This window comes from Streptomyces sp. NPDC087428, from assembly GCF_044744085.1.
Taxonomy (GTDB): domain Bacteria; phylum Actinomycetota; class Actinomycetes; order Streptomycetales; family Streptomycetaceae; genus Streptomyces.
In genome coordinates this window covers 230687-285651 of the sequence record NZ_JBIUXR010000003.1, presented here as the reverse complement: position 1 = coordinate 285651, position 54965 = coordinate 230687, and the positions used below count along the sequence as shown (strand labels likewise).

57 protein-coding genes, 2 tRNA genes and 1 riboswitch (2 of these 60 running past the window's edge) are annotated in these 54965 nt (G+C 70.7%); of the genes, 32 read left to right on the top strand and 27 right to left on the bottom strand.

Going from position 1 to position 54965, the window contains the following annotated elements:
- A protein-coding gene (nudC, locus tag ACIO3R_RS08635; protein ID WP_385025358.1) for an NAD(+) diphosphatase crosses the window boundary here: on the top strand, window positions 1–567 show its 3' portion. 378 nt of this gene lie to the left of the window's left edge; only the last 567 of its 945 coding nucleotides appear in the window; its start codon lies beyond the left edge, outside the window; it ends in the stop codon at window positions 565–567.
- Window positions 568–644: 77 nt separating this feature from the next.
- On the opposite strand, the gene ACIO3R_RS08630 is transcribed toward nudC, so the two are convergent.
- Window positions 645–1469, bottom strand: a complete 825-nt coding sequence (locus ACIO3R_RS08630) for a phosphotransferase (protein ID WP_402104565.1) — start codon at window positions 1467–1469, stop codon at window positions 645–647.
- A gap of 121 nt (window positions 1470–1590) precedes the next feature.
- Window positions 1591–1848: a mycoredoxin gene (locus ACIO3R_RS08625; RefSeq protein ID WP_363025734.1), complete on the bottom strand. Its 258-nt coding sequence runs from the start codon at window positions 1846–1848 to the stop codon at window positions 1591–1593.
- Between the two features lie 242 nt (window positions 1849–2090).
- Here ACIO3R_RS08625 and ACIO3R_RS08620 point away from each other — a divergent pair, with 242 nt between their 5' ends.
- From ACIO3R_RS08620 to ACIO3R_RS08600, 5 genes are all read left to right on the top strand, one after another.
- On the top strand, window positions 2091–4283 hold the full coding sequence (locus ACIO3R_RS08620) for an ATP-dependent DNA helicase UvrD2 (protein WP_402104562.1): 2193 nt from the start codon (window positions 2091–2093) through the stop codon (window positions 4281–4283).
- Between the two features lie 167 nt (window positions 4284–4450).
- Window positions 4451–4786: a hypothetical protein gene (locus ACIO3R_RS08615; protein WP_385025347.1), complete on the top strand. Its 336-nt coding sequence runs from the start codon at window positions 4451–4453 to the stop codon at window positions 4784–4786.
- 173 nt (window positions 4787–4959) lie between these two features.
- Entirely contained in the window at window positions 4960–5328 is a 369-nt protein-coding gene (locus ACIO3R_RS08610; protein ID WP_362957428.1) for a WhiB family transcriptional regulator, read from the top strand.
- A gap of 32 nt (window positions 5329–5360) precedes the next feature.
- A complete protein-coding gene (locus ACIO3R_RS08605; RefSeq protein WP_402104875.1) occupies window positions 5361–5684 on the top strand; it encodes a hypothetical protein in 324 nt (107 codons plus the stop codon).
- Between the two features lie 232 nt (window positions 5685–5916).
- Window positions 5917–6120 (top strand): hypothetical protein, encoded by a 204-nt coding sequence (locus tag ACIO3R_RS08600; RefSeq protein WP_402104559.1) that lies wholly within the window; start codon window positions 5917–5919, stop codon window positions 6118–6120.
- Between the two features lie 12 nt (window positions 6121–6132).
- On the opposite strand, the gene ACIO3R_RS08595 is transcribed toward ACIO3R_RS08600, so the two are convergent.
- Together ACIO3R_RS08595 and ACIO3R_RS08590 are read right to left on the bottom strand one after the other, a co-directional pair.
- Window positions 6133–7644: an ABC1 kinase family protein gene (locus ACIO3R_RS08595; RefSeq protein WP_402104556.1), complete on the bottom strand. Its 1512-nt coding sequence runs from the start codon at window positions 7642–7644 to the stop codon at window positions 6133–6135.
- 41 nt (window positions 7645–7685) lie between these two features.
- Window positions 7686–8831 carry a ThiF family adenylyltransferase gene (locus ACIO3R_RS08590; protein WP_385351079.1) on the bottom strand — a complete coding sequence of 382 codons (1146 nt, stop codon included), beginning with the start codon at window positions 8829–8831 and terminating at the stop codon, window positions 7686–7688.
- Window positions 8832–9018: 187 nt separating this feature from the next.
- On the opposite strand from ACIO3R_RS08590, the gene ACIO3R_RS08585 reads away from it, so the two are divergent.
- The 4 genes from ACIO3R_RS08585 (at window position 9019) to ACIO3R_RS08570 (ending at window position 12851) form a co-directional block, all read left to right on the top strand.
- Window positions 9019–9642, top strand: a complete 624-nt coding sequence (locus ACIO3R_RS08585; protein WP_385025334.1) for a M48 family metallopeptidase — start codon at window positions 9019–9021, stop codon at window positions 9640–9642.
- Window positions 9643–9749: 107 nt separating this feature from the next.
- Complete coding sequence (locus tag ACIO3R_RS08580; RefSeq protein ID WP_402104553.1) at window positions 9750–11384, top strand: TerD family protein; 1635 nt, start codon at window positions 9750–9752, stop codon at window positions 11382–11384.
- A gap of 11 nt (window positions 11385–11395) precedes the next feature.
- A complete protein-coding gene (locus ACIO3R_RS08575; protein ID WP_363025748.1) occupies window positions 11396–12076 on the top strand; it encodes an AIM24 family protein in 681 nt (226 codons plus the stop codon).
- Window positions 12077–12095: 19 nt separating this feature from the next.
- On the top strand, window positions 12096–12851 hold the full coding sequence (locus tag ACIO3R_RS08570) for an AIM24 family protein (protein ID WP_385025327.1): 756 nt from the start codon (window positions 12096–12098) through the stop codon (window positions 12849–12851).
- A gap of 66 nt (window positions 12852–12917) precedes the next feature.
- Here the strand turns inward: ACIO3R_RS08570 and ACIO3R_RS08565 are convergent, their stop codons facing one another.
- Window positions 12918–13466 (bottom strand): NUDIX hydrolase, encoded by a 549-nt coding sequence (locus ACIO3R_RS08565; protein ID WP_402104550.1) that lies wholly within the window; start codon window positions 13464–13466, stop codon window positions 12918–12920.
- Complete coding sequence (locus ACIO3R_RS08560; RefSeq protein WP_402104547.1) at window positions 13463–14968, bottom strand: zinc-dependent metalloprotease; 1506 nt, start codon at window positions 14966–14968, stop codon at window positions 13463–13465. The genes ACIO3R_RS08565 and ACIO3R_RS08560 overlap by 4 nt, the downstream gene beginning before the upstream one ends.
- A 190-nt stretch (window positions 14969–15158) precedes the next feature.
- Here ACIO3R_RS08560 and ACIO3R_RS08555 point away from each other — a divergent pair, with 190 nt between their 5' ends.
- From ACIO3R_RS08555 to ACIO3R_RS08540, 4 genes are all read left to right on the top strand, one after another.
- On the top strand, window positions 15159–16349 hold the full coding sequence (locus ACIO3R_RS08555) for an SDR family oxidoreductase (protein ID WP_385025318.1): 1191 nt from the start codon (window positions 15159–15161) through the stop codon (window positions 16347–16349).
- Between the two features lie 144 nt (window positions 16350–16493).
- Window positions 16494–16955: a molybdenum cofactor biosynthesis protein MoaE gene (locus tag ACIO3R_RS08550; protein ID WP_385025315.1), complete on the top strand. Its 462-nt coding sequence runs from the start codon at window positions 16494–16496 to the stop codon at window positions 16953–16955.
- Between the two features lie 128 nt (window positions 16956–17083).
- Window positions 17084–17272, top strand: coding sequence for a hypothetical protein (locus ACIO3R_RS08545; protein ID WP_362957393.1), 189 nt, complete (start codon window positions 17084–17086; stop codon window positions 17270–17272).
- A gap of 145 nt (window positions 17273–17417) precedes the next feature.
- Complete coding sequence (locus tag ACIO3R_RS08540) at window positions 17418–18506, top strand: PDZ domain-containing protein (RefSeq protein ID WP_402104543.1); 1089 nt, start codon at window positions 17418–17420, stop codon at window positions 18504–18506.
- A 22-nt stretch (window positions 18507–18528) separates the two neighbouring features.
- Here the strand turns inward: ACIO3R_RS08540 and ACIO3R_RS08535 are convergent, their stop codons facing one another.
- Window positions 18529–19098 carry a PPA1309 family protein gene (locus ACIO3R_RS08535; protein WP_385025306.1) on the bottom strand — a complete coding sequence of 190 codons (570 nt, stop codon included), beginning with the start codon at window positions 19096–19098 and terminating at the stop codon, window positions 18529–18531.
- Between the two features lie 127 nt (window positions 19099–19225).
- Between ACIO3R_RS08535 and ACIO3R_RS08530 the strand changes: the two genes are divergently transcribed.
- The 4 genes from ACIO3R_RS08530 (at window position 19226) to ACIO3R_RS08515 (ending at window position 24810) form a co-directional block, all read left to right on the top strand.
- Entirely contained in the window at window positions 19226–22156 is a 2931-nt protein-coding gene (locus ACIO3R_RS08530) for a UPF0182 family protein (RefSeq protein WP_385351143.1), read from the top strand.
- 52 nt (window positions 22157–22208) lie between these two features.
- Window positions 22209–22282, top strand: a tRNA-Met gene (locus ACIO3R_RS08525).
- Window positions 22283–22495: 213 nt separating this feature from the next.
- Window positions 22496–24550 carry a sel1 repeat family protein gene (locus ACIO3R_RS08520; protein WP_385025303.1) on the top strand — a complete coding sequence of 685 codons (2055 nt, stop codon included), beginning with the start codon at window positions 22496–22498 and terminating at the stop codon, window positions 24548–24550.
- Between the two features lie 186 nt (window positions 24551–24736).
- Window positions 24737–24810, top strand: a tRNA-Met gene (locus ACIO3R_RS08515).
- An 87-nt stretch (window positions 24811–24897) separates the two neighbouring features.
- On the opposite strand, the gene ACIO3R_RS08510 is transcribed toward ACIO3R_RS08515, so the two are convergent.
- The 4 genes from ACIO3R_RS08510 to ACIO3R_RS08495 form a co-directional block, all read right to left on the bottom strand.
- A complete protein-coding gene (locus tag ACIO3R_RS08510) occupies window positions 24898–26043 on the bottom strand; it encodes an ABC transporter substrate-binding protein (RefSeq protein ID WP_402104540.1) in 1146 nt (381 codons plus the stop codon).
- 32 nt (window positions 26044–26075) lie between these two features.
- On the bottom strand, window positions 26076–26945 hold the full coding sequence (locus ACIO3R_RS08505) for an ABC transporter permease (protein ID WP_385025297.1): 870 nt from the start codon (window positions 26943–26945) through the stop codon (window positions 26076–26078).
- On the bottom strand, window positions 26942–27766 hold the full coding sequence (locus ACIO3R_RS08500; protein WP_385025294.1) for an ABC transporter ATP-binding protein: 825 nt from the start codon (window positions 27764–27766) through the stop codon (window positions 26942–26944). Before ACIO3R_RS08500 ends, ACIO3R_RS08505 begins: the two co-directional genes overlap by 4 nt.
- Before the next feature lie 198 nt (window positions 27767–27964).
- A complete protein-coding gene (locus ACIO3R_RS08495) occupies window positions 27965–28384 on the bottom strand; it encodes a Fur family transcriptional regulator (protein ID WP_363025767.1) in 420 nt (139 codons plus the stop codon).
- 151 nt (window positions 28385–28535) lie between these two features.
- Here ACIO3R_RS08495 and ACIO3R_RS08490 point away from each other — a divergent pair, with 151 nt between their 5' ends.
- Window positions 28536–30005 carry a catalase gene (locus tag ACIO3R_RS08490; RefSeq protein WP_402104536.1) on the top strand — a complete coding sequence of 490 codons (1470 nt, stop codon included), beginning with the start codon at window positions 28536–28538 and terminating at the stop codon, window positions 30003–30005.
- 60 nt (window positions 30006–30065) lie between these two features.
- On the opposite strand, the gene ACIO3R_RS08485 is transcribed toward ACIO3R_RS08490, so the two are convergent.
- Complete coding sequence (locus ACIO3R_RS08485) at window positions 30066–30467, bottom strand: cyclic nucleotide-binding/CBS domain-containing protein (protein ID WP_385025287.1); 402 nt, start codon at window positions 30465–30467, stop codon at window positions 30066–30068.
- A 216-nt stretch (window positions 30468–30683) separates the two neighbouring features.
- A complete protein-coding gene (gene hisN, locus ACIO3R_RS08480) occupies window positions 30684–31484 on the bottom strand; it encodes a histidinol-phosphatase (protein ID WP_363025772.1) in 801 nt (266 codons plus the stop codon).
- Between the two features lie 136 nt (window positions 31485–31620).
- Between hisN and ACIO3R_RS08475 the strand changes: the two genes are divergently transcribed.
- Window positions 31621–32241 (top strand): TetR/AcrR family transcriptional regulator, encoded by a 621-nt coding sequence (locus tag ACIO3R_RS08475; protein ID WP_385025284.1) that lies wholly within the window; start codon window positions 31621–31623, stop codon window positions 32239–32241.
- A gap of 11 nt (window positions 32242–32252) precedes the next feature.
- Here the strand turns inward: ACIO3R_RS08475 and ACIO3R_RS08470 are convergent, their stop codons facing one another.
- The 4 genes from ACIO3R_RS08470 to ACIO3R_RS08455 all read right to left on the bottom strand — a co-directional run bounded on the left by ACIO3R_RS08470 (window position 32253) and on the right by ACIO3R_RS08455 (window position 35812).
- Window positions 32253–32576 (bottom strand): multidrug efflux SMR transporter, encoded by a 324-nt coding sequence (locus ACIO3R_RS08470; RefSeq protein ID WP_362957358.1) that lies wholly within the window; start codon window positions 32574–32576, stop codon window positions 32253–32255.
- 98 nt (window positions 32577–32674) lie between these two features.
- The gene (gene rsgA / locus ACIO3R_RS08465; protein WP_385025281.1) at window positions 32675–33691 is read right to left on the bottom strand and encodes a ribosome small subunit-dependent GTPase A; all 1017 of its coding nucleotides are present in this window, start codon (window positions 33689–33691) and stop codon (window positions 32675–32677) included.
- A 3-nt stretch (window positions 33692–33694) separates the two neighbouring features.
- On the bottom strand, window positions 33695–35035 hold the full coding sequence (gene aroA / locus ACIO3R_RS08460) for a 3-phosphoshikimate 1-carboxyvinyltransferase (protein ID WP_402104529.1): 1341 nt from the start codon (window positions 35033–35035) through the stop codon (window positions 33695–33697).
- Window positions 35036–35098: 63 nt separating this feature from the next.
- Window positions 35099–35812, bottom strand: coding sequence for a M50 family metallopeptidase (locus tag ACIO3R_RS08455; RefSeq protein WP_363025779.1), 714 nt, complete (start codon window positions 35810–35812; stop codon window positions 35099–35101).
- A gap of 65 nt (window positions 35813–35877) precedes the next feature.
- On the opposite strand from ACIO3R_RS08455, the gene ACIO3R_RS08450 reads away from it, so the two are divergent.
- From ACIO3R_RS08450 to ACIO3R_RS08410, 9 genes are all read left to right on the top strand, one after another.
- Window positions 35878–36693 carry an SOS response-associated peptidase gene (locus tag ACIO3R_RS08450; RefSeq protein WP_385025272.1) on the top strand — a complete coding sequence of 272 codons (816 nt, stop codon included), beginning with the start codon at window positions 35878–35880 and terminating at the stop codon, window positions 36691–36693.
- A gap of 61 nt (window positions 36694–36754) precedes the next feature.
- Complete coding sequence (locus ACIO3R_RS08445) at window positions 36755–37405, top strand: alpha/beta family hydrolase (protein WP_385025269.1); 651 nt, start codon at window positions 36755–36757, stop codon at window positions 37403–37405.
- A gap of 273 nt (window positions 37406–37678) precedes the next feature.
- Window positions 37679–38335 carry a sigma-70 family RNA polymerase sigma factor gene (locus ACIO3R_RS08440; RefSeq protein WP_018105559.1) on the top strand — a complete coding sequence of 219 codons (657 nt, stop codon included), beginning with the start codon at window positions 37679–37681 and terminating at the stop codon, window positions 38333–38335.
- Window positions 38332–38652 (top strand): mycothiol system anti-sigma-R factor, encoded by a 321-nt coding sequence (rsrA, locus tag ACIO3R_RS08435; RefSeq protein ID WP_385025265.1) that lies wholly within the window; start codon window positions 38332–38334, stop codon window positions 38650–38652. The genes ACIO3R_RS08440 and rsrA overlap by 4 nt, the downstream gene beginning before the upstream one ends.
- Window positions 38653–38756: 104 nt before the next feature.
- A complete protein-coding gene (locus tag ACIO3R_RS08430; protein ID WP_402104524.1) occupies window positions 38757–40178 on the top strand; it encodes an HD-GYP domain-containing protein in 1422 nt (473 codons plus the stop codon).
- On the top strand, window positions 40175–41434 hold the full coding sequence (locus tag ACIO3R_RS08425; RefSeq protein WP_385025259.1) for an HD-GYP domain-containing protein: 1260 nt from the start codon (window positions 40175–40177) through the stop codon (window positions 41432–41434). Before ACIO3R_RS08430 ends, ACIO3R_RS08425 begins: the two co-directional genes overlap by 4 nt.
- Before the next feature lie 91 nt (window positions 41435–41525).
- A complete protein-coding gene (locus ACIO3R_RS08420) occupies window positions 41526–42518 on the top strand; it encodes a hypothetical protein (RefSeq protein WP_250967742.1) in 993 nt (330 codons plus the stop codon).
- Between the two features lie 106 nt (window positions 42519–42624).
- Window positions 42625–43263 (top strand): peptide deformylase, encoded by a 639-nt coding sequence (gene def / locus ACIO3R_RS08415; RefSeq protein WP_385025255.1) that lies wholly within the window; start codon window positions 42625–42627, stop codon window positions 43261–43263.
- 165 nt (window positions 43264–43428) lie between these two features.
- The gene (locus ACIO3R_RS08410) at window positions 43429–44160 is read left to right on the top strand and encodes a D-Ala-D-Ala carboxypeptidase family metallohydrolase (RefSeq protein ID WP_385025252.1); all 732 of its coding nucleotides are present in this window, start codon (window positions 43429–43431) and stop codon (window positions 44158–44160) included.
- Window positions 44161–44212: 52 nt separating this feature from the next.
- Here ACIO3R_RS08410 and ACIO3R_RS08405 read toward each other — a convergent pair whose 3' ends face one another.
- Both ACIO3R_RS08405 and ACIO3R_RS08400 read right to left on the bottom strand, forming a co-directional pair.
- On the bottom strand, window positions 44213–46135 hold the full coding sequence (locus ACIO3R_RS08405; protein ID WP_402104518.1) for a family 20 glycosylhydrolase: 1923 nt from the start codon (window positions 46133–46135) through the stop codon (window positions 44213–44215).
- A gap of 90 nt (window positions 46136–46225) precedes the next feature.
- On the bottom strand, window positions 46226–47200 hold the full coding sequence (locus tag ACIO3R_RS08400) for a helix-turn-helix domain-containing protein (protein WP_402104515.1): 975 nt from the start codon (window positions 47198–47200) through the stop codon (window positions 46226–46228).
- Window positions 47201–47281: 81 nt separating this feature from the next.
- On the opposite strand from ACIO3R_RS08400, the gene ACIO3R_RS08395 reads away from it, so the two are divergent.
- On the top strand, window positions 47282–47494 hold the full coding sequence (locus ACIO3R_RS08395) for a hypothetical protein (RefSeq protein WP_402104513.1): 213 nt from the start codon (window positions 47282–47284) through the stop codon (window positions 47492–47494).
- A gap of 207 nt (window positions 47495–47701) precedes the next feature.
- Here ACIO3R_RS08395 and ACIO3R_RS08390 read toward each other — a convergent pair whose 3' ends face one another.
- From ACIO3R_RS08390 to ACIO3R_RS08375, 4 genes are read right to left on the bottom strand one after another with little or no spacing between them, the layout of a single operon-like run.
- Complete coding sequence (locus ACIO3R_RS08390; RefSeq protein WP_385025240.1) at window positions 47702–48091, bottom strand: hypothetical protein; 390 nt, start codon at window positions 48089–48091, stop codon at window positions 47702–47704.
- Window positions 48088–48234: a hypothetical protein gene (locus ACIO3R_RS08385; protein WP_385025430.1), complete on the bottom strand. Its 147-nt coding sequence runs from the start codon at window positions 48232–48234 to the stop codon at window positions 48088–48090. The genes ACIO3R_RS08390 and ACIO3R_RS08385 overlap by 4 nt, the downstream gene beginning before the upstream one ends.
- Entirely contained in the window at window positions 48231–48542 is a 312-nt protein-coding gene (locus tag ACIO3R_RS08380; protein ID WP_402104510.1) for a hypothetical protein, read from the bottom strand. Before ACIO3R_RS08380 ends, ACIO3R_RS08385 begins: the two co-directional genes overlap by 4 nt.
- The gene (locus ACIO3R_RS08375; protein ID WP_385025234.1) at window positions 48539–48799 is read right to left on the bottom strand and encodes a hypothetical protein; all 261 of its coding nucleotides are present in this window, start codon (window positions 48797–48799) and stop codon (window positions 48539–48541) included. The genes ACIO3R_RS08380 and ACIO3R_RS08375 overlap by 4 nt, the downstream gene beginning before the upstream one ends.
- A gap of 291 nt (window positions 48800–49090) precedes the next feature.
- Between ACIO3R_RS08375 and ACIO3R_RS08370 the strand changes: the two genes are divergently transcribed.
- Window positions 49091–49852 (top strand): GntR family transcriptional regulator, encoded by a 762-nt coding sequence (locus tag ACIO3R_RS08370; protein ID WP_385025231.1) that lies wholly within the window; start codon window positions 49091–49093, stop codon window positions 49850–49852.
- A gap of 89 nt (window positions 49853–49941) precedes the next feature.
- A complete protein-coding gene (locus ACIO3R_RS08365; protein ID WP_385025228.1) occupies window positions 49942–50124 on the top strand; it encodes a DUF397 domain-containing protein in 183 nt (60 codons plus the stop codon).
- A 68-nt stretch (window positions 50125–50192) separates the two neighbouring features.
- Here the strand turns inward: ACIO3R_RS08365 and ACIO3R_RS08360 are convergent, their stop codons facing one another.
- From ACIO3R_RS08360 to mctP, 4 genes are all read right to left on the bottom strand, one after another.
- Window positions 50193–51209, bottom strand: coding sequence for a ribonucleotide-diphosphate reductase subunit beta (locus ACIO3R_RS08360; RefSeq protein WP_363025798.1), 1017 nt, complete (start codon window positions 51207–51209; stop codon window positions 50193–50195).
- Window positions 51209–53635, bottom strand: a complete 2427-nt coding sequence (locus ACIO3R_RS08355; protein ID WP_402104505.1) for a ribonucleoside-diphosphate reductase subunit alpha — start codon at window positions 53633–53635, stop codon at window positions 51209–51211. Before ACIO3R_RS08355 ends, ACIO3R_RS08360 begins: the two co-directional genes overlap by 1 nt.
- A gap of 137 nt (window positions 53636–53772) precedes the next feature.
- Window positions 53773–53910: riboswitch (cobalamin riboswitch) on the bottom strand.
- A gap of 52 nt (window positions 53911–53962) precedes the next feature.
- Window positions 53963–54475, bottom strand: a complete 513-nt coding sequence (locus ACIO3R_RS08350; RefSeq protein ID WP_402104502.1) for a GNAT family N-acetyltransferase — start codon at window positions 54473–54475, stop codon at window positions 53963–53965.
- 121 nt (window positions 54476–54596) lie between these two features.
- A protein-coding gene (mctP, locus tag ACIO3R_RS08345) for a monocarboxylate uptake permease MctP (protein ID WP_402104499.1) crosses the window boundary here: on the bottom strand, window positions 54597–54965 show its 3' end. Its footprint extends 1260 nt past the window's final position; the window shows 369 of its 1629 coding nt (coding positions 1261–1629); the start codon falls outside the window, past its right edge — the gene reads right to left on this strand; its stop codon occupies window positions 54597–54599.

Below are 54965 nucleotides of genomic sequence, written 5' to 3'. Positions count from 1 at the left end.
ATGGTGCACGCGGTGGCGCTGGAGAACTGGCAACGGCTGCACCGCTTCTGCTCGCGCTGCGGCGAACGCACGGTGATCGCGGCAGCCGGACACATCCGCCGCTGCCAGGCCTGCGGCGCGGAGCACTACCCGCGTACCGACCCCGCGGTCATCATGCTGGTCACCGACGACCAGGACCGCGCCCTGCTGGGCCGCCAGGTCCACTGGCCCGAGGGCCGCTTCTCGACCCTGGCCGGTTTCGTCGAGCCGGGCGAATCGATCGAGCAGTCCGTGGCGCGCGAGGTGTTCGAGGAAGCGGGCATCACGGTCGGCGAGGTGGAGTACATCGCCAGCCAGCCCTGGCCCTTCCCGTCCAGCCTGATGCTCGGCTTCATGGCACGGGCCACGACGTACGAGATCAACGTCGACGGCGAGGAGATCGAGGAGGCGCGCTGGTTCTCCCGCGAGGAGCTGACCGCCGCCTTCGAGTCGGGCGAGATCCTGCCCCCGTTCGGCATCTCGATCGCGGCCCGGCTGATCGAGATCTGGTACGGGAAGCCCCTCCCGAGGCCGCGCAGCGCCGGCTGACGCGGGAGTACGGACGCGCGCGGGGGACACGGTGGCGGCGGCGTCCCGGCAGCTCGGCCCGAGCTGCCTCCCGGACCCTACCCAGGGGGGCGGTCCAGCAGAGCGGCCGTGAACGTCTCGCGGTGGGCGGCCAGCCAGGCCTGTATGCGGTCCCAGCGTTTCCAACCGCCCCGCTCGGCCAGCGCTCGGAGGTAGACGGAGTCACCGTCGGCCACGCGGCGGGCGACGAAGGCCCGGCAACTCTCCGTGGTCTGTTCGATCACGGCGGGCAGTTCGGCACGCTCCCCCGGGGAGAGTCCGTAGCTGTCGGCGAGGATCCGCAGCCGTGCGGACACATCCAGGCCGGCGGGGTACAGGGCCGCCGCGGACACCGGATCGAGCATGGGCACCCAGTAGCGGGCAGCCATGGCGACGTCCCAGAGAGGACGGCCCGGAGCCGCGAGGTCGAAATCGATCAAGGCGGCGGCACGACCGTCGCGGAAGACGACGTTGTCCGGGCACACGTCGTTGTGGCACACCATCGTTCCTCCCTCGGGATCGGCGAGGTCCCGGGGCCACTCGGTGTCCGTGCCGACCGCGACGGCCACGCTCGCCCCGTGCAGGCGGCGCAGCAGGCTCCCCACCGATTCGAGTGCGGCGGCCGTCATCACCCAGCGAGGGAACGGCGGCAGAGCCACGTCGCCAGGAATGAAGGTCAGCCGCTCACGGCCGTCAGCGGTGAGGCCCACGGGAGTCGGAGCCGCGTCGAAGCCGTGCTCCTTCAGCGCGAGGAGGTGGGCGTGGAGGGCGGGAGCGTGGGGCGGTGCCGGGCGTTCCACCAGCGCACCCCGGCGGAAGACCGCCCCCGCGTTCACCATGCCTCCGGGCAGCGCCTCGCCGTCCGCCTCGCCCCCGGTCGTCATGCCGAGCACGCTACTGCCGAGTGGGCATCGTGCGGGCGGACATGCGAAGACCCCCGAACCGGCGCCGGGCCGGTCGGGGGTCGGGTGCGGCGAGTGGGCCTGACGCCCGGTGCCGGGCGGGTCAGACGCCCAGCGCCTGCTTCACCTGGGCCAGGCTCGGGTTCGTCATGACGACGTCCTCACCACCGCCGTCGGGAGCCACGAGAACCGTCGGGACCGTCTGGTTCCCGCCATTCGCCTTCTCCACGAAGGCGGCGGAGTCCGGGTCGTGCTCGATGTTGATCTCGGTGTACGCGATGCCCTCGCGGTCCATCTGGCCCTTGAGCCGACGGCAGTATCCGCACCACGTGGTGCTGTACATCGTCACAGTGCCCGGCATGTCTTCGCGCTCCTCTGTCTCATCGGTCTCGGCAATCCCGCCACATCCCGTCTCGGTCTCTTCCGTCACACCGAGAAGCCGGGACGCGCGTTGCCGCACGACAGAAGAACGTACGTGACCTGGCCACCATTCCCGGGCCCGTTCCCGATCAGTACGAAGGCCGTTCCCGATTAGTACGACGAACATGGCACCCCTGTGGACAACTTCCACGTCCGCCCCTTTCGACCTGGCAGCATGGCGGGGTGACATCAGCAACGCATTCCACCCTCTTCCCTCAGGTCCCCGACTCCGCCGACGCCGTCCTCGACGGACTCGACCCCGAGCAGCGCGAGGTCGCCCTGGCCCTGCAGGGCCCGGTGTGCGTGCTGGCCGGAGCCGGTACGGGCAAGACGCGGGCCATCACGCACCGCATCGCCTACGGGGTGCGCGCCGGGATAATCCAGCCGACGAGTGTGCTTGCCGTCACGTTCACCAACCGGGCCGCGGGCGAGATGCGGGGACGGCTGCGCCAACTCGGAGCCGGCGGGGTGCAGGCGCGGACCTTCCACTCCGCGGCCCTGCGCCAGCTCCAGTACTTCTGGCCGAAAGCAGTCGGTGGCGAGCTGCCCCGGCTGCTGGAGCGCAAGGTCCAGCTGGTGGCAGAGGCGGCGGCGCGCTGCGGTGTCCGGCTCGACCGCAACGAGCTGCGCGACGTCACGAGCGAGATCGAGTGGGCCAAGGTCACCCAGACCGTGCCCGCCGACTATCCGGCCGTGGTCGCCAAGTCCCAGCGGGACGCCCCGCGCGATCCCGCGGAGATCTCGCAGGTCTACGCGATGTACGAGCAGCTGAAGCGGGACCGCACGGTGATCGACTTCGAGGATGTGCTGCTCCTGACCGTCGGCATCCTCCAGGACCGGCACGACATCGCCGACCACGTCCGCCGTCAGTACCAGTACTTCGTCGTCGACGAGTACCAGGACGTCAGCCCGCTCCAGCAGCGGCTGCTCGATCTCTGGCTCGGCGACCGGGACAACCTCTGCGTCGTCGGTGACGCCAGCCAGACGATCTACTCCTTCACCGGAGCCACCCCCGACCACCTGCTGAACTTCCGCACCCGCCACCCCCGGGCCACCGTCGTCAAGCTCGTCCGGGACTACCGCTCCACCCCCCAGGTGGTCCACCTGGCCAACGGGCTGCTCGGCCAGGCCCGCGGCAGGGCCGCCGAGCACCGGCTCGAACTGGTCTCGCAGCGCGAGCGCGGCCCCGAGCCCGCCTACACGGACTACGCGGACGAGCCAGCCGAGGCCGAGGGCACCGCTCGCCGCATCCGCGACCTGATCGCCGCGGGCGTCCCGGCGGGCCAGATCGCCGTGCTCTACCGGGTCAACTCCCAGTCCGAGGTCTACGAGCAGGCCCTGGCCGACGCGGGAGTGCCGTACCAGCTGCGGGGCGCCGAGCGCTTCTTCGAGCGCGCCGAGGTACGGGAAGCGGGCGTCGCCCTGCGCGGCGCCGCCAGGGCCGGGGGCAACGACTCCCTGCTGGACGATGCGCAGGGACTGCCCGCCGAGGTCCGCGCCGTGCTCTCCACCAAGGGCTGGCGGAGCGAGCCGCCCGCCGGGTCCGGGGCGGTGCGCGACCGCTGGGAGTCCCTGGCCGCACTGGTCAGGCTCGCCGAGGACTTCGAACAGGCCAAGCCGGGCGCGACCCTCTCCGACCTGGTCGCCGAGCTGGACGAGCGGGCCGCGGCCCAGCACGCCCCCACGGTCCAGGGCGTCACCCTCGCCTCGCTGCACTCGGCGAAGGGCCTGGAGTGGGATGCCGTGTTCCTGGTCGGACTGACCGAGGGCATGATGCCGATCACCTACGCCAAGACGGACGAGCAGATCGAGGAGGAGCGCCGGCTGCTGTACGTCGGAGTCACCCGTGCTCGCTTCCACCTCTCGCTGTCGTGGTCGCTGGCCCGCTCGCCCGGCGGCCGGGCCGGCCGCCGCCCGAGCCGCTTCCTGAACGGGCTGCGCCCCGGCTCGGCGGCGCTGGGCTCCAGGAGCGCGGCGGGCGGCAGCGGCGGCGGCATCGAGCGCCCGGTGGCCGCCCGGCGCAAGCGGCGTGGGCCCGCGCTGTGCCGGGTGTGCGGCAGGACCCTCACCGACGCCGGTGAGATGAAGCTGATGCGCTGTGACGACTGCCCGTCCGACATGGACGAGGCGTTGTACGAGCGGCTGCGCGACTGGCGCGCGGCGCGGGCTCAGGAGATCAGCCAGCCCGCCTACTGCGTGTTCACCGACAAGACGCTGATGGCCATCGCGGAGGCGGTGCCCGGCAGCGAGGGCGAACTGGCCGGTATCCCCGGGGTCGGCGCGCGGAAGCTGGGCCGTTTCGGCGCCGCGGTGCTTGGCATCTGCGCAGGTGGGGACGGGGCGGAGGAGCCTGCGGAGGCCGACGAGGAGATGTGAGAAAAACTCGTCGAAAAAATAGTTTGCGCCCGCCCCAGTCGTCACCATAGGTTCTTAACCACGGGAACAGCGACTTCTCTGAAGCCCTGATCCTGTGCTGTACTTATTCCGAATACGTAGGACCGGCTTGGTCGGTCCGCCCGAGACGCCGAGAGGAGGCGATTGAAGTGATCAGCATCATCGAGACCAACAAAATGACCGATCTCTCGGTCGTCTCCGCCTACTCGCTCGGCCTCGCCTGCTCTTCGACGTCTTCCCTGCGTGGCACCGGTATGTCCGGCATTTCTGCCGCCAGCCCGCTGTCCCTGGTGAGCCTTCCCGAGCGGGAGCGCAATGAGCGACCGACCCAGGCACCGGCAGCAGCAGTAGCGAAGGGACAGGCCCAGGCCTATGCCTTTGCGGCCGTCGGTGCGGGAGCGGAAGCCGGAGCCAAGAAGCAGACGACGCACCACCACACGATGTGGGCCTTCCGTGGGCCTGAACCCTGGAGAGATCCAGCCTGATCGACGATCAGGCCGGCGCCTTCAGGGCCGCGGAACCCCACTCGGGATCCGCGGCCCTTTTGTTTTGTCCGAACGGACGGAACAGCACGAAGGAGCCTCGGGACAAGCAACACCTGGTACCAGCCGCCCCCCGGCCAACAGGCCGGAAACGACCAGACGAGGACACCACCACCGTGCAACTCGAAGCGCACGCCCCGTCAGTACCGCCTTCCGAAACGATCCCCCCGCCCGGCCTCACGGAGGACTCCACCTTGACCCCGCTCACTGCGCTCACCGCGCTCGACGACGCCATCGAGAACCTCGGCGTACCCGTCCCCTGCCGCTCCTACGACCCCGAGGTCTTCTTCGCCGAGTCCCCGGCCGACGTCGAGTACGCCAAGTCCCTCTGCCGCACCTGCCCGCTCGTCGAGGCCTGCCTCGCCGGCGCCAAGGAGCGCCGCGAGCCGTGGGGTGTCTGGGGTGGCGAGCTGTTCATCCAGGGCGTCGTCGTTGCTCGCAAGCGGCCGCGTGGCCGTCCTCGCAAGAACCCGGTCGCGGCGTGATCGCCGACCTGGGGGTCGCGGCCCCCAAACCCATGAAGCGCATCGGAACCATCGACCGTCCCCAGACCCACGATCCCCGAAACCAGGAACCAATGACCATCCCCACGAGGGAGCCCGTCGGCTCCGCGACACCGGACGTCACCATCATCGGCGCGAACGACTCGCGTCAGAACAGGACCCGTGAGATGCAACTCATCCCAGAAGCCCTGGCTCGTGCTCATATGCACGACCGCCTGAGGGAAGCCGAAGCGGAACGTCAGGCCGTGCGCCTGATCCACGCGCGGCGTATGCAGCGCCGGGCCGAGCGCGCCTTGATGCGTGCCCGGCGAGCGCTGGCCATGGCGGTCATGCACTGAGCCGAGCAGGCTCGAAAACCAGCAGGCTCGAAAACCAGCAGTACCGATCACCAGCAGTACCGATCGCCAGTAGGACCGCTGCGGGGCAGCCGCTCTCTGACCCGCAGCAAGCAGTACTCAGCACCCACATCACCACCCCTGCCTCGGGGCCGGTCCACTCGGACCGGCCCCGAGGCCGTGCTGTGTGGTGCCGTCCCGTGCCGTCCCGCGGTGGCGGAGTTATCGTCACGAGGTGGACGAGGAGACGCAGCGCCCAGAAGCGGCGGGCACAGGGGGCGTCCTATGTGCCCTGTGCGGTACCGCAGCCGGGAGCGGCGACACACCGCCGACCTGGATCTGTTCCGTGGAGAACGGCAGCCGCCGCTACTTCTGTGACACCTGCGCGCGCAGCCACCTCAGGGCCATCGAGAGCCGTCTCGACTCCGCCTGGTGGTGACCTGACCGGCCGCTATTTGGCCTCCGCACCGGCCGCCGCGCCCTCCACGGGCCCGTCCACAGTTCCGAACTTGTCCGTCGCCTCTTCCGCGGTCTCGAACTCGGCCGGAGCTTCCTCGGGCCACTCCTCCCCGGCCCGCTCCTCCTCTTCCAGCGGCAGGAACCCCGGCAGCCAGGCTTCGAGTTCCTCACGCAGCCGGACCGTCGCGCCGAGCTGGCACAGCACCCCTATCGTGCTCAACGTCACACGGTGTATCAGCAGATAGGCGGGCGGCAGATTCAGCTGCTTGCCCAGCTGGTGGGCGGGGGAGCGCGGATCAGCTATCCGGGCGGCCTGATTGCGCATCCAGCTCCGGCTGAAGGCGAACTCCTCCACGAGTGCCGGTTCGATGATCGGCCGGAGGTAGTCGAGCACCGCGTCCGGGGCGAGGTCGATCGAGTCCTTGACGAAGCCCTCCTCGCGCAGCTTCTCGTACACCGCGTCCGCGTCGCCCTGGAGCGTCAGCCGCAACGAGTCCCCGATGGTCTGCGGCAGCCCGCCGGGCAGCCGGTCCACCGTCCCGAAGTCGAGGACGCCGAGCCGCCACTGAGCCACCCCGGTGTCCCCGGTGTTCTCGGTCTCGTCGGTGTCCGCCGGGTCCGCCGGGTCCGGGGGCAGCAGCCGGAAGTTGCCCGGGTGCGGGTCGGCGTGGAGCAGCCCGGTGCGCGCGGGGCCGGAGAACAGGAACCGGGCCAGCAGCTGTCCGGCCCGGTCCCGCTGCTCCGCGGTTCCGTCGGCGATCACCTCGGCCAGCGGCACACCGTCGATCCACTCCGTGACCAGCACCTGATCGGACTGGTGGACCACGCCCGGGACCACGACATCGGGATCGCCCGCGAACTCCTCGGCGTGCTCCCGCTGCGACTGCGCCTCCTGCTCGTAGTCCAGCTCTTCCGACACCCGGTCACGCAGCTCCGTGATCAGCGGCTTGATGTCCATGCCGGGAATCAGCGGGCCGAGCAGCCGGGCGAACCGGCTCAGCTGGGTCAGGTCGGAGAGCAGCGCGTCCCCGGCACCCGGGTACTGCACCTTCACCGCGACGTCGCGCCCGTCGTGCCACACCGCCCGGTGCACCTGCCCGATCGAGGCGGCGGCCGACGGCTTGTCCTCGAACGTCAGGAACAGCTCCCGCCAGTCCTCACCGAGTCGCTCGGCCAGCACCGCGTGGACCCGGCCCTCCGGCATCGGAGGAGCCGCCTCCTGGAGTTTGGTCAGGGCCGCGCGGTAGGGGCCGGCGACCTCCTCGGGCAGGGCGGACTCGAAGACGGACAGGGCCTGTCCGAGCTTCATCGCCCCGCCCTTCAGCTCGCCCAGGACCTTGAAGAGCTGGTCGGCGGTGCGCTGCTGTACCTCGCGGGCGACCAGCTCCGCCGACTTACCGCCGATGCGCTTGCCCAGGCCCCAGGTGGCCCGGCCCGCGAACCCCAACGGCAGCGCGGCCAGCTTGGCGGTTCGGGTGACCGCCTTCCGGGGAAGATCAGACATATGCCCCTCCAAATCCCAGACTGCCGCGCTGCGTGCGGCGGTTACCCGGCCATTGTGTCGTGCGCCGTGCCGGCCCCGGAGGTGCGCACCCCCTCAGTGTGCCCACCCGCTCCACAGGAACAGTCGAGGTGTGCCCGGATCTGCTCCGACCGCCAGTCCAACAGCGGCAGCGCGGCTTCCCACCGGGCCCCGGTGCAGGCGGGCAGCTCCCCGTCGAGGAAGGCCAGCGCGTGGGCGGCCGCCAGACCTGCCACCGCGGTCGCCAGGCCCAGGTCACAGGCCTGCACGGCGGTGCGCCGCCCGGACTGCCACTGAGCCAGCATCCGCGGCCACTGCGGGTCCCGGTCGCGCCGGTCCAGATCCAGGCACCCCGCGCACGCTGTGCCTCCCGGCAGCACCAGGGGCCCGACGAATCCGGTGGCCTCGATCACCCCGGCGTAGAGGTGCGGTGTGCCCGAGGCGATCCACGGCTCGGCGGTGCGTGGATCGGGGACGTAGGCGGAGAGGCTCTCGCGAGGGGCGACCACGATCAGGGACAGGCCCGGCTCGCCGCTCGCGGGCCCGCCCGACGGCAGTGTCGCCCGCACTGCCGGACCGGGGGCCGAGCGCCGGACCAACTGCCGCGCCGCACTGTCCCGGCGCTCTCCGGCCGCCGAGGACGGCAGCCCTCCGGGCGAGACGTCGCCCGGCTCGGCGCAGCCCCCGTCGAGCACCTCGACGTGCCCCACCCCGGATCCGGAAAGCACCGCGGCGACGGCCGCGCCCACCCGGCCGGCTCCCCGTACCTGGACGCGCATGGAGCGGCGCGCGGCCAGCCGGCGCATCCCGCCGCCGGGCTCGGGATGCACGACGGAGAGCGACGCCAGGTCCGGCCGGTGACGCTCCATGGCGTCCGCCCGGTTCCGTAACGCATCGGCCTCCGGTCCGCCGGCCCGCACGTCGTCGATGAGCCCCGCGTCCGACAACCGCATGACGAGGGTGTCCACTTGGTGTTCGGTGAGATCCAGCGCCCTGGCCTCCTCGCGCAACAGCGGCATCCCGCGTGTTCCGTCGAGGAGCTCCAGGAAACAGCCCGTCGCGATATCCATCGGGCCGACCTTCACCGCGTGTGCGGGCGTCACACCGAATTGGACGGTGCCGCGGCCGCGCCATGCGCGACGCAGTGCGGGCTTCAACATCGGATGCACGGCTTCCCCCGGTCTGTGTGGCTGCGTGAGATCCATTGCCAGAATGCAACGGGCCGCGGAAGCAGGTGCAAAGTTATCCACAGGCGGGGGGTATTAGTCGTTCAAATGGTGCGGGGCATGGGGTGGATCAGGTGTGAACCGTTCGGGAGACGGGACTTCCCCCACTGACAGCGGGTAACGTCGTGCCGTGCCCGCCGACCCGTCACCCGGTTTCGCCGGGGAGACCCCCGCGCGCAGCGCCGGGATCCACCAGCGCAGCGCGGAAGACCACCCGCCCCGCGGCTCGGCGACGAGCGCGGTCGAGGTGCGCAGGAGCTCCCGCCGCAGCAGAACGGTCTCCGCGTACCGGGAGGGGGACCGCACGATTGTGCTGATCCCCGCCCGGATGTCAGAGGCCGAGGAGCAGCGCTGGGTGAGCGTGATGCTCGACAAGCTGGCCGCCCAGGAGAGCAGACGCATTCCCGGCGACAGCGAACTCGCCGAGCGGGCGGAGCGATTGTCCGCGCAGTACTTCGAGGGCCGTGCCAGACCCGTCTCGGTGCGGTGGGTGACCAATCAGAACACCCGGTGGGGTTCCTGCACCCCGGCCGAGGGAAGCATCCGCCTGTCGCACCGGCTGCAGGGGATGCCCGAGTACGTCGTCGACTACGTGCTCGTCCACGAGCTGGCTCATCTCCTGGTGCCCGGACACGGACCGCGGTTCTGGCGGCTCCTGGACGCCTACCCCCGTACCGAGCGGGCGCGCGGCTATCTCGAAGGGGTGGTGGCGGCCGACCGGCTGCCGCACCTGCCCGCCGCACGCGGCGAGTGACGTTCGGTGACTCTGTACCGGGTCTGTACCGGCTTGGCCCGTGGCCGGACTTTGCGGTTAGCCTGACGCGACGCATTTAGCTTCCGGATGGGGGACGGTCGTTACGCATGGCCAGGGAATTCCAACGCGGCCACAAGGCCAAGATCAGCGATCTCACGCCGGGGACGGACCTGTACGTAGGTGTGCAGATCGCCGGCCCGGGACTGACCTTTGACATCAGCTGCTTCGGCCTCGATGCCAATGAGCAGCTCTCCGACGACCGGTATTTCATCTTCTTCAACCAGCCGAAATCGCCCGAGGAGTCCATTCAGCTCCTCGGCGCCCAGGCCGGTGACACCGAGTCGTTCCGCGTGACTCTGGACCGCATTCCGGCGAGCATCCACAAGCTGTCGTTCACCGCGACGCTGGACGGTGCCGGACAGATGGCGCAGGTCGGTCCCGGGTACATCCGGATCGTCGCGGGTGGCGAGGAAGTCGTCAGGTACGCCTTCACCGGCTCGGAGTTCACCACCGAACGCGCGGTGATGCTGGGTGACTTCTACCTCAAGGACGTCTGGCGGTTCGCCGCTGTCGGCCAGGGGTTCGACGGCGGCCTCGACGCGCTGCTGAAGAACTTCGGAGGCGAGGTCGCCGAGGAGGAGCCTGCCGCTCCGCAGCCGCAGTCCGCCGTCCCGTCGTTCGCCCCGCCCGGCCAGGCGTCGGCGCCCGCCCCGTCGTTCGGCGCCCCGGCCGCACCGCAGGTCCCGCAGCCCGCACCGTCCTTCGGCGGACCGCCCGCGCCCGCACCGGCGCCCACTCCGCAGCAGCAGATGCATGCCGCGCCCACCATCGTGGCGCCGCTGGCCCCGCAGAGCGGAAGTGTGCCCCCGCCGCCCGCGCCCCCGCCCGCTCCGTTCGGGCAGCCGGGGCAGCCGCCCCAGCAGCCGCAGTTCGGGCAGGTCCCGGGACAGGCCCCCGCGCCCTACGGGCAGCAGGCCCCCGCGCCGTACGGACAGCCGGCTCCGGCCCCGTACGGACAGCAGCCTCCCGGTATGCCGCCGGGTGTGCCCCAGGGCGTGCCGCAAGGGGCGCCGCAGACCGGGGCAGGTCTCCTGGCCGCGCTCCAGCCGTACAAGGAGACAGCCACCGGCCGGCGCTGGACCTCGCAGAACCAGCAGCTCATGCGGGTCGACCTCACCAACGGCGGTGGGGGAGTGCTGGCCAGGCAGGGCAGCATGGTGATGTACCAGGGCAAGGTCGACTTCGGCTACAAGGGCGCAGGTTTCGCCGGCCGGATCGTCGGCAACGCCACCGGTCAGGAAATGCAGCTGATGCGCTGTACCGGCCGTGGGCAGGTCTTCCTCGCAGAGGACGGCTCGCATCTGCACGCCGTCGAACTCCAGGGCGACGGCATCTGTGTCTCCGCCGAGAACGTCCTCGCCTTCGACGAATCGCTTCAGCACGAGGTCCGCAGGATCGAGGGCCACGGCATCCCCGGAGGCGCCCTGTTCACCATGCAGTTCCAGGGCACCGGCACCGTCGTCGTCAAGACCCACGGTGTGCCGGTCGTCCTGCCGGTCACCCCGACCACCTTCGCCGACTGCAACGCCGTCGTGGCGTGGTCGGCGGCGTCCCAGGTGATCGTCTCCAGCCAGGTCCGGCTGCGCCGCAACGCCTACCCCGGACACAGCGGGGAGACCGTGAACCTCCAGTTCCGGGGCGCACCCGGCAACTTCATCGTCGTCCAGCCCTACGAGGTCTGAGGGAGCCCGTCATGAACCAGCAACTCGCGGGCTACGCCCCGACCCCCGTCACGGCCCGGATGGAGAACCACGGCCATTCGATGCTGAAGGTCGCCATGGCCACCGGCCAGGACCTCTACGCGCGCACCGGCTCGATGGTGGCGTACGAGGGCTTCATCCAGTACGAGCCCAATCCGCCCGCCGTCCGCCAGATCGCCTCGCAGTGGATCACCGGCGAGGGCACCCCTCTGATGAAGTGCGCCGGTGACGGGCTGCTCTACCTCGCCGACTACGGCGCGGACGTCGTCGTCATCAACCTCAACAACGACTCCCTCTCGGTCAACGGCACCAACGTCCTCGCCTTCGACGGCCATCTCACCTGGGGCGTCGAACGGGTCAAGGGACTGGCCAAATTCGCCGGCCAGGGCCTGTGGAACGTCTGTATCTCCGGCACCGGCTGGGTCGCCATCACCTCGCGCGGCACGCCGATCGTCGTCGACTGCGGGAGCGGCGAGGACGAGACGTACGTCGACCCGGACGCCCTGGTGGCGTGGTCCCCGAACCTCAAGGTGAAGGGCAAGCGCAGCTTCAAGGCCTCCTCGCTCATCGGGCGGGGCAGTGGAGAGGCGTTCCAGATGGCCTTCTCCGGCCAGGGGATCGTCGTCGTCCAGCCGAGCGAGGACAGCACCGACCGCATGCGGGTCCGGAACTGACGGGGAGGGAGAACACACCATGCAGAGTCCGCTTTTCAGCTACACGGAACAGCAGTCCCAGGACCGCTACGCGGTTCAGAACCCGCAGCTCCTGCGGGTCTCGCTGACCGGGCAGGACGACGTCCTCGCCCGCAAGGGGGCCATGGTCGCGTACCAGGGGCTCATGGAGTTCGACGGCGAGTACCAGTCGCACGGACAGCGCCGGGCCCGCGCGACCACCGGTGAGGGCCTCGACCTGATGCGCTGCTCCGGGCAGGGCACCGTCTATCTCGCCAATCTGGCGCAGTACGTCCACGTGGTGGATGTCGACCGCGACGGCATGACGGTGGACAGCGCCTACGTCCTGGCGCTCGACTCGTCTCTCCACACCGAGGTCATCGCGGTGGACAGCCAGTACGGCATCTCGGGCACCGGCAAGTACCAGCTCAACATCTCCGGCAGCGGCAAGGTCGCCCTGATGACCTCCGGCCAGCCCTTGATGATGCAGGTCACGCCCGACAAGTACGTCAACGCCGACGCGGACGCCGTCGTCGCCTGGTCCAGCTCCCTGCGCGTGCAGATGCAGGCCCAGACGCACTCGTCGGGCGTCATGCGCCGACGCGGCAGCACCGGTGAGGGCTGGGAGCTCAGCTTCCTCGGGCAGGGCTTCGCCCTGGTCCAGCCGAGCGAGGTGCTGCCACCGCAGAACGCCCAGATCGGCCAGGGGATGGCTGCCCAGTTCGGCATGGGCCAGCAGGGCGTCCACGCGCAGAACCAGAACAACGCCTGGAACTGAGCCACCCGATCGGTAAGGGGCGGCCTCCTGGGAGGCCGCCCCTTACCCGTGCTGTCGTCGTTCCCGCTACCGGACGCCGTCCAGCGCCGCCCGCGTACGTTCCATCAGACGCACCACCGAGGAGTCGGCGACCCCGGCGACCTCGTCGTAGGCGAACCAGCGCAGGTCCAGCGATTCGTCACTGATCCGCTCCGTCGAACCCGACGGTGCCAGTGCCGCGTACTGGACGTCCAGATGCCAGTTGCAGGGCGCCGGGATCGGGTGGCGGTCCAGGGTGACCGGGCCGCCGGCCAGCAACGTCAGACCGGCGATGCCGGACTCCTCCGTGGCCTCGCGCAGCGCCGCACCGGCCAGCGTGGCGTCCCCGGGCTCGCAGTGACCGCCCATCTGCAGCCACATCCGCAGCTTCCGGTGCAGTGTGAGCAGCACCCGGCCGCGCTCCGGGTCCACGACCAGCGCGCTGGCCGTCAGGTGCCCGGCCCCGCACGCCTTCCACATGCCGTCGGGGTGCAGCGACAGATGGTCCAGATAAGCCAGGCGCAGCTCCTCCTGGGCGGCGCCCGCGCCGCCCCCGTAGTCCTTCAGTACGAGAACGGCGTCGTCGTGCAGGCTCACTTGTCGGTGTCGTCCTTGCTGTCGCCGCCGGTACCGCTGTCGCCGGTGTCGTCGCCGTCCGTGCCGCTGCCGGCCTTGCCGTCGGCGTCCTTCGGGGCGGGCCCGGCCTCGCCTTCGGTGCCGGTCGCGGGCTTCTGCGGCCCGTTCGCGGCCTCGCCGAGCATCTTGTCCAGCTCGGAGAAGTCCAGCTGCTCGTGGTGCACGAACCCGTCCGGGTCGTCCAGGTCGTGGGCGGTCGGCAGCATGTCGGGGTGCTCCCACAGCGCGTCGCGTCCGTCGAGACCCCGGGCGTCCGTGAGCGATGCCCACAGCCGCGAGGCGTCACGCAGCCGCCGGGGACGCAGCTGGAGACCGATCAGCGTGGCGAACGTCTGCTCGGCGGGACCGCCGGAGGCGCGGCGCCTGCGCATCGTCTCCCGCAGCGCGTCCGCCGAGGTCAGCCGGGACTTCGCGGCCTCGTGCACCACGGCGTCCACCCAGCCCTCGACCAGCGCGAGCGCCGTCTCCAGCCGGGCCAGGGCCGCCTTCTGCTCCGGAGTGTCCTCGGGCTGGAACATGCCCTGCTGAAGGGCTTCCTGCAACTGCTCGGGCTGCGACGGGTCGAACTGGCCGACCACGTCCTCCAGCTTGCTGGTGTCGACCTTGATGCCGCGCGCATAGCCCTCCACGGCACCGAACAGATGCGAGCGCAGCCACGGCACATGGGCGAAGAGCCGCTGGTGAGCGGCCTCGCGCAGCGCCAGATACAGCCGCACCTCGTCCTGCGGCACGCTCAGGTCCTTGCCGAACCGCTCGACGTTCAGCGGCAGCAGCGCGGCCTTGCCGGCCGGGCCCAGTGGCAGACCGATGTCGGTCGAGCCGACCACCTCGCCCGCCAGCACACCGACGGCCTGCCCGATCTGCTGACCGAACATCGCGCCGCCCATCGACCGCATCATGCCGATCAGCGGGCCCGCCATCGCCTGCATCTCCTCGGGCAGCACATCGCCCATGGCGAGGCCGACACGCTCGGCCACCGGGTCGACCAGCTTCTGCCAGGCGGGGAGGGACGCCTCGACCCACTCCGCACGGCTCCAGGCCACGGTGGAGACCGAACCGGACGGCAGCGACGTCACGCCGTCCAGCCAGATGTCTGCCAGCCGCAGCGCCTCGTCGACCGCGGCACGCTCGGACGGGCCGACGCTCGCGTCCTTGGTGCCGTCCGCGGTGCCCTGCGAGACGGTCTGGCGGGCGATCTGCTTGGCCATGTCCCAGTTCACGGGACCGCCCTCGTAGCTCAGCATCTGGCCGAGCTGCTGGAAGGCCGCGCCCAGGTCGTTCGGGTTCATCGACCCGAACATCGCGGCGAAGGGGTTGTCACCGCCCGCGCCGGGGCCGAAGCCGAGCGGGTTCGCCGGACCGCCCGAACCCTGCCCACCTCCGGTGGGGTCCTTCTTCTTGCCATGGTCGCCGTCGTCCGGCTCCTCCGGCGGAAGGCCGAATCCGAATGGGGTGTCACTCACGGGTTTCCTCGGCTCGTAGGGCCGCCGGATCGAACCGACGGCGACTGCCCGACATCACCATCCAGCGTAGACACCAAGTCCGCTCAGGGCCTCAGTGCTCCGTCGGCTCCCGGCCTGCGGCAGGATGGACGCCACCTGGTACGTACGCGTCATTCGGGTACGTACTGAAGACAACCGCTGGAGACGCCCGGTGAGTTCCCCAGATCCGCAGGTTCGCGCAGCGCGAAACCTGGCCGACCCGCTGTCCGAGAAGAAGACCGAGAACACGGCCGAGAACAAGCCCGACAGCAAGCCAGAGGACAAGACCGTCCGGAGCCGCTCCAGGAGCCGCGGCCCCGTCGTGGCCATCACCGGAGCCGCGACGGGTGTCGGCGAGCTGCTCGCGGCCCGGCTCGCGGCCTCGGAGGAGATCAAGCAGGTCATCGCCATCGACGAGCGCCGCGGGGAGGTCTCAGAGGCGACCTGGCACATCCTCGACGTCCGTGACCCGGCCATCGCGGAGAAGCTGCGGGGAGCGGACGTCGTGGTGCACCTGGCTCTCGATCTCGACCTGGAGACCGACGCCGCCGCCCGCACCGCCTACAACGTGCGCGGCACCCAGACGGTGCTGACCGCCGCCGCGGCCGTCGGCGTCCACCGCGTCGTGCTGTGCACCTCCGCGATGGTCTACGGCGCGCTGCCCGACAACGACATCCCGCTGGCCGAGGACGCCGAGCTGCGGGCCACCGCGGAGGCGACCGGCGTCGGCGACCTGCTGGAGATCGAACGGCTCGGCCGTCGCGCGCCCCGCGCCCACCCCGGACTCCACGTCACCGTGGTCCGGCCCACGGTGCTCGTCGGCGGTACCGACACGGCACTGACCCGTTACTTCGAGTCACCGCGCCTCCTCGTCGTCGCCGGATCGCACCCCACCTGGCAGTTCTGCCACGTCGACGACCTGGTCACGGCGCTGGAGTACGCCGCGCTGGAGAAGATCGACGGGGAGTTCGCGGTCGGCTGCGACGGCTGGCTCGAACAGGAGGAGGTCGAGGAGATCAGCGGCGTCCGCCGGATGGAGCTGCCCTCCGCCGTGGCGCTCGGCGCCGCCGCCCGGCTGCACCGCATCGGTCTCACACCGTCACCGGCGGGGGACCTGGCGTACACGATGCATCCCTGGGTGGTGAGCGTCAGCCGGCTGCACGACGCGGGCTGGCGCCCGAGCTGGACCAACGAGGAGGTGCTCGCCGCCCTCCTCGAAGAGGTCGAGGGACGGCACACCGTCGCGGGCCGCAGGCTCGGCCGCAAGGACGCCACCGCGGCCGGTGCCGCCGGCGCGACGGTGGCCCTGCTCGGTACCGCTGCCCTGGTACGACGCGCCCGCAAGGCGCGCCGCCGTATCTAGGGCCTGTACGGGGTTGTCCCGTGGCGTGACAGTCCGATACGGGCCCTGGGGCCCGCCGTCTGTAGGAGGCTCCAAGGGGGACGGCCGCCCACCAGCGGAAAGCGCTATTCCGTGATGCCGCCGCGGTGCGGCACGATGGCATGCATGGCACCCACGCACGACCACCCCGGCGAGCAGACGGCACAGGACCCGATCCGGCTGCTGGAGATCCGCGACACACCGTTGTCGGTGGACGAGATCTTCCGTGCCGTCGGGGACGACGCCGCCGGCGGCACCGCGCTCTTCGTCGGCACCGTGCGCAACCACGACGGCGGTCAGGACGTGGGAGCGCTCGGCTACTCGTGCCACCCCTCGGCACAGGACGAGATGCGCCGGGTGGCGGAGAAGGTCGTCGCCGGGTTCCCGGTCCGGGCGCTCGCCGCTGTCCACCGGGTGGGTGAACTGGAGGTGGGCGATCTCGCCGTGGTCGTGGCGGTCTCCTGCCCGCACCGCGCAGAGGCCTTCGAGGCCTGCCGCAAGCTCATCGACGACCTCAAGCACGAGGTCCCGATCTGGAAGCACCAGCGCTTTTCGGACGGGACGGAGGAGTGGGTCGGCGCCTGCTGAGCGCAAACCGGCCGGGCGGGCTTCCGCCCCGATTTGCGTAACCGCACCCCTGCCGTGAGCGTTGGCCTTGCAGATGGTTAATCTGCTGATAGGTCAGTTGCGGTTGCTCATGAGGCAGGGAGGTCGTCATGGCAGCACTCGCCTGGTTGTTGATTCCGCTTTTCGCTGCGCTCGGTGCTGCGATATGGGGAAGCTGGGCCGCCCGTAATCGCACGACCGGCGATGTCACCGAACTCGCCGGGTATGCCCGGTTCCGCGAAGCGATGGAGAAGTCGCACTCCGGTTCGGAGCCGGTCGAGCAGATATCGAACGTCTGACGCCACGCCGAACGTACGCGGTTGCCAACCCCCGCCACCGCACCGCCCGCCGAGGCTTCCCGGCGCACCCCTCGCGCCCCGCCCCGGGCCCCGTACGGACCGGCCCCGGCGGTGCACAGACAGACCCTTCCCGTACTGTCGTTCCATGCCACGCCGCACCGCGACGATGCTCGCCTCCACCCTGGTTCTGATCGCGCTGCTCTGCGCAGGTGTGCTGATCAAGGTTCCGTACTCGGAGATGTCCCCCGGGCCGACCGTGAACACGCTCGGTGAGGTCGACGGCGAGCCCGTCCTGCAGATCAAGGGGCGCAAGACGTACAAGACGTCCGGGCATCTCAACATGACGACGGTCAGGGTGACGGGCGCCGACTACAACATGAACCTCGTCGAGGCCGTCTACGGGTGGCTGGGGCACGACAGTCTCGTCGTACCGCACGACACGCTCTACCCGGACGGCAAGACCGAGCAGCAGTCGACGCAGGAGAACGCCGAGGAGTTCAGCCAGTCCCAGGAGAGCGCCAAGGTCGCGGCCCTCACCGAACTGGGCATTCCGGTGTCGTCACGGGTCGTCGTCTCCACGGTCATCAAGGACAGCCCCTCACAGGGCAAGCTGCACGCCGGTGACGTGATCAAGGCCGTCGACGGCACGGCGGTCAAGCAGCCCGAGGACGTCGCGAAGCTCGTCACCCGGCACAAGCCCGGCCAGGACGTCACCTTCACGGTCATCCCGGCCAAGACCGCGGCAGCGGCCGAGAAGGCCGGCAAGGAGCCCGAGGGCACCGAGAAGATCACCCTCACCACCGAGAAGGCCCCCAAGGAGAACCGCGCGATCGTCGGCATCCAGGCGGGGACGGACCACACCTTCCCGTTCGAGATCGACATCAAGCTCGCCGACGTGGGCGGCCCCAGCGCCGGTCTGATGTTCTCCCTCGGCATCGTCGACAAGCTCACCCCGGGACAGCTGACGGGCGGCAAGTTCGTCGCCGGCACCGGGACGATCGACGACAAGGGCAAGGTCGGCCCGATCGGCGGCATCAACATGAAGCTGGTCGGCGCGCGTAACGCGGGCGCCCGCTACTTCCTGACCCCGACCGAGAACTGCAAGTCGGCCGCCTCCGACACTCCTGACGGACTCACCCTGGTGCGGGTGAAGACGATCAGCGACGCGAAGAAGTCGCTGGACAGTATCCGCTCGGGGGACACGGCCGGCCTGCCGAGCTGCTCGACCGGCTGACCGCGTCCCCGCGGCGGCGGGGTCAGGACTCGAAGGTCGCGGCCAGTGCCTCGGCCAGCCCCGGCACCAGACCGGCCCCGGTCAGCACGTCGTTCGGCGAGTCCTTCTCCCGCAGCCGCACGGCCGACTCCCGCGCACCGTCCCGCAGGACGGCCACGGTCATCCGCACCTCCTGGCGGTCGGGGTGCTTGGCGACCCACTGGGTCAGCTGGGTGTCGTCGAGACCGTCCGGTACGGAGGCCTCGGCGGACGGCGGCAGCATCAGCCGCTCCACCGTCATCGCGCACCCGACCACCGCGTCGGGCCAGGCGATCGTCGCGAGGAACTCGTCCAGCGCGGTACCTGCGGGAAGCTCCTCCTGCTCAATAGGGGTGAGTGCGGCGGCCTTCGAGCCGTCGCCGTCGAGACCGAGCTGGGCGGCGAGGCCCGGCTCCTGGGCCCGCAGCCGGGCGGTGTCGACGAGGGCGAACAGCCGGGCGGGCTGATCCCAGCCGAGACCGGAGATGTATGTGTCGATTTCGAGCACCGCGACGGTGAGCGGGCTCGCGGCCATCGGAGGGCCTGAGGGGGAAACGTTGGGCATGGACAACATCCTGCCTCCTTCCGCCCCGGGAACGGGAACTAGGTAAAGCCTCAGTAAGTTGCATAGGTGGGCTCTACGATCGCGGGGCCCCTTCAACACGACCGCGAACTTTGAGGTGCGCACGTTGGCTTTCCAGATGCCGGACCGCGGCGGAGGCCCGACAGGGCCACGGATCAGAGTCGGCCGCCCGTCCCGGCGCGCCCGAACCCTGCTGATGACACTGGGCGTCCTGGCGATTCTCGCCATGGCGTTCGTCATGTTCGCGGGGTTCTGGACGGACTGGCTCTGGTACAGGTCGGTCGCGTATTCATCCGTCTTCACCACGACCCTGTGGACCAAGATCGGGCTGTTCCTCGTCTTCGGACTCCTGATGGCCATCGCTGTCGGAGTGAACATCTGGCTCGCGCACCGGCTCCGGCCGCCGCTGAGCGCGATGTCGCTGGAGCAGCAGAGCCTGGACCGCTACCGGATGAGTCTCGCCCCGTACAAGAAGTGGGTGCTGCTCGCGATCACCGCGCTCGTCGGTCTGATCGCCGGAGCGTCATCCTCCGGCCAGTGGCGCACCTGGCTGATGTACGTGAACGGCGTGTCGTTCGGGCAGAAGGACCCCCAGTTCCATCTGGACGTGTCCTTCTTCGCCTTCGACCTGCCCTGGTACCGCTTCCTGCTGGGCTTCGGCTTCGCGGCGACGGTGCTCTCGCTGGTAGCCGCCGCGCTGACCCACTACCTGTACGGCGGGCTGCGCATCACCAGCCCCGGCGCGCGGGCGACGGGGGCGGCCACCGGTCATCTCTCGGTGCTGCTCGGCATCTTCGTCGCGCTGAAGGCCGTGGCGTACTGGCTCGACCGCTACGGGCTCGCCGTGAAGTCCAGTGACTTCAAGGCCACGGACAACTGGACGGGCCTGCGGTACGTCGACGCCAACGCCTACCTCCCGGCGAAGACCATCCTGTTCTGCATCGCCGCGATCTGTGCCGTGCTGTTCTTCGCGACGCTCTGGCGCCGCACCTGGCAGCTGCCGGTGATCGGATTCGGGCTGATGGTCCTCTCCGCGATCCTGATCGGCGGGCTCTACCCCGCCATCGTGCAGAAGTTCCAGGTCCAGCCGAACGAGCAGGCCAAGGAAGCCCCGTTCATCCGGAAGAACATCGAGGCCACGCGCGACGCGTACGACATCGACAACGCGCAGGTCGACGACTACGCGGGCAAGAGCACCACGGACGACGAGACGAAGCTCCGCGCCAGCGCGGACGCGGCGGCCAGCTACCGGGTGATGGACCCGAACGTCGTCTCCCCGGCCTTCCAGCAGCTCCAGCAGAAGAGGAACTACTACCAGTTCCCCAAGACGCTGGATGTCGACCGCTACAAGGACGAGTCCGGCAAGGAGCAGGACACGGTCATCGGTCTGCGCGAGCTCAACCTGGACGGCATCCCCAAGCGCAACTGGATCAACGACCACTTCACCTACACCCACGGCTACGGTGCGATCGCCGCCCGGGGCACCACGACCGGCAAGAACCCGAAGGGCTCTCCCGACTTCACCGAGTCGGGACTGCCGACCACCGGTGAGCTGGGCTCGTACCAGCAAGAGATCTACTACGGCGAGAAGACCGAGCAGTACTCCATCGTCGGCGGGCCCCAGAAGGAGCTCGACTACGAGGAGGACGGCGAGAAGACCACCAGCTACAAGGGCAAGAGCGGGGTCAGTCTCTCCAGCGCGTTCAACCGCGCCGCCTACGCGGTGGCGTTCAGCGAACCGCAGATCCTGTACTCGGGAGCCATCGGTGACGGCTCGCGGATTCTGTACAACCGCACCCCCAAGGAGCGGGTCGAGGCGGTCGCTCCCTGGCTGACCATCGACGGCGACGCCTACCCGGCCGTGGTCAAGGGCCGCATCCAGTGGGTCGTCGACGCGTACACCACGACCAACGGCTACCCGTACGCCTCGCGCACGACGCTGGGTGACACCACGGCCGACTCGCTGACCACCAACCAGCGTGCGGTCGTCGCCCAGCAGAACCAGGTCAACTACATCCGCAACTCGGTGAAGGCCACCGTCGACGCGTACGACGGCAAGGTCAAGCTGTACGAGTGGGACACCGAGGACCCGATCCTCAAGACCTGGCGCAAGGCGTTCCCCGGGACCGTGCAGCCCAGGACGGACATCCCGCAGGAGCTCATGGACCACCTGCGGTATCCGCAGGACCTGTTCAAGGTGCAGCGCGAGCTGCTGACCCGCTACCACGTGGAGAACCCCGCCCAGTTCTACAGCGGCAGTGACGCGTGGCAGGTCCCGGACGACCCGACCAACAAGGAGTCCGGTGCCGTCCCGCCGTACTACCTGAGCATAAAGATGCCGGACCAGACGGCTCAGAAGTTCTCGCTGACGACGACGTTCACTCCCAAGGGGCGGCCCGACCTGGGGGCGTTCATGGCGGTGGACGCCGATGCGTCCAGCAAGGACTACGGCACGATAAGACTGCTGAGAGTCACCACCACGGTGAAGGGTCCCGGCCAGGTACAGAGTGAGCTCAACGGCAACGACGACGTCGCCGAGTTCGTGAGAAACCTCAAGGGCACCGACTCCGACATCGAGTACGGCAACCTGCTGACGGTGCCACTCGAAGGGGGCTTCCTCTACATCGAGCCGGTGTACACGCGCGGTGGCACGCAGAACTATCCGCTGCTGCGCAAGGTCGCCGCTTCGTACGGGTCGAAGATCGTCTTCGAGAACAGTCTCGGGGAGGCGCTCAACGCGGTCTTCGGGGTGGACGAATCCGATACGAGCAGACCACCGGCGGAGACCACGCCACCGGGCGACACCACGGAGCCGCCGGCCACCGGCGACGCCGCGCTCAAGAAGGCGATCGCCGATGCGCAGAAGGCCTATACGGAAGGCGAGGCAGCCCTGAAGAAGCAGGACTGGACCGCCTACGGCAAGGCTCAGACGGATCTGCAGGACGCCTTGCAGCGGGCGGCGGCCGCTCAGCCCAAGTCCGGCAGCACCGGCAAGCCGGACAAGGGCGATAAGCAGGACAGCTCCGCGAGTACCGACAGCGGTGGCTGAGTGACTCGGTAAAGCTTCACCTTCGCGCCGTGGTACGGTTTGAACACAACGGCGCGGGGTGGAGCAGCTCGGTAGCTCGCTGGGCTCATAACCCAGAGGTCGCAGGTTCAAATCCTGTCCCCGCTACTGAAAGACGAAGGCCCGGATCCTTTCGAGGATCCGGGCCTTCGCCGTGCCGCCGTGACTTTTCTGCGCAGTGAGCGTGAAGTGCGGTTCATGGGGCACGAGTTGAGCAGGGACGTGTTTGACTTGTCTCTCTGTGGGCAAGTCGACAAAACGCTGAAGTGACCTCACTGGCCGCGATATACCAGGTGTACGCGGGTTACAGGTGGTGCGACGATGGTATTTATGGGGGACAGGGCAACTCTGTTGGAGACAGGGCGGTTTGTTCAGCGTCACGCCCATCCGGCGGAAAACGTGATGGATGTGGCATTTGCCGCCGCCGCACGGTACAACGACTACATCGAGACCGCCGAGACTGCGGAGTGTGCCGCGACCGTCGAAAGTGCAGGGACCGCAGAGTCCGCGGACGGCGTGGAGAACGCCGAGGGCGCGGAGACCGCAGAGAGTGCGGACAACGCCGAGAGCGAGGCGCGTCACCGTCGTGCCGCCGACGCCGGGGACACGGCGTCCATGAGCGTCCTCGGCGCGCTGTTGCTGCGCCGGGGCGACCTCGCCGGCGCCGAGACGTACCTGCGTGCGGCGACCGCTGAGGGCGACCGTGCCGCGGCCAACAACCTCGGGGTGCTGCTGCACCAGCGCGGGTACCCGGACGAGGCCGCCGACTGGTGGCGGATCGCGGCGGTCGCCGGCTCCGCCGCGGCCGCGCACGCCCTCGGGCGCCACTACCGCGAGCGCGGCGACGAGCCCGGCGCCGAGTACTGGCTGCGCCAGTCCGCCGAGCAGGGCCACGCGCTGGGCGCGTACGCCCTCGCCGAGCTGCTGGAACACCGCAGCGACGTCGGCGCGGAGCGCTGGCTGCGTGCCGCGGCCGAGCAGGGGCACCGCGAGGCCGCGTACCGGCTGGCACGCCTGGTGGAGCGCAACGCGGCGGACGACGCGCACGACGCTTTCGGCCGCCCCGGACTCGGCCCCCGCACCGGAACGGACGGCGAGACCGGCACCGGCCGGCGCCGGGTGGCCGCCCGCAAGGACGACAGCCCGGTCGCCGGGCCCGAGGCGGGCCGGGTCGGCGAGGCCGAGCAGTGGTACCGGCAGGCCGCCGCGCGCGGCCACCGGCGTGCCGCCCTGCATCTCGGCGCCATTCTGGAACAGCGCGGCGAGCTGAAGGAGGCCGGCCGCTGGTACCTCATCTCGGCCAAGGCGGGCGATGCGCGGGCCGCGTGCGCGCTCGGCTTCCTGCTCCGCGACGCGGGCGACCGGGAGAGCGCGGCCGTGTGGTGGCTGCGCGCCGCCCAGGACGGCGACGGCAACGCCGCCAACGCCCTCGGCGCGCTGCACGCTGCCCGCGGCGAGCAGCAGACCGCCGAGCGCTGGTACCGCGCGGCCATGGACGCCGGTGACGTCAACGGCGCGTACAACCTGGGGCTGCTCTGCGCGGCCCAGGACCGTACGGCCCAGGCCGAGCAGTGGTACCGGCGCGCCGCGTACGCCGGCCACCGGGAGGCCGCCAACGCACTGGCCGTGCTCCTGCTCCAGGCGGGCGACGCGACCGGTGCCGAGCCCTGGTTCTCCAAGGCGGCCGAGGCGGGCAGCGTCGACGCCGCGTTCAACCTCGGCATCCTGTACGCCGGGCGTGACGAGGACCGGGCCGCCCTGCTCTGGTACGAGCGCGCCGCGGCGGCCGGCCACACCGAGGCCGCGCTCCAGGTCGGCATGGCGCTGCTGCACCACGGCGAGGAGCGGGAGGCCGAGCGGCACCTGCGCTGCGCCGCCGGTGGTGGCAGCGCGGAAGCGGCCTTCCGGCTGGCGGGGGTGCTGGACTCGCGGCAGCCGCCGCCGGGACCGCCCGCCCTGGGCGAGCCGATGCCGGAGAAGACCGAGTGCGAGGAGTGGTACGAGCGTGCGGCCGAGCAGGGCCACCGCCGGGCCCAGGTGCGCGTCGGGATGCTCGCCGCGGCCCGGGGCGACGTGGAGAGCGCCGGCCGCTGGTACCGGGAGGCGGCCGAGGCGGGCAGCCGCAACGGGGCCTTCAACCTCGGTCTGCTGCTCGCCCGTGAGGGCAGTGAGCGCGAGGCCGCGCTGTGGTGGAGCCGCGCCGCGAACGACGGGCACGGGCGGGCGGCCCTGCGCCTCGCCCTGCTGGCCGCGCGCCGCGGTGAGCTCACCGAGGGGCAGCGGTGGTGTGCGCGGGCGGTCGAGCTGGGACCGGCGGAGGTCTCTGAGCGGGCCGCGCGGCTGCGCGAGGCGCTGCACCAGGAGCTGACCGCGTAGGCGGGTGCGGATGCGGGTGCCGGTGTCGATGCCGGGGCGGGTGCTCGGGGGCGCGGAGCCTTCGGCCCCGCCTCGTCCTCGATCGCCGGACGGGCTTGACGCGGCTGGTCGTCTCCCGTCCTCAAGCAGGCTGGGAAGTGATTTGCGCTGGTCCGGAGGGGCGACGTAGGGTGGGGATCACAACGGCGCGGGGTGGAGCAGCTCGGTAGCTCGCTGGGCTCATAACCCAGAGGTCGCAGGTTCAAATCCTGTCCCCGCTACTGAAGACAGAGGGCCGGATCCTTCAAGGATCCGGCCCTCTGCGCATGCCCGTCACGAGCGTGCATGCCCCTCACGAGCGGTCCGGTTCAGGGCTTGTGGCCCACGGCTTCGCCGTACATCGCGCGGTCCACGGCTTTCTCCTCCGGTACCGGCGTACCCGAGGAGACGCCCGAGTCGGCGTACGCCTTCTGCACCCGGTCCGTGGTGCCCTTCCGGATCTCCCAGTCCATCCGCATCGACGGCGTCGACCGCAGGGTGGCCTCGTCGGTCTTCATCAGCCCGGCCAGTTCGGTGACGAAGGCGGGGTCGGACTTGTAGTCGCCGGTGAAGTAGGTGTTCACCGTACGGATGTAGGCCCGGAGGAAGGCGACGCCCGCGTCCGGGTCCTTGTTCAGCAGTGTCGGGCCGAACAGGAGCCCGCCGAGCGGTTCGCCGAGCGGCTGGCCGCCGAGGAACGCGTACTTCTTGTCGCCGTCCACCTTGCGCCAGATCGGGTCGAGCAGCCAGGCGGAGTCCACGCCACCGTTCTGCAGGGCGGTCAGTACGTCCGCCGAGCCGAGCTGCTGGAAACTGATCTTGTCCAGGCCGCCGCCGTGCTTCTTCAGCGAGGTGTCCATCGGATAGGCGATCACCGAGCCCTTGCCGATCATCGTGCCGAGTTTCCGGCCGGCCATGTCGACGTGGTCGGCGCTCTCGCCGTCCTTGAGGCGCACCCACAGGCCGCTCTTGGAGGTCGGGTCGGGAGAGAAGTTGCCCGCGACCCATTTGATGTCGAAGCCGCCGTTGATGCCGTTCATCACCGCGACCTCCGGCGCCGCCCACTGGGCGTCGACGTCCCCCTTGGCGAGCAGGGGCAGGGCGTCCGGGGTGGGGAGCACCTTCAGCTGGACGTCCAGGCCCTCCTTCGCGAACTCGCCCTTGGCCACGGCGACCTGGAGCGGTGCGACGTACTCCGCGCTCAGGGTGCCGGTGGCCAGGACGATCGTCCGCTTCTTGGCGAGCGGCCGGGCGGCGGGCGCCCCTTTGTCGCAGCGGGCGGGCTTGCGGGCGGGCGCCAGGTCCGCGGGGTCGGTCCAGCTCCCGGCGCCGCAGCCCGCGACGGGTTTGACGGTGCGGGGCGCGGCGTCGGCACCGCCGCCGTCCGAGGTGTCGTTCCCGGCGCAGCCCGCCGCGCCGAGCAGGGATGCCGCCACCAGCACGACGGTGCGGGTGAAGGGGGTACGTGTGCGCACAGTGCCTCCGTACGAAGAGCGAGGTGGGCCGTTCACGACTGGCTGCGGCCGCGGTCGCGCGGGGCCCAGGGGGTCAGCAGCCGGCCGGCGATCCGCACCACTTCGGAGAAGACGACACCGAGCACCGCCACACAGACGATGCCGACGAACATCACATCGTTCTGGAACAGCGCCCGGGAGTCGAAGATGAGGTGGCCCAGTCCGTCGGCCGCCGCGATCTGCTCCGACGCGACGATGACCAGGACCGCCACTCCGGCCGCGATCCGCGCGCCGACCAGTACCGCCGGCAGCGAGGCCGGCAGGAGCACGTGCCGGAACATCTGCCAGGGCGACGCACCGAAGACCTGCCCCGCGTCGCGGTGGCCGACCGGTACGGCGAGCACGGCCGCCATGGTCGAGATCCAGACGAAGAAGAAGACGGTGGCGGCGACCAGGGCGATCTGCGGCCCCTCGCCGAGGCCGAACATATTGAGGAAGACCGGCAGCAGGGCCAGTTTCGGTACGACGTACAGGGCGTCGAGCAGTGGCTCCAGCGCTGCCCGCACGAGGGCGAGCGAACCCATCAGCAGGCCGAGCGCGTAGCCCGCGACCGTGCCGATCGCATAGCCGCCGAGGACCCGTTTGAGCGTCGCCCACACGTCCGGCCACAGCTCGCCGTCGGCGGCCCGGTCCCAGCCGTCCGCGAAGATCGTGGAGGGCGCGGGGTAGACGCGGTCGTCGATCCAGGACCTGGCCGCGGCGAGCTGCCAGAGCAGCACGAGGAGCAGCGGTACGGCGACGGCGAGGGCGATCTCGAGGGTGCGGCGTCGGCGGTGGGTGCGTACGGGGTGCAGTTCCTGCGGGCCCGGCCTGCGGACCAGCACCTGCTCGTCGCCGCTCACGGACTTCACGGCGGTGCTCATACCAGGGCCGCCTCTCCGCGGACCTCGCCGCGCAGCAGATCCCACAACTCGCTCTTCAGCGCGGTGAATTCCGGCGTCGAACGGATGTCACCGGTGCGCGGGCGCTCGAACGGAGGGCGGTGTTCGGCGATGATCCGGCCGGGTCGGGCGGACATCACGAGGACCCGGTCCCCGAGCACGATCGCCTCCTCCAGGCTGTGGGTGATGAAGAGCGTGGTGGTGCGGGTGGTCTGGGTGAGCTCCAGCAGTTCGTCCTGGAGGATCGTGCGCAACTGGGCGTCGAGCGCCGCGAACGGCTCGTCCATCAGCAGGATCTCGGGTTCGACGGCGAGTGCGCGGGCGATGGCCACCCGCTGGCGCATCCCGCCCGACAGGGCGGCGGGGTAGGCCCCGGCGAATTCGGCGAGCCCGATCCGGGCCAGCCAGTCGTGCGCCCGCGCGTCGGCCTCCTTGCGCGGCACGCGCTGGATGTCGAGGCCGAAGCGGACATTGGCGAGGACGGTCTTCCAGTCGTAGATCCCGTAGTCCTGGAAGATCATCGCGGCGGGCCGGGCCGCTGACGTGCGGATGGACAGCTCGCCGGCGCTGGGGCGCAGCAGTCCGGCCGCGATCCTGAGCAGGGTGGACTTGCCGCAGCCGGAGGGGCCGACGATGCAGGCGAACTCGCCCGGCACGATGTCGAGATCGACCGGCCCGAGGGCGGCCAGGGCCTTGGCTCCCCGTCCGAAGGAGCGGGCGAGGGAGCGGGCGCGGAGTTTGGGGGCGTCGGTGGACAGCGGTGCCGGTGGTGCGGGGGGTGGGTTCGGGTGCGGATCTCCCACGGGTCTCTCCTCGTACGCAATCGAGGTGCGGAGCCGCCGCGGGGCGGCGGTGATCGTCGATGACGATATGACGACCCGTCAGATTCGGGAAGGGGGTGCGCGGGAGTCAGTGCCCGGCACGGCACGAAGAGGCCCCGCACCGGGAATCTCCGGTGCGGGGCTCAGAGGTCGGCAGGCAACCCCTCGGGGGGAACGGGCTCAGGCGGCCGCGGCGCAGTTCGGGCAGATGCCGCGGTAGGTCATCTCGACGCCGGAGATCATGAAGCCGAAGCGCTCGCCGGCCGGCAGGTCCGCCAGCGGGTCGCCCGCCGGGTGCACGTCGCGGATGGCGCCGCAGTTCGCGCAGACCAGGTGGTGGTGGGGGTGGTGCGCGTTCGGGTCGTACCGCTTGGCCCGGCGGTCGGTGGAGACCTCGATGACCTCGCCGAGCGTCACCATCTCGCCCAGCGTGTTGTAGACGGTGGCGCGGGAGATCTCGGGCAGCTTGGCGACGGCCCGCGCGTGGACCTCGTCGGCCGTCAGGTGCACGTGCTCCCCGTCGAGCACCTCGGCCACGACGCGCCGCTGCGCAGTCATGCGCCAGCCGCGTCCACGGAGTCGTTCCAGCAGGTCACTCATGAGGACAAGCCTAACAGTGGAGGGCCCCTGTCCCGAACTCGTGTGACTTTGGATGACTGCTTGACTTGGACTAAGTCCATTGTAGGATCGGGAACGGCGTAGGCCGAGGGACAGGCTGTGCACGCCGGGACGGCATGACGAAGACGCAGGAATGACGCAGGAGGCGCACGTGACGCAGGGACCGCTCACCACGGAGGCCGGAGCACCGGTCGCCGACAACCAGAACAGCCAGACCGCTGGCGTCGGCGGTCCGGTGCTGGTGCAGGACCAGTCGCTGATGGAGAAGCTCGCGCACTTCAACCGCGAGCGCATTCCGGAGCGCATCGTGCACGCCCGGGGCGCCGGTGCGTACGGCACGTTCACGCTGACCCGCGATGTCTCGCAGTGGACGCGTGCGAAGTTCCTCTCCGAGGTCGGCAAGCAGACCGAGACCTTCCTGCGCTTCTCGACCGTCGCGGGCAACCTCGGCTCCGCCGACGCGGTGCGTGACCCCCGCGGTTTCGCGCTGAAGTTCTACACCGAGGACGGCAACTACGACCTCGTCGGCAACAACACCCCGGTGTTCTTCATCAAGGACGCCATCAAGTTCCCCGACTTCATCCACACCCAGAAGCGCGACCCGTACACCGGCTCGCAGGAGGCGGACAACGTCTGGGACTTCTGGGGTCTGTCGCCCGAGTCCACCCACCAGGTGACCTGGCTCTTCGGTGACCGCGGCATCCCGGCCACGCTGCGCCACATGAACGGCTACGGCTCGCACACCTACCAGTGGAACAACGAGGCCGGCGAGGTCTTCTGGGTCAAGTACCACTTCAAGACCGACCAGGGCATCAAGAACCTCACTCAGGACGACGCCAACAAGCTCGCCGGTGAGGACCCGGACAGCCACCAGCGCGATCTGCGCGAGTCCATCGAGCGCGGCGAGTTCCCGTCCTGGACCGTGCAGGTCCAGATCATGCCCGCGGCCGAGGCGGCCACGTACCGCTTCAACCCGTTCGACCTCACCAAGGTGTGGCCGCACGAGGACTACCCGCCGGTCGAGATCGGCAGGCTGGAGCTCAACCGGAACCCGGAGAACGTCTTCGCGGAGACCGAGCAGTCGATCTTCAGCCCCGCGCACTTCGTGCCCGGCATCGGCCCGTCCCCGGACAAGATGCTCCAGGGCCGCCTCTTCGCGTACGGCGACGCGCACCGCTACCGCGTCGGCATCAACGCCGACCACCTGCCGGTGAACCGCCCGCACGCCGCCGAGGCGCGGACGCAGGGCCGGGACGGCCACCTGTACGACGGCCGTCACAAGGGTGCGAAGAACTATGAGCCGAACAGCTTCGGCGGTCCGGCACAGACGGACAGGCCGCTGTGGCAGTCCGTCCCGGTCACCGGCGACACCGGCACCCACGAGGCCGCCTCGCACGCCGAGGACAACGACTTCGTCCAGGCCGGCAACCTCTACCGGCTCTACTCCGAGGACGAGAAGGCCCGGCTGATCGACAACCTCGCCGGGTTCATCTCGAAGGTCTCGCGCGACGACATAGCCGAGCGCGCGATCAACAACTTCCGACAGGCCGACGGCGACTTCGGCAAACGACTGGAAGCGGCGGTCCAGGCCCTGCGCGGCTGACGGTTCGCTTGCCCGGCCGGTCCCCCCGGGTGGGGCCGGCCGGTCCTTCGTGGGGGCCGGTCAGCCGACCAGCTCCGCGGGATGACGTCCGGCCGGTGCCCAGCAGCGGATGATGTCGCGCACCGACACGACGCCGACCGGGCCGTGGCCGTCCAGCACGATCAGATGCCGGAAGCCGCCGTGCGTCATGGTCACGGCCGCCTCCTCCAGGGTCCAGGCCGGCGCGGCGAAGACCACGTCGGTGGTGGTGTGGGTGGCGGCGGTCTCGAGGTCGGGGTTCTGGCCCGAGCCGACCGCGTTGAGGATGTCGCGCTCGGTGAGAATCCCGAGACCGCAGGTGTCCGGGTCGTGGACGACGGCTGCTCCGATACGGCGGGCCGACATCAGCCGGGCTGCCTGGCGGAGGGTGTGGGTCGGGCCGATGGTGAGGACCACCGTGCTCATGGCGTCACGGACGAGCATGAAGGGAGTCACCTCCTACGTGAAGCGACTGCGTGAGTCGATTCACAAGTTCACAAGTGAGGGGACTTTCAGAGTCGCACTGTTGGGGAGCCTCAACAAGGGGTGGTGAAGATCGTTCGAGGGGCGTGCGGTGGTGCGGCACGCCCCTCGTGGTTTCCGTACGCCCTCTGAAGCGTCCGGCACGGCTGTCACCGTCCGGGCGGGGCCCGGGTCGCGTCAGTAGCGCTGGTTCAGATAACCGAGCAGCTCGTGGTGGAGCGTCCCGTTCGAGGCCGCCGCGTTGCCGCCGCCCGGTCCGGAGACCCCGTCCAGGCTGGTGAAGCGGCCGCCCGCCTCCTCCACGATGATCGCGTTCGCCGCCATGTCCCAGAGCGAGAGCTCCGGCTCGGCGCAGATGTCGACCGACCCCTCTGCGACCATCATGTACGGCCAGAAGTCCCCGTACCCGCGGGTACGCCAGCAGGCCCGGGTCAGATCCATGAAGCCGTCGAGCCGGCCCTGCTCCTCCCAGCCGGTCAGGGAGGAGTACGCGAGCGAGGCGTCGGCGATCCGCTCCACCTTCGACACGTGCAGCCGGGACGCCGAGGTCAGGCTGCGGCCGGAGAACGCGCCCGCGCCCTTCGCCGCCCACCAGCGCCGGTTCAGCGCCGGCGCGGACACCAGCCCGACGACCGGCTGGAAACCGTCCTCACCGGCCTCCATCAGCGAGATCAGCGTCGCCCAGACCGGCACACCGCGTACGTAGTTCTTGGTCCCGTCGATCGGGTCGATCACCCAGCGCCGGGGGCCGGTCCCCTCGATCCCGAACTCCTCGCCCAGGATCGCGTCGCGCGGGCGGGCCCGATGGAGGTGGCCGCGGATCAGCTCCTCGGCGGCCTTGTCGGCCTCGGTCACCGGCGTCATGTCCGGCTTCGTCTCAACCTTGAGGTCCAGAGCCTTGAACCGGTCCATCGTCGTCGCGTCGGCGGCGTCCGCCAGCACGTGGGCGAGGCGCAGATCATCGTGGTAATCGGGCATGACCGTCACAGTATCGACCGCCGGTGAACAGGGCCACATGGCCCCGGACGCCGCTGAACTCCTGACCGTTCGGACCCTTGACAGTGCGGGGGAGCGCGTCAACTCTGAAACGCAGGCCCCGGCGTGGGAGGCAACGATGCCGACAGCGCGAGAAGCACTGCTGGACGCCGCCCACGCGGCCCTCACCACCCGGCCCTGGCCGACCGTGCGGATGGTCGATGTGGCAGCCGCCGCCGGGATCTCCCGGCAGACCCTCTACAACGAGTTCGGCAGCAAGGACGGACTGGCCCGCGCCCTGGTCCGGCGGGCCGCCGACGCCTATCTGGCCGGCGTCGAACAGGCACTGGGGACGGCCGGCGGCACCGGCGACAGGCTGGCCGCCACCGCCGCCTGGACGGTCCGCTCCACCCGGACGAACGCACTGGTCAGAGGGCTGCTCACCGGTTGCTGGGAGGACCGGTTACCGCGCCCCGCCCACCCGGTCGGGCCGCCCGGCTCGCTCGTACCGGCGCAGCGCCGGGCCGATGCCGGAGCGCCGACGCCCGCCGAACTGCTCGGCCAGGTCAGGGACCGAGCGGTGGCCGCCCTGGACGGGGGACGCCCGCCGTGCGACCCGGCGGCCCTGGCCGTGACCTGCGAACTCGTGCTGCGGCTCGCCCTGTCGTACGCACTGGTGCCCCCGCACCCCCACGTGGCGGGGGACGGGGCGCCGCTGGTGCGGGTCGTGGCCGAGCGGGCGCCGGACTCCGCGACGTGAGCCGGCCGGTCTCAGTGCGAGGAGCCCGAGAGCTGGAGCCCGATCACGCCGAGGATCACCAGCGAGATCGAGATCAGCTTGAGCGTGGAGACCACGTCGTCGAGGAAGATCATGCCGTAGATGGCGGTGCCCGCCGCGCCGATGCCGGTCCACACCGCGTAGGCCGGGCCGACGTCGAGCTTCTTCAGCGACATGGTCAGCAGGCCGAAGCTGCCGAGCGCGAAGACGCAGAACGCGATGGTCGGCCAGAGCCGGGAGAAGCCGTGCGAGAGCTTCAGGCAGACGGCGAAGCCCGTCTCCAGCAGTCCCGCGACCACGACCAGCAGCCACGCCATCGTCAGTGCCCCTCCCGCATCGGTGACCGCCTCGTACCGCTGGGCTTGATTCGTGATTATGCACTTACCGGTGGCGGGTGATCGCAAACGTGCCCGGGTCAGTCGCCTTCGCGTCGCTCCCGCGTGGAGAGCAGCCGGCGCAGTGAGTCCAGCCGGGCCGGATCGGCGTGGCCCTCCGCCACCCAGGCGTCCAGCGCGCATTCCGGTTGCCGGCTGTCGTGGGTGCAGCCGCGAGGGCAGCCCTCGGTGCCGGGCTGGAGGTCGGGGAAGGCGTTGATGACCCGGGACGGGTCGATGTGGTGCAGGCCGAACGAGCGGACGCCGGGGGTGTCGATCACCCAGCCCCGGTAGTCCGGCAGCGGGAGCGCCAGGGCCGACGTGGTGGTGTGGCGGCCGCGCCCGGTGACCGCGTTGACCACTCCGGTCGTACGCCGCCTGTCCTTCGGCACCAGCGCGTTGACCAGCGTGGTCTTCCCGACGCCTGAGTGCCCGACGAAGGCCGTGACCCGGTCGTTCAGCTGCTCGCGGACCCGCTCCGCCGCGTCGCCGTTCTCCAGCTCCTCGCGGTTGGTGACGATGAACGGCACACCCAGCGGGGTGTACGCCTCCAGGAGCTTGTCCGGGGAGGCCAGATCCGACTTGGTCAGCACCAGGAGGGGCGAGAGCCCGCCGTCGTACGCGGCGACCAGACAGCGGTCGATCATGCGCGGACGGGGTTCCGGATCGGCCAGTGCGGTGACGATCGCGAGCTGGTCGGCGTTGGCGACGACCACCCGCTCGAACGGATCGTCGTCGTCCGCCGTCCGGCGCAGCACCGAGCGGCGTTCACCGATCCGGACGATCCGGGCGAGGGTGTCCTTGTCGCCGGACAGGTCACCCACGATGGAGACGGTGTCGCCCACCACCGCGGCCTTGCGGCCCAGCTCACGGGCCTTCATCGCGACGACCGTGCGGCCCTCGACGAGACACGTGAGGCGGCCGCGGTCCACGGTGAGGACCATGCCGTCCTCGGCGTCCTCGTGCTTGGGGCGGGTATGCGTACGAGGCCGGTTGCCCTTGCGGTTGGGGCGGACCCGGATGTCGTCCTCGTCGGGGTTCTTGCCGTAGCGGCGCATGTCTCAGGCCCCGAGCATTCGGGTCCACATCTGCGGGAAGTCCGGCAGGGTCTTGGCGGTGGTCGCCACGTTCTCGATCTCCACTCCGGGGACGGCAAGGCCGATGACGGACCCGGCGGTGGCCATCCGGTGGTCGTCGTATGTATGGAAGGTACCGCCGTGCAGCGGTCGCGGCCGGATGTGGAGGCCGTCGGCGGTCTCGGTGACCTCGCCGCCCAGCTCGTTGATCTCCTTGGTGAGCGCGGCCAGCCGGTCCGTCTCGTGCAGCCGCAGATGGGCCACGCCGCTCAGGGTGGAGGGGGAGTCGGCCAGGGCCGCGACCGCCGCGATGCCCGGGGTCAGCTCGCCCACCTCGCCGAGGTCGACGTCGATGCCGTGGATCCGGCCGGAGCCGGTGAAGGTGAGCCCGTGCTCGGTCAGCTCGCAGCTGCCGCCCATGGCGGTGAAGATGTCGCGCAGCGCGTCACCCGGCTGAGTGGTGTGCAGCGGCCAGTCCGGGACGGTGACCCGGCCGCCGGTGACCAGCGCCGCGGCCAGGAACGGCTGGGCGTTGGAGAGGTCCGGCTCGATGGTCAGGTCCCGGCCGAGCAGTGCCGAGGGGGAGACCCGCCAGACGTTCGGTTCGCCGCCCGTCTCCGGCTCGTCGACCTGGGCGCCGACGGCCCGCAGCATGTCGACGGTCATCCGGATGTGCGGCATGGACGGGAGCCGGGTGCCGGTGTGACGTACCTCCACGCCCTGGTTGAAGCGCGGCGCCGACAGCAGCAGTGCCGAGACGAACTGGGAGGACGAGGACGCGTCGATCGCGACCGGGCCGCCGTCCAGCGCGCCGACGCCGTGCACGGTCATCGGCAGCGAGCCGCGGCCGTCGTCGTCGATCCGGGCGCCGAGCACCCGCAGGGCGTCGATCACCCCGGTCAGCGGGCGCTCGTAGGAGCGCGGGTCGCCGTCGAAGTGGACCGGGCCGTCGGCGAGCGTCGCCACCGGGGGCAGGAAGCGCATGACCGTGCCGGCGTTGCCGACGTCGATGGTGACCGGGCCGTGCAGACCGGCCGGGATGACCCGCCACGCCTCGCCCGAGCCGTCCGGGCCGCCCGCGACCGAGGAGCTGGAGGATACCGTCTCCTCGATGCCGATGCCCATCGCGCGCAGCGCGTCGGCCATCAGCAGGGTGTCGCGGGAGCGCAGCGGGCGGCGCAGCCAGCCGGGCTCCGAGGAGAGCGCGGCCAGCGCCAGCGCGCGGTTGGTGACCGACTTCGATCCGGGCACGGTGACGGTCGCGTCGACGGCTCCGCTCGCGTGAGGGGCGGGCCAGAGGGCGGGGTGCACGGAACTTTCGGTCATGGGGCTCACTTTAGACCGACCGGCAATCCGGGGCCGTCGGCGCGGGAGTGGTGAGAAGCGAGGTCACAGGCCCAGCAGCCAGCGCCCGCCGCCGATCAGCGAGCAGAGCGACACGGCGTGGAACAGGAACAGCCAGAGCGCGGCCGGTACGTCCGTCAGCCGGGACAGCTGGTCCGCGTCGGAGTCCGGCGCACCGCCGTGCCGCCGCTTGGACTGGAGCTCGAACGCCGGGCGCACGCCGCCCAGCAGCAGGAACCAGACCGCGCTGTACGCGAACAGGGACTGCCAGTCGGGCGAGGCCAGCCACGACATCAGCAGGAAGAGCGAACCGGTGAGGATCACCGTCAGAGCCCCGTACACATTGCGGATCATCACCAGCATCACCGCGAGCAGCGCCGTCGCCAGCCAGAGCAGCAGCGTGATCCGGCCGTTGACCAGCAGCCACGCGCCGCCGAGGCCCAGCAGCGGCGGTGCGGTGTAGCCCGCCGCCGCGGTGAGGACCATGCCGATGCCGGTCGGCTTGCCGCGGCTCACCGTCAGCCCGCTGGTGTCCGAGTGCAGCCGGATGCCCGAGAGCTGCCGCCCGGTGAGCAGGGCGACCAGCCCGTGACCGCCCTCGTGGGCGATGGTGATCGCGTTGCGGGTCAGCCGCCATATGAAATTGGGCACGACGGCGATGAGCGCGGCCGTGGCGGTCACCACGACCAGCCACTGCTCGGGGAGCGGCTGGGTGCCGAAGACGCGGTCCCACAGATTGCCGAGATCGGTGCTGTCCATGGCGCGGGCGGCTCCTTGCGGTATTGACGTCCGGTCGGGATGACGGTCGTGGCAGTCTGGCACCTATGTGCGGACGGTATGCAGCGAGTCGGCGGCCCGAGGATCTGACCGGACTCTTCCAGGTGGAGAAGTGGGAACCGGCGGAGACGCTGGAGCCCGACTACAACGTGGCGCCGACCAAGGAGGTCTACGCCGTACTGGAACGTCCGGTGAAAGACGCGGATGACCAGCGTCCGGTTCGCCAGTTGCGCGCACTGAAATGGGGGCTCGTCCCCTCCTGGGCCACATCACCGGAGGGCGGCGCCCGGATGATCAACGCCCGCGCCGAGACGGTGCACGAGAAGCCGTCCTTCCGCCGCCCCTTCGTCTCGCGGCGCTGCATCCTGCCGGCCGACGGCTATTACGAGTGGGTGACCGGCAGCGAGGAACGGCAGCTGGAGGAGAAGGGGCGCAGGAAGCGGCCCCGCAAGCAGCCGTACTTCGTGACCCCCGCCGACGGATCGGTCTTCGCGATGGCCGGTCTCTACGAGTTCTGGCGCGACCGGACCCTGCCGGACGACCATCCGCGGGCCTGGTGGGTGACCTGCTCGGTGATCACGACCGAGGCGGAGACGAGCCCGCTGGCCGTCGCCCCGGCCGAGGGCCCCACCGCGCTCGCCGACATCCACCCCCGGATGCCGCTGATGCTCACCCCGGACCGCTGGGACGACTGGCTGGACCCCTCGCACACCGGCATCGAGGAGCTGCGGGGACTGCTGACACCGCCGCCCGGCGGGCTGATGCGGGCCTATCCGGTGGCCACCGCCGTCAGCAACGTCCGCAACAACGGCCCCGAGCTGCTGGACGAGCTGGCCGCGCCCGAGGTCGGCACGCTCTTCTGAACGCTCCTCCGTGACCCGGGTCGCAGCGGTGCCGGCCGTGCGGCCTTGGTTGGATGGGGCCGTGAAAGCCACCGGGACAGCCCCACGCACCGAAACGGTCGACACCGAGGCCGGGACCGCCCGGATCACCTGGCGGCCCGCCCGTGAACCCCGCCTCCTGCTCGCCCTCGGCCACGGCGCGGGCGGCGGCATCGAGGCCCGGGACCTGCGGGCGCTGGCCGCCGCACTGCCCGCGCACGGGGTGAGCGTCGCTCTGGTGGAGCAGCCCTGGCGGGTCGCGGGGAAGAAGCTCGCCCCCGCCCCGAAGACCCTGGACACCGGCTGGCGCGGACTGTGGCCGGTTCTGGCGGCTCCCGGGCTCCCGGTCGTCGCCGGGGGACGCAGCGCCGGGGCCCGGGTCGCCTGCCGCACCGCGTCCGGACTCGGCGCCCGTGCGGTCCTCGCGCTCAGCTTCCCGCTGCACCCGCCGGGCCGGCCGGAGAAGTCCCGCAAGGACGAGTTGCTGGCCTCCGGCGTGCCCACCCTGGTGGTCCAGGGCGGGCACGACCCGTTCGGCAGGCCCGCCGAATTCCCTCCGGGGGAGTACCGGATCGCCGAGGTGCCGCACGGGGACCACGGTTTCGCGGTCCCGAAGCGGTCGGGGGTGACCGAGGATCAGGCGATGGAGATCCTCACCACGGCCGTGACCGGATGGCTGGCCGGAATCGTGTGACGTAGGGCCCGGGAATGTTGGGCGGGGGGCCACTGTTGTGTGGGATGTCGGTACACCAACGTCGTATGTGGAGAGGGAGTCCGTCGCATGGGTTCGACCATCTGCCCGCGTCGCTCGAACGCCGCTGACCTGGAGTGGACGGTGCTGCATGCGGCCAAGACCACTTCCGAGCGGGCACTGAGCGGATCGGATCGACAGCCCGCGCCGGACCAAGGTCGACTATTCTCCGATTCGAGCGGGTCCGCTTTCGGTCCCGCCACAGCGTTGGAGGAGGTGGGTCCGGTCACTGGGACCGACACAGGGACCGACGACGGCCGCCCGCAGGAGACGACCGCCGAGCGCAACGCGCGCTTCGAGCGCGATGCCCTCGGTTTCCTCGACCAGATGTACTCGGCCGCGCTGCGCATGACGCGCAACCCCGCGGATGCCGAGGACCTGGTCCAGGAGACGTACGCCAAGGCGTACGGCTCCTTCCACCAGTTCCGTGAGGGCACCAACCTCAAGGCGTGGATGTACCGCATCCTCACCAACACGTTCATCAACTCGTACCGCAAGAAGCAGCGCGAACCCCAGCGCAGTGCCGCCGAGGAGATCGAGGACTGGCAGCTGGCCCGCGCCGAGTCGCACATGTCGACCGGTCTGCGCTCCGCCGAGTCCCAGGCCCTCGACCACCTGCCCGACTCCGATGTGAAGTCCGCGCTGCAGGCGATTCCCGAAGAGTTCCGCATCGCGGTTTATCTTGCCGATGTAGAGGGCTTTGCCTACAAGGAGATCGCGGACATCATGGGGACTCCCATCGGTACGGTGATGTCCCGACTGCACCGGGGCCGCCGTCAACTGCGCGGCATGCTGGAGGACTACGCCCGTGACCGCGGGCTCGTCCCGGCGGGTGCCGGTGAGTCGGACGATCGGAAAGGCTCGGGCTCATGAGCTGCGGAGAGCCGCACGAGACGGATTGCTCAGAGGTCCTTGACCACCTCTACGAGTTTCTCGACCGGGAGATGCCCGACAGCGACTGCACCAAGTTCGAGACGCACTTCGGTGAGTGCTCTCCCTGCCTGGAGAAGTACGGGCTGGAGCAGGCCGTGAAGAAGCTGGTCAAGCGCTGCTGCGGTCAGGACGACGTACCGGCCGACCTGCGCTCCAAGGTGATGGGGCGGATCGACCTGATCCGCTCCGGCCAGGCGGTGCCCGAGCAGGACGTGTCGGTCTCCGACACCGGGCTGCCGGCCGCCGCCAAGGACTGACGCATCACCCGAACGTGCTAATCGCGGCCGTCGGCACTCAGCCGGGACGCCCAACTCGCTAGCCTGGCGCCTCCATTGGCGATGCTGGGGGGCGGGCGGAACGGGTGAGAGCCACACGCGGCGCGGCGCGGGCGTACATCGCGGCCGTCGCACTCTGCGCGGGCCTGTGCGTACTGCCCGCGCTGCGTCCCGGCGCGGGCACCCCGTGGACCACCCTCGGACTGCTCACCGGGCTCTACCTGGCCTGTGAACTTCCGGGCCGCTTCCCCTTCTTCCGCACCTCCGTGCCGGTCAGTGCCGGATCGTTCTTTCCGCTGCTGCTCGCGGCCGCCTTCCTGCTGCCGCCGGCCGCCGCGGCACTGGTCGCGATACCCGGCTCACTCGTCGGCCGGGTGGAGAAACCACCGGCCGCCGCCCGCCGCGTCTGGCGGGCGGCACAGCTCGTCCTCGCCGTCTGGGTGGCCTCCCGCGTCCACGTCCTGCTCGGCGGTCCCGCCGCCCTCGGCGGCTCCGGGTCCGGGCGGCTGCCCGACCTCCCCTACGCACTGCTGCCCGCCTGCGCCGCCGCACTGGCCTTCAGCCTCGCGCTGACCGCGCTGGACGGCTCGATCCTGGCCGCGGCCGAGCAACTGCCCGTCCGGCGCGCCTGGAGCGGGCTGCTGCCCCGCTCGCTCGGCCCCCACCTCGTGCACGGCCTCGCCGGACTGATGATGGCGGTCCTGTGGAGCAGCTCGTACGGGCCGCTGGCCGCGCTCTTCGTCCTGCTGCCGATGTACATCTCCTGCTGGGTCTTCGCCCAGTACCACCGCGAGCACGCCGCGCACCGCGCCACCATCAGGGCCCTGGTGCAGGCCGTCGACATCAAGGACACCTACACCCGGGGCCACAGCGAGCGGGTGGGGCGCGCCTCCGTGCTGATCGCGGACGAGCTGGGCATGGCGCGGGACCGCGTCGAGGTGCTCCGGTTCGCCGGCATCCTGCACGACGTCGGCAAGCTCGGCGTGCCGACCCGGGTACTGCGCAAGGACGGGCCGCTGACGCCGGAGGAGCGACGGGTGATCGAGCTGCACCCGGAGTACGGGCACGAGATCGTCCGCGGTATCGGCTTCCTCGGTGAGGCACGGGCCGCGATCCTGCACCACCACGAACGGCTCGACGGCAGCGGGTACCCCTACGGACTGGCCGGCCGCGAGATCCCCGAGTTCGCCCGTGTCGTCGCCGTCGCCGACGCCTTCGACGCGATGACCTCGACCCGGTCCTACCGGCCGGGGCGGCCGGTGCCGGTCGCCGTGGAGGAGCTCAAGCGGTGTGCCGGCACCCAGTTCGATCCGCAGATGGTGCGGGCGCTGGCGCGCGGCCTGGAGCGGCACGGGTGGGCGGAGGCGGTGACGGCGGACGAGGTGCCGGGGCCGCGCGGCGGGGCCGCCCCGGGGCCGGGGCGTCCCCGGCCGCCGGACGGGCCCGCTTCCGGTGCGCCGCCGTCACCCTCGCCGTCACCGTCCGGGTCGCCGGACCGGCGGCGGTGAGCCCGGAGCGGGTCCGGCCGCCCCGGGCCACCCTGGCCGTGCGCGGCGCCGCCCTCGCGCTCGCCGCCGCCGCCCTCGGGCACACCCTCTGGCTCGGGGTCCACGACCCCGGCCACGCCCTCGCCTTCGGGGTGCTCATCACGATCGGCGAGCTGGCCCGCTGGGGCGCCCTCCCCGGGGAACGGGAGCCCGCGCCGCTCGGCGCCGCCGGAGCCCTCGCGTACGCCCTGCTCGGCCGCAGCGGCGGGGAGCCCACCGGTCAGGGCGTGCTCCAGGTGATCGCCGTGCTCGTCGCGGCCCAGCTCGTCGCCTCCGTGCCCCATGTCGCACGCGGCAGCGGGCCGGGCCCTGACCAGCTGGCCCGCCGCGTCCTGACCGTCGCCTTCGCGGCCGTGTGCTTCCAGCCGCTCTACAACTCCGGCCGGTCCGAGAGCTGGTTCGGGGACGGGCCCTACTACGCGGCCTTCCTGCTCCTGCTGCTCGGCCTCACCGCGCTGTGCGACGCCGTCCTGGGCGCCCTGCTGCTGCGGGCCGGCACCCCCGTCCCGTACGGCCCGCTGCTCCGCGACGAGCTGCGGGCCCTGACCGGCATCGGCTCCGCGGTCTGCGCGACGGGCGCGGTCATGGCGCTCGGCGTCGCCGCGGCCGGGCTGTGGGCGCTGCCGGTCCTGTGCGTACCGCTGCTGCTCACCCAGCTGTCGTTCCGCCGCTTCGTCGCCGTGCGCACCACCTACCGGCAGACCATCGCCTCGCTCGCCCGCTCCACCGAGATCGCCGGATACACCCCGCACGGCCACGCCCACAGGGTGGCGGAGCTCTGCACGGCCGTCGGCCGTGAGCTGGGGCTCTCCGGGCCCGAGCTCACGGTCCTGGAGTACGCGGCCCTGATGCACGACATCGGCCAGCTCTCGCTCGTCGACCCGGTCAGGGAGGGCGCCACCGCCACACTGCCCGCCGCCGAGCAGCGCCGGATCGCCCTGCTCGGCGGGGCCGTCGTCCGCCAGACCGGGGTCGACGCGAAGGTCGCCGTCGTGGTGGAGCGGCAGGCGGACCCCTACCGCGAGCAGCCGCTTTCCGCCAGGATCGTCAGAGCGGTCAACGCATACGACGACCTCTGCGGGGAAAGTATCGGCGGGCCGCTCGGCGCGCTGGAACAGCTCAGGCTCGGGACCGGCCACGACTACCAGCCCCAGGTCGTGGAATCGCTCGCCCGGGTTCTGGCCAGGGGCGGTCTGACCCTTGTCCCACCTGGGTAACCCATGGGTAATGAGCGGGCGTCCGGCCGGGCATGGTTGGATGCGAAGGAGAGCGTGGAACGAGGGTGTCCAGTCGGGACAGGCGGGAATCGTGAGGATCTTCGGGAAGGTACGGCATCGGCCCTCCGCCTCTTGGCGGCAGGCCACGGACCGCGCGTTCACGCTGATCGGCGACGGCCGGTACGAGGACGCGGGCGCATTGCTGACGCGTGCGGCGGACCTGGAGCCCTGGCTCTCCGAGTCATGGTTCAACCTGGCGCTGCTGCACAAGTTCCGGCACGACTGGGAGCAGGCGCGGGCCGCCGGCCTGCGGGCCGTCGCGCTGCTCGACAAGGAGTCCGGCGCTCCCGACTGGTGGAACGTCGGGATCGCCGCCACCGCGTTGCAGGACTGGCCGCTGGCGCGCCGGGCCTGGCAGGCGTACGGGCTGAAGGTGCCCGGCGGCGGGCAGCAGACCCCGGCCTCCAACAGCGAGCCGGTCGGCATGGAGCTGGGCAGCGCGGCCGTACGGCTGTCGCCCGAGGGCGAGGCCGAGGTCGTGTGGGGCCGCAGGCTGGACCCGGCGCGGATGGAAGTGCTGTCGATCCCGCTGCCGTCCTCCGGGCGGCGCTGGGGCGAGGTCGTGCTGCACGACGGGGTGCCGAACGGCGAGCGGATCACCGCGGCCGGGCCCTCGTACCCCGTCTTCGACGAGATCGAGCTGTGGGCGCCGTCGCCCGTGCCGACCTGGGTGGTGCTGCTCGAAGCCGCCACGGAGGCGGACCGGGACGCCCTGGAGCAGCTGGCGTCCGACGCCGGTTTCGCCGCGGAGGACTGGTCCTCGTCGGTGCGGCTGCTGTGCCGTGCCTGCTCGGAGAGCCGGATGGAGAGCGACGAGGGCGACGGCGAGCACCTCGACCCGCACGACCACAGTGAGCCGGGACACCCCGGCCCGCTGGGGCACCGCACCGCGGGTGAGCTGTGGGTACCGGAGCGTGAGTGCGGGCTGGCGGCGCCCGCCGGGCTGGTGCGCGGCCTGCTGGACGGCTGGGTGGCGGACAGTCCGGACAGCCGTGAGTGGCGGGATCTCGAAGAAGTCTGCTGACCTGTGCCCGTAGGCTGTACGCGCACCGATTCCGGTGCTCGGGCGCCCGGGTTCTCGCGAGCGGCGGACCCCGGGTTTCACGTTGTGAGGAAGGCGTACGGCGGACATGGCGCAGCAGGAGACGGACGAGCAGATCAGCGTCGACGACGAGGGTTTCCTCGTCGACACCGAGGACTGTGAGGCGCGTGAGGCGGCATACCGCGAGCGCGGCACCTCGCACCCGATCACGGTCGTGGGCAACCCCGTCCTGCACAAGGAGTGCAAGGACGTCACGGCGTTCGACGACAAGCTGGCCACGCTGATCGACGACATGTTCGCCAGCCAGCGGACGGCGGAGGGCGTGGGCCTGGCCGCCAACCAGATCGGGGTGGACCTCAAGGTCTTCGTCTACGACTGCCCGGACGACGACGGGGTGCGGCACACCGGTGTCATCTGCAACCCGGTGCTCGACGAGCTGCCGCCCGAGGAGCGCGTCCTGGACGACGCGAACGAGGGCTGCCTCTCGGTCCCGACGGCGTACGCCTCGCTGGCCCGCCCGGACTACGCGGTGGTGCGCGGACAGGACGCGCAGGGCAACCCCGTCAAGGTGCGGGGCAACGGCTACTTCGCCCGCTGCCTCCAGCACGAGACGGACCACCTGTACGGCTACCTGTACATCGACCGGCTCTCCAAGCGCGACCGCAAGGACGCGCTCCGGCAGATGGAGGAGAACACCCCGCGCTACGAGATCGTGCCCAACGCCTGATCCGGCGGAACGCGTGGCTGCGCGGGGGCCCTGCACCGGTATGCCGGGCAGGGCCCCCGCCGCTTCTCCCGGACGTCAACCACCCTTCTCCTGTGCATAGTTGACGCGCGTCGACTCGTCCGACAGTCTCTCTTCCCACACCTTCGTCGTGGTAGGGAGCCCCCCATGCTCAGACGTTCCGCAAGACTTCTGCTCGGCCTTGTCATGACCATGGCTTTCGCCTTGGGCGGGGCCGTCGTCACGGCCGGCACCGCACAGGCCGACGGCTGCTACACCTGGACCCGCACCCTGTCCTCCGGCGCCACCGGCAACGATGTCGTCCAGCTCCAGATCAGGGTCGCCGGATACCCCGGATACAACTCCGTACTCGCCGTCGACGGCTCCTACGGACCGGCCACCACGGCCGCCGTCAAGCGCTTCCAGGCCGCCTACGGACTGGCCGCCGACGGAGTCGCCGGCCCCGCCACCCAGGCCAAGCTCTACGCGCTCCAGGACAACGACTGCACGCCCATCCACTTCACCTACGCCGAGCACAACACCTGCAACAGCACCTGGGCGGGTGGTGCCGTCGCGGCGGGCACCGCGAAAGCCAACGCGCTGAGCACCATGTGGAAGCTGGAGGCGCTGCGCCACGCGCTCGGTGACCACCCCATCCGGATCAACAGCGGCTTCCGCTCCACGCCCTGCAACAGCGCGGTCGGCGGCGCGGCAGGCAGCCGCCATCTGTACGGCGACGCGGCGGACCTGGGCGGACTGCCCCTGTGCACCATCGCCCAGCAGGCCCGCAACCACGGGTTCAACGGGATCCTCGGTCCGGGCTACCCGGACCACGGTGACCACATCCACGTGAACCAGGGGCCGAGCCACTTCTGGTCGGCGCCGAACTGCGGTATCTGACCTCCGGCACACCTGTGGGGCCCGCCGGACCGGCGGGCCCCACAGCCGTGCGTCAGGCGGACCTCGCCGTCAGGCGCGTCCCGCCCGTCGTCTGCACCGCGGCGCCGTCCGCGGCCCGCTCCGTCAGCCGCAGCTGCGAGACGGCGTTGCGCAGCACCAGCGCACCGGCCCCGGCGTCCAGCTGCCAGCGCTGGGTCCGCGCGCCCGCCGCGCAGGTGCCGAGCGACAGCTCGGCCCCCACCTCCAGCGGGGCGCCCAGGTACTTCCTCCCGCGCACCACGTCCAGGCACTGGCCGCCCGATGCCGAGCGGACCGTGTAGTACCCGTCGTCGGTCGCCGTCAGCGTCCACCCGTCCGTCGCGCCCCGGGTCAGGGACACCCCGGAGTCCGCGCCGGGCGCGAGCGCCTTCGCGCCGGCGACAAGCCGGTAGGTACCGTCGGCGAGCGGGGTCCGGTCGGTGTTCTCCCAGCCGGGCGCGTGACCGATCCGCCGGGCCAGGGCCTCGAAACCGGCGTACGTCTCACTGGGCTTCGGCCCGCCCCAGGTGGCCTGCGCGATGAAGCGCAGCGGCATGAACACCTTCGCCTCGACCTCGTTCTCGGTCTCGGCCGCCGCGCTGTCCGGCCAGAGGCTGATTTTCGCACCGGTCAGGTTCGCCGCCGTGGCGGGCAGCGTCTGGCCCTCGAAGCGCAGGGGCGTCCAGTCGCTCTCGTACAGCTTCCGCGTGTCCATCGTGAAGCCGCCGCGCACCAGGTAGAGGGAGTACGCGGAGTTCATCACCGGACGGCCCTCGGCCAGCAGCCCGGACGGCTGCTGGATGGCGCCGCCGCCCAGCCAGTGCTCGACGGCGATGTCGCGGTCCAGCGGCACGATGCCGTTGTGGCCGACCAGCCCGTCGTTCCAGATCCGCAGCGACCGGCCGCCGGCCTTCACGTGCTCGTTGACCTGGTTGATGAAGTCGACGAAGAGATCGTCCGGGGTGGCCGAGGCGCCGAACCTCGCGGTCGCGGCGGTCTGCAGCTGCGGGTAGTCCGGATACGAGGAGCCGATCATGTACTCGTCGGCGCCCATGTGCCAGGTGGGGGTGTCCCACACCTTCAGGGCCTCGTCCACCAGGGACGTGTAGTACGCCAGCGCCTCGGGCCGCGAGATGTCCAGCCGGGGCGGCGAGGCGACGCCGTCCTTGTCCTTGAGCTGGAGCTCCGGGTGGTTCTCCAGGTAGGTGTCCATGTGGCCGGGGGAGTTGATCTCCGGCACCAGGTCGATGTGGTACTTCTTCGCCATCGCGACCAGGGTGCGGATCTGCGGCTTGGTGTAGTAGCCCCAGAACGCCGACTCCGGGTCGGTGTCGCTCCTGACCTTCGCCTCGATCCAGAGCTGGTTGAGCTTCTGGGAGGCCATGTCCTTCATCAGCCGCTCGAACCACGGCAGCGAGACGTTGATGTAGCAGGCGCAGACCCCGACGCCGCGCTCGCGGTACGCGGGCACGTCGGTCGCCGAACCCCGTGCCGCACGGCCGTCGTCGTTCAGCAGCTGGAGCACGGTGCGCGAGCCGTAGAACACGCCCGTGGAGGTCGCGGCTGTGACCGTGACCCGGTCGCCGACTTCGAGCCGGTAGCCCTCGGCGCCCAACGCGCCCTTCAGGGAGGCGTCCTGGCGCAGCACGATGTCCCCGGGCCGGGCGGTGGACCGGCCCCGCGACACCGCGGGGTGCCCGGTCAGCTCGCCCGCGAACCTCTTCGCGTCGGCGGCGGTGCGCTGCTCCCGCACCCCGTCGAGCACGATCCTGGCCCGGTCGGTGAGGGTGAACTCCCCCTCCCCGGGCTGCCACTGCCGCAGCGAGGGCAGCACCTCGGGCGGGGGCGCCGCCGCGGGTGCGTCCACGGCCGAGGCGCTCTGCCAGGGCAGCAGAGTGGCGGCGAGCGCGGCCACCACGGCCCCGATGGTCCTTCGTCCTGCCGTCCGGATGTCCATCGTCAGAGCCTGGCCCGCCCGCCGGGGCCCGGTCCATGGACCCGTGAGGGAAAGGCTTGGACGAATGATCGGATGTCGACGCGGCCGGTATCAGGCGACTTCGGTCAGCTCCGACGGCCCGCGGAAGGTCCTGCGGTACGCGTTCGGCGTCGTGCCCAAGGAGCGTACGAACTGGTGGCGCAGGGCTGCGGCGTTGCCGAAGCCCGCCAGCCCTGCGATCGTGTCCATCGTTTCATCCGATGTCTCCAGGAGATGCTGGGCCAGCAGCACCCGCTGACGCAGCAGCCAGCGGTACGGCGTGGTGCCCGTCTCCTGCTGGAAGCGGCGGGCGAAGGTGCGCGGCGACATGTGCGCCTGGGCGGCGAGCTGCTCGACGGTCATCTCCTCGTTCAGATGCCGCTCCATCCAGACGAGGGTGTCACCGACCGTGTCGCAGCGGCCCCGGGGCAGGGGCCGCTGGATGTACTGCGCCTGCCCGCCGTCGCGGTGCGGCGGCACGACCATGCGGCGGGCGATGGTGTTGGCGGTGGCGGGCCCGTATGCCTGGCGGACCAGGTGCAGACAGGCGTCGATGCCCGCGGCCGTGCCCGCGGAGGTGATGACGGAGCCCTCGTCCACGTACAGCACGTCCGGTTCGACGACGGCCCGCGGGAAGCGGCGGGCCAACGCGTCGGAGTGGCGCCAGTGCGTGGTGCAGCGGCGGCCGTCCAGCAGTCCGGCCGCCCCCAGCACGAACGCCCCCGAGCAGACACTCAGTACCCGGGCGCCGCGGTCCACAGCCCGGCGCAGCGCGTCCAGGGCCTCCTGCGGGTACTCCCGGTCCGCGGCCTGGCCGCTGGCCGGCACGGCGATGAGGTCGGCCTCCTCCAGGCGGTCGAGGCCGTACGGGGTGCTGATGCTGAACCCCGCGTGGGTGCTGAGCACCGGGCCCTCGGCGGAGACCACGGCGAAATCATGCACCGGCAGCCCCTCTTCGCTGCGGTCGAGCCCGAACACCTCGCAGAGCACACCGAGTTCGAAGGGGTGGACCTCACCGAGCAGCAGGACCGCGACATTCTTCAGCATGACCCCAGTGTGGCAGTAATTCGATGCTCTATGACAGTCCTGCCACTGCCGGATTCCGCTCGCACGGACGAGAGTAGGGGCATGAACACATTCCAGAACGTCCTGGGCATATCAGCTGTTATCGCTCTCGTCCTGCTCCCGGCGCTGATCGGGATCGCCCGCGAACTCCGCATCGACCGCGCGCTCCGGGAGGCGGAACGGAGCCGGAGAACCGCACCACCGGAAACGGCGGACGCCGCGCGGCCGGTGAAGACCGCACGGCGTCCGTACGTCAGGAGCTGGGCGAGGGTCTGAAGGGCTTGGAGGGCCCAAGCCTTTCGTTTGGATCAGGCTGGGCTCGCGTGCTCTGGTGCCGCGCCTCGCGGCGTTGCCGTCAATCAACAACTGCCCCGTAGCCCTATAGGCATGGGGGGACCCCCTTCGCGTTGCCTCAATCCTCCGCCTTGCGATGCACGGCACCAGACCCCGCTCCCTGATTCAGCCTGATCCAAACGAAAAGCCCTACCTCCCGTCCTCGTCCCGGTACTCGGGGAGCAGATGAGGATGCTGATGGGCGAGGCTGTGGGTGATGGCTTCATCGGTGGGGTCGGTGACGCCCCAGCTGTGTGCGGAGGGGTGTGCGGCGAAGAGTTCGCAGGCTTCGTTGAAGGGATCGCGCGCGGAACACCAGGGGAGCGGCGTGAGCCGGGCGTGCCCTGCGCCCTTCCATCGGACCCAGACGGCACTTCCGGGCCGCCCGCCCTCGTCCCAGAGCATGGTGGCGTGCTGGTCGTCGTGGTCCTCGCCGAGTTCACAGAGGATGTATCCGGCTTCGGGGCGGTGTCCGGGGACGGACAGGGCGACGACGTTGTCCGGGGGTGGGAGGAGGGCGACGGCGGTGCACTGGTTCATGGCTGGGGGCCTCCTCGTAGATCGTCTGTGGTGCCGTCGGGCACGAGGGCGAGCCGCCGGTTGCGTACGGTGACGCCACCGAGCGAGGCGAACCGCTGCCTGTCCGACACGGTGACCTCGGCGGCGTAACCCAGGCGGTTCATGAGGCACGCTCGTGGTCGCCGGAGTCGATGAGCAGGTCCCGGAGCCGGTCGGCCGCCGCCTCGATCTCCTCCAGCACGTCGGTGTGGGCGGCGAGGCGTTCGCCGAGGGCCGCGTCCAACTCCGCGAAGAACAGGGCCCGATAGGCGGGGTCGGATTCGATGCGTACGAGTTCGTCGAAGGGCCTGGCGGGGTGGTGCGAACGCCGGGTGAGTGCCCAGGTGAGCTGGGGGAGCCGGAGCCGTAGGTGAATCTCGGCGGCTCCGAGGAGAAGGACCAGCCGAGCCCGCAACCGTACGACGGGGTTCACAGAACCTCCCCCCGGCTGCGGGCGTTGGCCCGCGCGGCACGGGCGCGGAGCTGCTCTATGGGGAGCGCGGGCCGTACGTAACGGGGCTCGGCCTCCCACTCGGTGCCGCCGGCCATCGGCCGCAGCGACCAGTAGAAGCCGGCGACCCCTCGGAACTCGCCGACGCGGTTGTTGCGGCTGGTGTCGACCAGGAGGGTTCCAGGGACGGGGAGGTCAGGGGGTTCCTGGATATGCGGACGTAAGTTCTCGCCGTGCATCGATCGCTCCTCGTGCCGTCGCAGTGTTTGCCGGGCGACAGATGGAGTCGCTCAGCGCGGGGCCGAATCTCGTGACATCTCTAGAGAACTAGAGGTCTCTAGAGATGTCAAACGATCGGCTTGCATTCGTGTAGTTCTGCTGTTCGCATCTGGGTAGGTGGTGCGTGAGTCGACTCATGCACCACTTGCAAACGCCCAGGTAGGCCAGCTGACCGGCGCACGGGGTCGTGCCCGGATGTCGCGTGAGTGACTGGCGGGCCTAAGCTGTCCGGAAAGGAGAGGAACCCGTTGATGGCCACCGACGCCGGCCGCCGTGAGCCCAAGTACCAGCGGATCGCGAACGCCTTGAAGGCGGAGATTCGGTCTGGAGCATTGGGGACGGGGAGCCGTCTCCCAGGCGAGAACGACCTCATGGCGCATTACGGCGTAGCGCGCATGACGGTTCGGCAGGCGCTGAGCGTGCTCCAGAGCGAAGGGCTGACGGAAGCCCGGAAAGGCGTGGGCGTTTTCGTTCGGGCCTTCCAGCCATTGAGGCGGAGTGGGATTCAGCGGTTGGCGAGCGAGCAGTGGGGGTCTGGACGCTCTGTCTGGGAAGCGGACCTTCAGGGGCGGGACCTGGCGGTGGATCAGGTGGAAGTACGTGAGGGGATCGCCTCGGAGAATGCAGCGCGGGTGCTCGGCCTTGAGGTGGGCGAGAAGGTCTGCATCAGGAGCCGCCGGTTCGTCCTGGACGGTAAGCCGGTACTGCTGTCGACCTCGTACCTCCCCGCATCCCTGGTCGCGGGCTCAGCCATCACCCAGCCGGACACGGGCCAGGGAGGCATCTACGCGCGACTGGCCGAACTGGGCCACGCCCCGGTCCACTTCCGGGAGGAGATCCGCTCTCGGATGCCTCTGCCGGAGGAGGCGTCGCAGCTGAGCCTTCCGGCGGGTACGCCCGTCATGCTCATCTGCCGGACCGCGTTCGCGGAGGAGGGCCGCCGCCCCGTGGAGGTCAACGAGATGGTCCTGGACGCGGCGGCTTACGTCCTGGAGTACGACTTCGACGCGTGACAGGTCCAGTTTCGAGAACCGCCCCACCTTGCGTGCATTATGAGGCGTTCTGCTGTCGACCTCGTAGGGGCCGAATCCCCCGGTGGGTCATGTCCTCGTACAGCACCAACGGCGGCGACTGCGTCGCGGTGGCCGCCAACCTCGTCGCCTGCCGAGGCATTGCCCCGGTCCGTGACTCCAAGTGCGTGGATGGCCTGGTGGCCGACGTCCGTACGGCCGCGTGCTCTGCGTTCGTCGCCGGCGTGCGGGCCGGAACGTTCGACGCCGCCTGACTCAAGGCCACAGCGCCGCCCCACCATGCCGGACGCACAGTGGAGCGGCGCTGCCGTAAGAGCGGGATCTAGAACTCGTCGTCGAAGCCGACCGTGCCCTCGACCGCCACCTGGTACGCGGAGGGGCGGCGCTCGAAGAAGTTCGTCAGCTCCTGGACGCCCTGGAGCTCCATGAACGAGAACGGGTTCTGCGAGCCGTACACCGCGGGGAAGCCCAGCCGGGCGAGCCGCTGGTCGGCGACGCACTCCAGGTACTCGCGCATGGACTCGGTGTTCATGCCCGGCAGCCCCTCGCCGCACAGGTCGCGGCCGAACTGGAGCTCCGCCTCGACGGCCTCCTTCAGCATGTCGGTGACCTGCTGCTGGAGGGCGTCGTCGAAGAGCTCCGGCTCCTCCTTGCGGACGGTGTCCACGACCTCGAACGCGAAGCTCATGTGCATGGTCTCGTCACGGAAGACCCAGTTCGTCCCCGTGGCGAGACCGTGCAGCAGGCCGCGCGAGCGGAACCAGTAGACGTACGCGAACGCGCCGTAGAAGAACAGCCCCTCGATGCACGCCGCGAAGCAGATCAGGTTCAGCAGGAAGCGGCGCCGGTCGGCCTGCGTCTCCAGCTGGTCCATCTTCTCGACGGAGTCCATCCACTTGAAGCAGAACTGCGCCTTCTCACGGATCGAGGGGATCTCCTCGACCGCGTCGAACGCGGCCGCCCGGTCGTCCGGATCGGGCAGATAGGTGTCGAGCAGCGTCAGATAGAACTGGACGTGCACGGCCTCCTCGAAGAGCTGCCGCGACAGGTACAGCCGCGCCTCGGGGGAGTTGATGTGCTTGTACAGCGTCAGCACGAGGTTGTTGGAGACGATCGAGTCACCGGTCGCGAAGAACGCGACGAGCCGCCCGATCATGTGCTGCTCGCCCGGCGACAGCTTGGCGAGGTCGGAGACGTCGGAGTGGAGGTCGACCTCCTCCACCGTCCAGGTGTTCTTGATCGCGTCCCGGTAGCGCTCGTAGAAGTCCGGGTAGCGCATGGGCCGCAGGGTCAGTTCGAAGCCCGGGTCGAGCAGGTTCTTGTTCTCGGATGTGCTCATTACTGGCAGGCCTCGCAGGACTCGGGGTTTTCGAGGGAGCAGGCGAGCGCGTCGGCGTCGGGCGCGGCCGCCTGCTGTACGGGAATGGGGGCGGCGGCAGCGGCCTGGCCGGACGCGGCCCGCGCGATCCGCGTCGCCGGGCGCGAGCGCAGGTAGTACGTCGTCTTCAGCCCCTGCTTCCAGGCGTACGCGTACATCGAGGAGAGCTTGCCGATCGTCGGCGTCTCCAGGAACAGGTTCAGCGACTGGCTCTGGTCGAGGAACGGCGTACGGGCCGCCGCCATGTCGATCAGTCCGCGCTGCGGGATCTCCCACGCCGTGCGGTACAGCGCCCGTACGTCCTCGGGGATCCACGCGAAGCCCTGCACCGAGCCGCTCGCCTCGCGCAGCGCCTCACGGGTCCGCGCGTCCCACACGCCGAGCCTCTTCAGCTCGTCCACCAGGTACGCGTTGACCTGGAGGAACTCCCCGCTGAGCGTCTCGCGCTTGAAGAGGTTGGAGACCTGCGGCTCGATGCACTCGTACACGCCCGCGATGGAGGCGATCGTCGCCGTCGGCGCGATGGCGAGCAGCAGCGAGTTGCGCATCCCGCTCTTCGCGACCCGGGCGCGCAGCGCGTCCCAGCGCTCCGGCCAGTTCAGCTCGGTGTCGTAGTGGTCCGGGTGCAGCACCCCGCGGGCGGCCCGCGTCTCGGACCAGGCGGGCAGCGGGCCCGAGCGCTCGGCGAGCGCGCAGGAGGCCTCGTACGCGGCGAGCATGATCCGCTCGGAGATCTTCGTCGACAGGGCCCGTGCCTCGGGGGAGTCGAACGGCAGGCGCAGCTGGAAGAAGACGTCCTGGAGACCCATCGCGCCCAGGCCCACCGGCCGCCAGCGGGCGTTGGAGCGGCCCGCCTGCTCGGTCGGGTAGAAGTTGATGTCGACGACCCGGTCGAGGAAGGTCACCGCGGTACGGACGGTGGCGTCCAGGCGTTCCCAGTCGATGGTGCCGTCGGCGACGAACGCGCCGAGGTTGACCGAACCCAGGTTGCAGACGGCCGTCTCGCCGTCGTCGGTGACTTCGAGGATCTCCGTGCACAGGTTCGACGAGTGCACGACGCGGCCGGGCTCGGCGGTCTGGTTCGCGGTCCGGTTGGAGGCGTCCTTGAACGTCATCCAGCCCTGGCCGGTCTGTGCGAGCGTCCGCATCATCCGGCCGTACAGCTCACGGGCCGGCATCGTCTTGCGGGCCAGGCCCTTGGCCTCGGCCGCCCGGTACGCGGCGTCGAACGCGTCGCCCCACAGGTCGACCAGCTCGGGCACGTCGGCCGGGGAGAACAGCGACCAGGTGCCGTCCGTGTCGACCCGGCGCATGAACTCGTCCGGGATCCAGTGCGCCAGGTTGAGGTTGTGCGTGCGCCGCTGGTCCTCACCCGTGTTGTCGCGCAGCTCCAGGAACTCCTCGATGTCCGCGTGCCAGGTCTCCAGGTAGACCGCGGCGGCGCCCTTGCGCCGGCCGCCCTGGTTCACCGCGGCGACGGACGCGTCGAGCGTCTTGAGGAACGGGACGATGCCGTTGGAGTGCCCGTTGGTGCCCCGGATCAGTGAACCGCGGGCGCGGATGCGGGAGTACGAGAGGCCGATGCCGCCCGCGTGCTTGGACAGCCGCGCCACCTGGTGGTAGCGGTCGTAGATCGAGTCCAGCTCGTCCAGCGGCGAGTCCAGCAGGTAGCAGGAGGACATCTGCGGGTGCCGGGTGCCGGAGTTGAAGAGCGTGGGGGAGGAGGGCAGGTAGTCCAGCCGGCTCATCAGCCGGTAGAGCGCGGCGACCTCGTCCAGGGCGCGCTCGGAGTTGTCCTCGGCGAGCCCGGCGGCGACCCGGAGCATGAAGTGCTGCGGGGTCTCGACGACCTGGCGGGTCAGCGGGTGGCGCAGCAGGTAGCGGCTGTGCAGGGTGCGCAGCCCGAAGTAGCCGAAGCGGTCGTCGGCGCCGTCGGCGAGGGCCTGTCCCACCAGTGCGTCGAGGGCGGCCGCGTGGAGCGTCACGAACTCGGCGGTGCGGTCCGCGATCAGGCCCTCGCGGTGCCCGACGGCGACCGACGCGGAGAAGGCCGTCGCGCCCTGTCCGGCCGCCTCGTCCGCGATCGAGCGGGTGAGGAGGCGGGCGGCGAGCCGGGAGTAGGCGGGGTCCTCCGAGATCAGGCCCGCGGCGGCCTCGGTGGCCAGCGAGCGCAGCTCGGCCTCGTCCGACCGGGCGTTGCGGCCGCGCAGTGCGGCGCCGGCGACGCGTCCGGGGTCGGTGTCGGGCAGATCCGCGGTCAGGTCGGTGAGGGTGCGCAGCAACGCGGTTCCCGGTCCGTCCTTCGCGGGTGCCGCGGACCGGTCCGTCCCGGACTCGACTGCTTCGGACTCGGCCGCTGAAACCGGATCGGCTGGCGCGATGGTCACGTGGTGCTCTCCCTCGCTCGGCTCTGGGCCGGCGGGGGAACGGGGGCAGCCGGGCGGAGCCGGGCCCTGGGGCAGTACTCCGTGCGGCGTCCACCGGCCCATCCACGAGGCCCGGACATCTGGGCATCCGGATCGGTCGAGCCGGATGCGCTGTCGGCAGGTCCTCGGACTCACGGGTGCGCAAAAGCGCACCGAACATACCGTTGCGGGACAGTTCCGGATTCGCACCGGATTTCCCTGCGGCGACAGCGAGCACGAGCATACATGTGGGGGCAGCCCGATGCGGCAGCCCCCACATGTTGTGTCGCGCGACTCAACGGCGCGACGTCATGACGTCGGCAGGAGGTCCAGGCGGTAGGTCAGCAGCGAGAGCCCCTCGATGGGATACCAGTCCCTTTCCGGGGTCCGTACGAAGCCGAGGCGCCCGTAGATCCTATGGGCTCCGCGCATGCCCGGCTGCGTCGACAGCGCGATCCCCGTGACCCCCGCGGTGGCCCGTGCGCGCTCGATACAGGCCCGGACGAGCGCCTCGCCCGCCCCGGCCCCACGGGCCTCGCGGGAGACCGCGAGCATCCGGAACTCGGCCTCGTCGGCGGCCGCGATGTCCGCCCACCGGTTCCCCGGCGGTGCGTACGTCACGCCGCCGAGCACCCGCCCCGATGCGTCCGCCGCGACGAGCACCTCGGCCTCCGCGGCCCGCCGGGCGACGTCCCGCAGCTGCACCAGATAGGGGTCGTCGGCGCCGAAGTCCAGCAGCCCGTCCCCGAGATAGGCCTCTGCGGTGATTTCGCCGAGGACCGTGTGCTCGGCGGGCCCGACCGGCCTGATGGTGATGTCCATGCCCGGAAGTGTGCCGCACTCCGCGTGCTCGGTCGCGGGAATTCCCGGGCCCCCGCGCCCGGTACGCGAACGGGCCGCCGTACCCCGGTGCGGGGGGTGCGGCGGCCCGTGGCGGGGCGGGTCAGTGACCGCCGGGCGCCCCGGCCGTGGCCGGCGGGAGCTCGGTCTTCACGCCCGGGTCGCCCGCGTCCGCGGTGTAGTCGTCGGGCGAGGTCTCGTCGACCCCGGCAGGCGCCTTCACGGCGTTCAGGACGAAGGTGAGGACGACGGTGACCACGACGTTCAGCACGAACGCCGTCAGGCCGATGTAGCCGATCTCGCCGATGCCCGGGATCTCCTTGGAGGACCCCCCAAAGTGCGCCTGGGTGGGGCTGGCGACTCCGTAGGCGGCGGCGGTCCCGTAGATCATACCGACCGCCCAGCCCGCGAGGAGGGCCCAGCGGTGGAACCACCGGGTGAACAGGCCGCCGACCAGGGCCGGCATCGTCTG

Excerpts from the sequence above, each read along its gene's own strand:
- ACIO3R_RS08370 (WP_385025231.1), top strand. The coding sequence starts at position 49,091 with ATGGCCACCGACGCCGGCCGCCGTGAGCCCAAGTACCAGCGGATCGCG.
- ACIO3R_RS08505 (WP_385025297.1), bottom strand. The coding sequence starts at position 26,945 with ATGAGCACCGCCGTGAAGTCCGTGAGCGGCGACGAGCAGGTGCTGGTC.
- ACIO3R_RS08530 (WP_385351143.1), top strand. The coding sequence starts at position 19,226 with ATGCCGGACCGCGGCGGAGGCCCGACAGGGCCACGGATCAGAGTCGGC.
- ACIO3R_RS08475 (WP_385025284.1), top strand. The coding sequence starts at position 31,621 with ATGCCGACAGCGCGAGAAGCACTGCTGGACGCCGCCCACGCGGCCCTC.
- ACIO3R_RS08580 (WP_402104553.1), top strand. The coding sequence starts at position 9,750 with ATGGCCAGGGAATTCCAACGCGGCCACAAGGCCAAGATCAGCGATCTC.
- rsrA (WP_385025265.1), top strand. The coding sequence starts at position 38,332 with ATGAGCTGCGGAGAGCCGCACGAGACGGATTGCTCAGAGGTCCTTGAC.
- ACIO3R_RS08630 (WP_402104565.1), bottom strand. The coding sequence starts at position 1,469 with ATGACGACCGGGGGCGAGGCGGACGGCGAGGCGCTGCCCGGAGGCATG.
- ACIO3R_RS08350 (WP_402104502.1), bottom strand. The coding sequence starts at position 54,475 with ATGGACATCACCATCAGGCCGGTCGGGCCCGCCGAGCACACGGTCCTC.
- ACIO3R_RS08605 (WP_402104875.1), top strand. The coding sequence starts at position 5,361 with ATGAAGCGCATCGGAACCATCGACCGTCCCCAGACCCACGATCCCCGA.
- ACIO3R_RS08375 (WP_385025234.1), bottom strand. The coding sequence starts at position 48,799 with ATGCACGGCGAGAACTTACGTCCGCATATCCAGGAACCCCCTGACCTC.
- ACIO3R_RS08595 (WP_402104556.1), bottom strand. The coding sequence starts at position 7,644 with ATGTCTGATCTTCCCCGGAAGGCGGTCACCCGAACCGCCAAGCTGGCC.
- ACIO3R_RS08395 (WP_402104513.1), top strand. The coding sequence starts at position 47,282 with ATGAACACATTCCAGAACGTCCTGGGCATATCAGCTGTTATCGCTCTC.
- ACIO3R_RS08410 (WP_385025252.1), top strand. The coding sequence starts at position 43,429 with ATGCTCAGACGTTCCGCAAGACTTCTGCTCGGCCTTGTCATGACCATG.
- ACIO3R_RS08490 (WP_402104536.1), top strand. The coding sequence starts at position 28,536 with ATGACGCAGGAGGCGCACGTGACGCAGGGACCGCTCACCACGGAGGCC.
- ACIO3R_RS08535 (WP_385025306.1), bottom strand. The coding sequence starts at position 19,098 with ATGTTGTCCATGCCCAACGTTTCCCCCTCAGGCCCTCCGATGGCCGCG.
- ACIO3R_RS08495 (WP_363025767.1), bottom strand. The coding sequence starts at position 28,384 with ATGAGTGACCTGCTGGAACGACTCCGTGGACGCGGCTGGCGCATGACT.
- ACIO3R_RS08470 (WP_362957358.1), bottom strand. The coding sequence starts at position 32,576 with ATGGCGTGGCTGCTGGTCGTGGTCGCGGGACTGCTGGAGACGGGCTTC.
- def (WP_385025255.1), top strand. The coding sequence starts at position 42,625 with ATGGCGCAGCAGGAGACGGACGAGCAGATCAGCGTCGACGACGAGGGT.
- ACIO3R_RS08575 (WP_363025748.1), top strand. The coding sequence starts at position 11,396 with ATGAACCAGCAACTCGCGGGCTACGCCCCGACCCCCGTCACGGCCCGG.
- ACIO3R_RS08450 (WP_385025272.1), top strand. The coding sequence starts at position 35,878 with ATGTGCGGACGGTATGCAGCGAGTCGGCGGCCCGAGGATCTGACCGGA.
- ACIO3R_RS08360 (WP_363025798.1), bottom strand. The coding sequence starts at position 51,209 with ATGAGCACATCCGAGAACAAGAACCTGCTCGACCCGGGCTTCGAACTG.
- ACIO3R_RS08485 (WP_385025287.1), bottom strand. The coding sequence starts at position 30,467 with ATGCTCGTCCGTGACGCCATGAGCACGGTGGTCCTCACCATCGGCCCG.
- aroA (WP_402104529.1), bottom strand. The coding sequence starts at position 35,035 with ATGACCGAAAGTTCCGTGCACCCCGCCCTCTGGCCCGCCCCTCACGCG.
- ACIO3R_RS08570 (WP_385025327.1), top strand. The coding sequence starts at position 12,096 with ATGCAGAGTCCGCTTTTCAGCTACACGGAACAGCAGTCCCAGGACCGC.
- ACIO3R_RS08405 (WP_402104518.1), bottom strand. The coding sequence starts at position 46,135 with ATGGACATCCGGACGGCAGGACGAAGGACCATCGGGGCCGTGGTGGCC.
- ACIO3R_RS08625 (WP_363025734.1), bottom strand. The coding sequence starts at position 1,848 with ATGCCGGGCACTGTGACGATGTACAGCACCACGTGGTGCGGATACTGC.
- ACIO3R_RS08550 (WP_385025315.1), top strand. The coding sequence starts at position 16,494 with ATGGCACCCACGCACGACCACCCCGGCGAGCAGACGGCACAGGACCCG.
- hisN (WP_363025772.1), bottom strand. The coding sequence starts at position 31,484 with ATGCCCGATTACCACGATGATCTGCGCCTCGCCCACGTGCTGGCGGAC.
- ACIO3R_RS08400 (WP_402104515.1), bottom strand. The coding sequence starts at position 47,200 with ATGCTGAAGAATGTCGCGGTCCTGCTGCTCGGTGAGGTCCACCCCTTC.
- ACIO3R_RS08365 (WP_385025228.1), top strand. The coding sequence starts at position 49,942 with ATGTCCTCGTACAGCACCAACGGCGGCGACTGCGTCGCGGTGGCCGCC.
- ACIO3R_RS08540 (WP_402104543.1), top strand. The coding sequence starts at position 17,418 with ATGCCACGCCGCACCGCGACGATGCTCGCCTCCACCCTGGTTCTGATC.
- rsgA (WP_385025281.1), bottom strand. The coding sequence starts at position 33,691 with ATGCGCCGCTACGGCAAGAACCCCGACGAGGACGACATCCGGGTCCGC.
- ACIO3R_RS08385 (WP_385025430.1), bottom strand. The coding sequence starts at position 48,234 with ATGAACCGCCTGGGTTACGCCGCCGAGGTCACCGTGTCGGACAGGCAG.
- ACIO3R_RS08545 (WP_362957393.1), top strand. The coding sequence starts at position 17,084 with ATGGCAGCACTCGCCTGGTTGTTGATTCCGCTTTTCGCTGCGCTCGGT.
- ACIO3R_RS08390 (WP_385025240.1), bottom strand. The coding sequence starts at position 48,091 with ATGAACCAGTGCACCGCCGTCGCCCTCCTCCCACCCCCGGACAACGTC.
- ACIO3R_RS08520 (WP_385025303.1), top strand. The coding sequence starts at position 22,496 with ATGGTATTTATGGGGGACAGGGCAACTCTGTTGGAGACAGGGCGGTTT.
- ACIO3R_RS08455 (WP_363025779.1), bottom strand. The coding sequence starts at position 35,812 with ATGGACAGCACCGATCTCGGCAATCTGTGGGACCGCGTCTTCGGCACC.